Consider the following 56,621-nt stretch of genomic DNA (forward strand, 5'->3'; position numbering starts at 1 on the left):
TCCTTGGCGGGCGGGATACAGGTCGCGAGCGCACTCTGCAAGAGGTTCGACCGTGCCAGGGTCAAATTGGCATGTTCACCCTTCAACGCGTCGCTAAGGGCTGTCCCGTAATCGCCGGTACCTACAGCCGGTCGTTTACGTGACGTGATGGTGATCGGACTCGTGGCGGTGGATGGGCTGATGCTGCCGCCGGGGTCTGGTCCGGCGTGATGAGTCGACTGCGGACGAGGTCCGGTCCTGGGATGCGGATCTGGAGGCGCTGTGTGCGTCGGTGGACGATGTGTTCCCGCGGCCGGCCTCACGGGAAATGTGGCAGGTCGCGGAGGCGGCCGGGCACGCCTCGCCCGACCGGCTGCAGGACTTCCTGGTCCGCGCGTCCTGGGCCGCCGACGAACTGCGCGACTGGGTGCGGGAGTTCGTGGTGGACTCGCTGCGGGCCGAGGACGCGGGTGCTGATCGCGGACGAAACCGGTGACATCAAGAAGGGCGTCAAGTGCGCCGGGGTGGCCCGCCAGTACACGGGTGTCACCGGACAGGTCGAGAACGCCCAGGTCAGCGTGCACCTCTCCCACGGATCCTCGCGCGGGCGGGCGATCATCGACCGGGAGTTACCACCAACGAGAACACTCGCCGTGACAACACCGGCTGTAGTACCGCGGTCCGAGGTGAAGCCGAACCCCTCACCATGACGGGCGCACGTGAATGATCGAGATAGGGATAAACGCTTGTGCTTGTGATGCGAAGATGAGTAGCAACGCTGATGAGTAGTATCGCTCCATTCGCATCAAGTTGTTTTTAGGTAGAGTCAGCTCCGGCGAAGGACGACCTTGGTGTAACCCTCGATCCGCCCAGCAATTGCGGAAGCTGGAGCGGGCCGTCGGGACCGTCATTGATTCCAGGCAGGCAGCAATTCGATGGCAGTCACAGACCGCTCTTGTCCGTGAAGCACAATGGGTGTTCAAATCGGAACCACGACAGGGGGCGCAATGCGTTTTCCGGGTAAGAGGCTTTTCGGTGGGGCAGCGGTATTCGGCATCCTGGCGGTGACCACTATTGCTGGGGCACCGTCGGCTGCCGCTTCATCTAGTTGCACACTTAAAATGATCAAGCATGAGTACTGGGAGGGGCACACCTTTTGCACGGTGAGTCGCGCGGGTGCCGTTTTCGATCGGATTGAGTTCTGGGGCGATGATTCCTGGCCGTTCAGCGATCACAAGGTGGGAGAATGGCGGGCTACTCGGGAGACCCCTGCCAACAATAGGGAGATAGTGGTTATTGATGACCACTGGCAATTCTTCAATGAGGACCATGAACTCCCGTATCTGGACGATGAAATCTACGCGAAGGTTTTCATCAGGGATCCGGCAACCAATCTCGTATGGGAAGTCAAAACGAATACGGTTTCCGGCGACTTCGCCTGATTTCGCCCGGTACTGCAGCCGGTGTTGTCACGGTGAGTTTTCTCGTTGGTGGTAGTGGCTGATGCGGGCTTGTGTCCGGTGTCGTCGGCGCCAGCGGTTCCAGTGCAGGGCGAGCAGGTTCTGGCGGCGCGGGCGGGGGCCACAGGCGCCGGCGCGTCCAAGACTGCCGAGCGGCTGTCGAGCATGTGCTGGACAAGGCGCTGGATGTTGTTCCTGAGCTGATCTACTACGCGATGAGAGCTGCTTGAGAACGCCCATGCGGAGTTGAGGGGCACTGCTCGGTCTCGAACTCTCGCGTCGTACGCCCCTGATGTAGTCGCATGTACGGCGCTGAGTGCCGGGTGAGGTGTCTCGGAGCTGTCTTTCGCGAACGGTGAGAGACAACGAGAGAGGGCGGGAGTCAGTGAGACTGACTCCCGCCCTCTTCGGTCGGCATCCGCCCTGGCCAGGTACCAAATTGGTAAGTGATCGGGCGAGTGCCCCCGGCAGGATTCGAACCTGCGCACACGGCTCCGGAGGGCATGCCGAAGAGGACTGTAGCCTCAGGCCTGACCTGCGGGTTTCCGGTGTCAGTGAACAATCCACACCGGTCTCTATCGCATACCGTGCGCAGCATGCGTCTGTGCGAGGGCTCCGATGGCAAGGCGCACGGCCGTTGGCAAGACGTCTACAGGAGGGTTCACGGATCACACCAGGCGGCACAGGGTTCGGAGACGCTCCGGACGACGCGCACGGCCACTGCCATTACTTGGGCGGTCTACCGGAGCAGGTGCAGCCTATGCAACATGTACGTCCGTGACGGAATTTTCGACTGCGTTGGTCGCAGGCTTGATCGGACTCGTCGGTACTGCGATCGGGGCCGCTGCCACGGCATGGGCTGCAAAAATCGGCGCAAGCAAGAATGCCGAGGCATTGCAGGGACAGGTGCAGCACCAGGCGGCAAGCGAACACGCGCACTGGCTACGACAACAACGGCTCGCCTCCTATGAGGGCTTCCTCGGTGCATGGGACGAGTGCACCCGTAAGCGCACAGAACTGACTCGGCCGGTTGATGAAAGTGCACACGAAGCGCTCCGTGTGGAACTGAGCGAATCAGCTTCTCGCATGATGGAGCGCGCAAGGCGCATATCGTTGCTTGGTCCCGAAGCGGTTTCCCTCGCAGCAGAAGCCATCTCAAGGGCGACGCTTGAGAACATCAAGAAGGAAGACAAGTACGGCCGCTACATCAAGTCGGCATTGTTGCAGGCAAGAGAGCAGGAGTGCCAGATACGAGAGCTCGCGCATCCGCTCCAGTCGGAGGAACTTAGGGAAGTGCTTCGACAGGTCGGCGATCTAGAGAGACTGCGAGAGCGGTATTCTGTCGATCAATTAGAAGAGTTTGTAGGCCAGGCGGAGCGCTCCATGAATGAGATGGGAGAGTTGCGCCGCAGAATGGAAATCTTCGCGGAGCTTGGGCGTGAAGTCCAGCATGAAGCTACGCGTTTCCTGGAGGAGTTCAAGCGCAACATGCAGGTGGCTGAGGAGAACAGAGTGGTCTTCGTGCAAACGGTTCGCGGCGCAATTACAAGTCCGTGATGCGTAGCGATTTGCCCAGTTGAACGTACGGCCCTGCCTTTGTCCTTGTGGTCGGCCGCGCGTCGAATCCAGCGATAGAGTGGATCGCTTCCCGATTATCGAAGTTGCGCAGGAAGTAGCCTAGTTGGCGGGCGCTTCTTACCGACTGGATGGCCGCGGGCAACCCACGGGAGTCAAGCGATCTTCGTTGTCGTCGCCAAATGTTGCGGGGATCCCTTCGACGGCCCACCGACGGTGAGACGATCTCTTGGACGCCCAGCAACAGCGGTATTTAAACAGACCAGGGGAGTAAGGGCATCTTTCTGTGTGCAGAGTGACTGAACGCGCGCTGGTCTTTGTTCGAGCGATTTGGTATTCAGCGGGAATATCTACTTGCCGCCGCGGAACAGCTCCAATGTCTCCGCTGCGCCAAGACGAAACCCCAAGATTGCCTTGCTGCCGACCAGCAGCACTAATCCCATGGCTGGGGCGACAGCCTCGCCAGGAACACCTAGTGTGGCGCAGCCGACGCCGGTAGCTATGGTCACCCCTCCGAAGAGTAACAGTCGAACCCAAGCGAAATTATGGGCCGGAGTAACTCCCTCCAGCTGACTACGATCGAGCAGTTCTCCGGTGCGTCCTTCGGCGTAACGAGAAGCGATCGTCAATAACATGACGGCAATGTCCTCAAGGACCTTTCCTGTGTCATCCTCGCTATGCTGCCGCTCCTCCGCCGCACGGAGCGCCCCAACTACTTCTGCCGCGTGCTCCTTTTGTCTGCGACGAAGTGGCCGCCGTACATTGGCATGACGTGTTTTCCAGGCATTCCAAATTACGCGTTCTGCATCAGGGAATGTAACTCGCGGAGCATCGAGCAGATGTCCGGACTCCCATCTCTTGTAGGCCGCACCGACACGCTCGACGCACTGCAGCAGGGTCAGCACAGGCAGGTGTTGTGCTGACATGTTCAGAATCGAGGGGGCGAAGCTCAAGTTCCGATCCGTTTTCCCTGGCTTGGGATGCCTTTCCCGATGGCTGGGAGGTCCTGACTTGAGGCTCCTGATATGTGCCAAAACCCCGCGGACGGCGGTGATCAGGAGCCAGCAAATCACCAGCAGAACGCCTAGTGAAAGAACGCCTTCGGCTGAGGGATGCTGCGGGTCATCGGCGATCCTTGTCGCGGGAGTCCATCGTCCCCACAGCCAGCGCCCCACGGATTGTGCTTTTTCTACGAGAAAGCTGAAAGGGTCCAGTGTCTTGACGCCGTCGGACGTCGTGGAGGTATGCCTCGGGCTGTGACCCGTAAGCAACCGCCAAGCCTCGTGAGTGAAACCCAGAACAATCTTGACAATGAGTCCCACGTTCACAACGACAATCAGCAGTATCGCCAAGTAGCTGAGACTGGACAAGATCCTAACCGGCGCAGCGCGACACCAGGCAAGAACGGCTGCGGCGATGTATCGATCATTAACGGCCGAAATGTCTAATGTCGCCGAAGGTAAATTGCGGTTCGCATGGATGAGTCTGCTCCTAGCAGCTCCCTGAGACACCGTGTCCCACTTAGCCTTAAGTGGCGCAAGAATGCGCTGGTGTATCGGGTGGGCAAACCAACGGTGACCTCGCGCCCGCCAACGAGCTCGCACGTCAGGGTCGCCTATCCGGTCCAACGAGTACAGCACTCCACCGAGTAGGGCCAGACGTATCGTCCAGTTGGCAACGAAGATCAGGGCGTCTGTCACGCCGAACAGTCTGACAAGGATCGGAGGAGAAGTCGGTGATTTTCCCACGTCACCGTGCTGGCCGACCCTGCCGGCCACGGGCGTGCCTACAGGTCCAGCCGGTTGAGTCGGGACGGCTTCACCTCGTATCGAGCGACCATGGGACCCTTGGCAACGAGCGATGGAGCGACGCGAAAGGAGCGAAAGTGCCAGAGGCCAGCCCACGCGGAACCTACCTGGTCATCGCAGGAGCTCTGCGAACCGAGATCGAAGCGGGGGAGGGCATCGACTCTCTACCGTCGGAGGCCGACCTGATGCGCTCGCATGGCGTTGGCCGCAACACGATCCGTCGCGCGCTCAAGGTTCTTGAGGCCGATGGCGTCGTTGAGTCGGCTCCGGGTATCGGATGGCGCGTTGCCCGGGGGGGAGACCGTCGGTCTCTCGCGGAACGGATGACCGATGTGATCGCAGAGGACTCGCTCTCAGTGGGCGACAAGTACCCGTCCGAAGCGAAGCTCTGCGAGCGATTCAGCGCATCTCGTACCGCCGTACGCCGCGTCCTTGCTCAGATGGAGGGGAACGGCCTGCTCGCCACGGTCCATGGCAAGGGGCGAACCGTACGAGCTCTCCCGACTCCCACCGTCCGGCCGTAGCCTTGGCCGTCATGGGACTGACTGAGTGGGCGTACTCGCTCTCCGAATCGCTGCTGTCCGATCCGCTCCCGCGTCGGTGGGCGCACTCGCTCGGGGTGGCCAAGCGCGCCCGCTTCTTGGGCCCGATCATGGGTGACGATGCCGAGTTGCTGGAAGCCGCCGCGGTGCTGCACGACATCGGGTACTCGCCGGCCATCGCCACGACCGGCTTTCACCCGCTGGATGGCGCACGTTTCCTCCGAGACCAGGAGAAAGCAGACGAGCGGGTTGTTCGTCTCGTGGCTCATCACTCCTGCGCTCTGTTGGAAGCCGAGGAGCGGGGACTGTGGCAGGAGCTAGACGGGGAGTTCGAGCTGGAGCGTCCGGACCTGGTCGACGCCTTGCTGTACTGCGACATGACGACGACGCCCGACGGGACGCAGACCACGCCGGCCGAGCGGCTAGGCGAGATCGTGCAGCGTTACGGCCCGGATACCGTCGTCGGGCGGTTCATCCAGCGGGCAGCACCAGAGATCCATGCGGCAGCGAAGCGTGTTGAGGGCCGATTGGCGCAGATCTCTGCCAACCGTCAGCCGATGTAGGGCTCTCGCCGGGATTCGTTGAGGCCGTGCCGGATGCGCAGCATCATCGATGGGTGAATGTCCAGTCCGTCCAGGTCCGTTGGGTCAACCCAGCGGACCTCTTTCGACTCACTGCTGGTGCGCAGCGAGCCGCCGACGCGGTGGGCTCGGAAACAGATGGAGAACTGTTGCCTGACCTCTCCGTCGTCGTACGCGAGCACGTGTTCTGGGTCGGTATAGAGCCCCACGATGCCGTCTACCTCAACGTCAATGCCGGTTTCTTCCGAAACCTCGCGGACAACGGTGTCAGCGATGCGTTCGCCGATGTCGTGGCCGCCTCCGGGTAGTGCCCACAGGTCGTTGTCGGTCTTGTGGATGAGCAACAACCGTCCTGCGTCATCCTGGACAATCGCTGTCACCGAGGGGACGACCGAGTTGGCCTCCGGGGCGTTCGGGTCGCGAAAGTGGTCGATCCGGCTCATTGGCGCGTGCCTTCCCAATCGGTGGGCGAAGAGATCGGGCGGGCCGATGCCCAGACCTTCTCAACGCTCTCAGCGTAGGCGTCGAAGAGTTCACCGCCGGGCACGCGTCGAAGGTGGAGCACCGGGGCCATGTAGGCGCCGACGCCGTAGAGGTGGCCGTTCGCCAGCATCTCGTCATCGGCTCGATAGATCGAGTTGTAGAGCGTCGTCCCGTGCAAACGGAACTCCACGCCAGGGAGGCCGAAGAGTGGGCCGTAGTTGATGAGGGCGTTCCGGATCTTGCCCGCCATCGCCGCGCCGATCCCTTCGTCCTCGCCACGCACGGCCACCGCCGGGGACGCGGGCTCTCCCAAGATGAAGCGTATGGGCACCCCGTCAGCCGACTTCTCTTTCACGATGCGGTGGAACGTCGCGTCTTCGGTGAGCCAGAACCCGGAGTACACCATTAGGTCAAACTGCCGGGTCGCCTTGGAGTAGAGGTTCGTCCAAAGGGTCTGCATCACAACGGACCGGTGCGGATAGAGCCTGACCAACTCTGCGTTGCCGGAGGCTGTGACCTCGGCTGACGTGCGCTCGTCCGGCCACAGGTACGACACTTCGCACTTCAACAGCGAGGCTGTCGCGTACTGGAAGCGGCGGTAAGGCTTGCGCTCAGGCTCGTTGATCCATCGTTCGACCGTCTTGGGCGCCACCCCGAGCCGTTGTGCCACCTCATCGAGCGTCAGGCCCAAGTCCACTATCGCGCCGCGCAGTCGCTCGTTCGCCACGTCCAACCTCCGCCTTGTTGGGACGACTTGGTACGACTTCACGGTAGCCAAGAACGACCTGAGCCGTACATCCGCGAAGTCGATCGTCGCCGGCCCCGGCGGCAGTCTGTAGGTACATCGAGCGCGAGGGGCTCGCAGAACTCAAACAGCCGAAGGGCTTGACGGGGCGAATCTCCCTCTGCAAGATGAGGAACACGTGATACATGTTCCTCTCGATCGGCCGCGTCAGCGACCGATCGAGCGCACAACAAGGGGCCCGGGACAGAGCGGGCCGAGGGACCCGGACCCCTGGTCAACCGGAGGGCTTAGACCGAAAGGTCACGTCTTCATACGCCTGAACCGGGAGCTCGTGTTCCCGAAGGAGACAACGCACCACCTCACCTCGCCGCCGCGCTACATGCGGCGGTCACCTCTCTTCCCGGGCGGTCGCCTCTCGCCAAGGACCGCGACCGCCCGGCACTTCCCACGTCCCATCGACTCCTGGAGTTCGCCATGACTGAGCGCACGATTCCCGTGGACGCCTTCGGCCCGATCGCCCTGGACCTGACCATGAACGTGGGGAGCATCCGCGTCGTCGTCGAACCGACGTTGAAGCGAGCGCGTGTAGTGCTGAAGACCGAAGCCACCTCGGGCCCGTCCGCCGACGCGGTCCGTGACACCGCCGTCAGCCTCACCGGTCAGAACCTGAAGGTTCGCGTCCCGGATGCTGCTGGCGGTACGGGCGACAGCACCACCATCCGAATGGGCAACGGCACCCTGACGTTCTCCGGCGGCAACGGCGTGCAGATCATCAGCGGCAACGTGCATGTCACCGGTCACGGTGGCGGCAAGGTATTCATCAACGGCCGCGAGGTGACCGCCACCGGCCCGACCGGAGACGTGGTCACGCCGATCACCGCTGAGGTCCACCTGCCCGCACGGTCGGTGGCGGTGATCAGCACGCACACTGCAGACACGGTCGTCACGGGCACGCTGGCGCGACTGGAGTACGACGGCACCTCCGGGTCTCTGGCCGCTGACCGCGTCGGCGCCCTCGACGTCACGGTCACCAGCGGCAGCGTCATCGTCAACGACGTGACCGGCCCGCTGGACGCCAACCTCACTTCGGGCAGCCTCGGTATCGGTGCTTACAGCGGCCACTGCGCCCGACTGAACGTCACCTCCGGCAACGTTCGGATGGCCGCGACACCGCAGGCCACCGGCCGCCTCGCGGTCAGCGCCACCTCGGGGTGCGCACGCATCACGGGCGCCTCGCATCTGAGCACCCGCCGCCGGGTGACCAGCGGTTACGTCCAGATCAGCTAGCACCTGTCCCCCCACGCTTCAGCTCTTCCCGGGGCGGTCGCCTCTCGCCAAAGACCGCGACCGCCCCGGCACCCTTCGATGCCAGGAGAACTGCCATGCGTACGTACATCGGCCGCCAACAGGCCATCTCTGTCGAGGACTTCGCGGAACTCGCGCTCGGTACCCCGGTTGAGCTGTGGCTCGGGGTCGAGGGCGAGACGGACGAAGAACGCGCCGCCCGCGAGGACGCGGCGCGCGACATCCTCGCCGACAACCCGAACCTTCCCGATGACTTGGTCCGCATCGCGGCGCAGGTCATCGAGGAGAACCCGGACCTGTTCGACGTCGTCCCCCTGGTCCGCCCCGCCCGCCGGCGTGCGGCACGCAAGGGGGCTGCGGCATGAGTGAGCTGCTGTTCGCCGCTGCGGCCGGAGTGCCGATGGCGGCCGGATGGTCCCTGCACGCGCTGCGCCTTCGCCACCGCGTCGAGGTTGCCCGCCGTGACCCGCTCACCGGCCTGTTGACCCGGGATGCGTTCGCGGAGCGTGCCACGAAGGTGCTGGCGGGTGGTCGCAGCGCGGTCTACGTCATCGACCTCAACAAGTTCAAGGAGATCAACGACACCCACGGGCACGCAGCCGGAGACGCCATCATCGTGGCCACCGGCCGACGGCTGACCGAGTGGGCAGCCATCAACGACGCCACCGTGGTCCGCCTCGGTGGCGACGAATTCGCCGCTGTCGCACGGGTGCTGAGCCTCGCGGATCTGTCCTGGACGCTCAATGAGCTGACCCGAGCGATCGAAGAGCCGGTGACCGTCGACGGTCGCACCCTCGCCGTAGGTGCCTCCATCGGTGCCGTCGCCTACGACCCCCGCGCCGACGATGTGGACCTGTCCACGCTGCTGCGCCTGGCTGACGAGCAGATGTACGCGGCCAAGCGTGCCGGCGCCGACTGGCTGACCGCCCTGGACCTCACCCCACAGGCAGGGACGGTCAACAACCGCCGCGCCGGCCGCCCCGGCACGTCCGGCGGAACGGAGGACGCAGCATGACCACCACCCCCGAGACGCCCGCGTCCGCAGTGCCGCCGCTGACCCGCCCCGAGATCGGACTCGCCGGAATCGGCGCGCTCGCGGCCGCCGCGGTCGGCGCGCTGGGACTGATCTCCTCCTTCGACGCTGTGTCCGCTGCCGCGGCAAGTTGGGGCTTCCAGTCACCGTGGATGCTGCCGGTCGGTATCGACGTGGCCATTCCGGTGTTCACCGTCGCCAACCTGCTGCTGATCCGGATGGACATGGCGCTTGCGTGGGTGCGGTTCGTGCCCTGGGCGCTCACGCTCATCACGTGCGGGTTGAACATCGCGGCCGGACACTCCCTGTCGGCCAAGGTCGCGCACGGCACGATGCCGCTGCTGTGGGTGGTCTTCTCTGAGATCGGTGCGCACATCTACGCCGTGCGGATCGGCGCGGCCACCGGCCGCCGGATGGAGAAGATCCGGTTCTCTCGCTGGCTGCTCGCCTTCCCCTCCACCTTCGCGCTGTGGCGTCGCATGACGCTGTGGGAGGTCACCTCCTACTCCGAGGCGCTGGCGCGGGAGAAGGAGCGGCAGTTGGCGCGCGCGGATCTGCGCGAGCGATACGGCCGCAAGTGGCGGTCCAAGACCCCGCGCCGCGAGCGCGTGATGCTGCGCATGGGTGCCCTTGCCCCCGCCACTGAAGGGACCACCCCCGCCCCGGCCCCGGCGGACACGCCGGCGCCCTCGGTCGATGCCAAGCCGCGCCCGCGCCGACGGCCCAAACCCAAGGCCAAGGCACAACGCACCTTCGAGGAGCTGCTGACCGAGGCGCGCACGGTCACCGTGGAGTGGAAGGACGCGGAGTTGACCGCGGACCGCATCCGTACCGAAGTGCACTGCTCGGCAACCAACGCCCGATCGTTGCGCGATGCGTTGAAGTCCGAGCGTGCCGACGGCCGCCCGCTGCACTCCGTGGACGACGCGGAGGGTGAGGAGTCCGGGGCTGAGGCCGCCTGATGCCCGCGGCATTCGGCAAGTGCTACGACCCGACCGGCAGCCAGTTCGGCATGCCTACCTACCCGTGGCGCTACGCCCCCGATGGGCTCGCCACGCGCCGCCAACTGCGCGCCCGTGGCTTACGTCCGGGCGGTCAGCCGATCGCGGCTCAGGTGCTGCGTCCGCGCTACCGGCGCGGACCGCTGGTCGCCTACCTCTACCGCGTCGACCGCGCCAAGCCTGTGCGGCCGATGACGCCCGGCAAGTGGAACGCGCTCGCGAAGGCGATGCGCGCCCGCCGCACCTGCCTGCAGTGCCGCACCGACGCGGGATACGTCATCCCCACCTCGCTCGGTATCTGCGTGCCCTGCGCGTACCCCGAGGAACAGCGCGCCACCTGAACACTCCTGCACCACAACCCCGGCGGGGTCCGTCCGCCCACCTCCTACAGCGACGGCCGGACCCCGCCTCTTTCCCTTGGAAGGGACCTTCAGTGAAGCACCCCGACGACGAGAACGAACTCTTCAACCGACTCGAAGCCGACATGGCAGCCGACTCCGGGGGCGAGGTAGTCGACCTCGACAAGGCACGGTCGGCCCGTGACCAGTCGGCCGACCCGACTACCCGACCCGACTCCGACCCGGCGGCCGACTCCGCGCCGGACCGGTCGGCTGCCGAGTCGGACGATCCGACCGCCCGCCGGTTGGTCGACCTTCCGGCCCGCAAGGCGACCGGTCCGGGCTACCTCGGTCGGCTGCTCGCCGCGCAGCGCCGTCCGGTCGTTCCGCTGTGGCTGAAGTCCGTGGCGGAGCTGAAGACCGCCACCGGCTGGGTGGCACGCCACTACGCGCACTCGGTCGGCTATCACGCGCTGCGCTCCCCGGTCTACGCCGCGCGGCTGACCCTTCAGGCGCCGTCCGGTGCGGCCAAGTTTGTGGGCGGCACGCTGCGCTGGATGACCGATCGCGAGGGCGATCCGGTCCGGCTCGCCGCCGTGCGGCGTGAGGACGCTGCCGAGTACCTGAAGCTGTCGCGGCAGCGCGACGGACGGGTCCGGCTGCGCACCCTCGTGACCGTGCTGGCGATGTTCGTCGGGCTCGGCTCCGCGCTCGCCATCTATGTGCTCGCCCCCGACTGGCTTCAGGCCGTCTCGGTCGGCGCGGTCGTGATGGCGCTCGGGTTCGCCGGCCGCAAGGCGGACGACCCTGTCATCCACCGCGCGGTGGAGCTCCCGAAGGCGGTCAAGCTCACCAGTGACATCGTGCTGCGGGCGCTCGGCTCGCTCGGCATCCCCGCCATCAACCAGGCGCAGGGCAAGGGCCGCGACGGCTTCGAGTTCACCGCCCCGATCACCCGCGATGGCCCGGGCTGGCGGGCGGAGGGCAACCTCCCGTACGGAGTGACGGTCACGGACGTCATCGAGCGGCGCGACCGGCTCGCTTCCGGTCTGCGCCGGCCGCTGGGCTGCGTGTGGCCCGAGGCGGTACCGAACGAGCACACCGGGCACCTGGTGCTGTGGGTCGGCGATCAGGACATGTCGACCTCCCGCAAGCCCAAGTGGCCGCTGCTGACCAGCGGTTCGGTGAACCTGTTCAAGCCCGTCGCCTACGGCACTGACCAGCGCGGACGGTGGGTCGAGGTCACCCTGATGTACATCGCGGGCATCATCGGTGCGATCCCGCGCATGGGCAAGACGTTCCTGCTCCGTCTCCTGCTGCTGATCGCCGCGTTGGACCCGCGGGCGGAGCTGCACACGTACGACATGAAGGGCACCGGCGACCTTGACCCGGTCGGCAACGCCGTTTCGCACCGGCACGCCGCGGGCGACGATGACGACGCCATCGAGTACGCGCTGAACGACTTCCGGGCGCTGCGCGAGGAACTGCGTCGCCGGACCAAGGTGATCCGCTCTCTTCCGCGCGACATCTGCCCGGAGTCCAAGGTGACCAGCGAACTCGCCGACAAGCGCTCCCTCGGGCTGCACCCCATCGTGATCGGGGTGGACGAGTGCCAGGTGCTGTTCGAGCACCCCAAGCACAAGGACGAGTTCGAGGAGATCGCCACCGACCTGGTCAAGCGCGGTCCGGCCACAGGCATCGTGCTGCTGCTCGCCACCCAGCGCCCCGACGCGAAGGCGCTGCCCACCGGGATTTCTGCGAACGCGTCGGCCCGTTGGTGCCTGAAGGTCATGGGCCAGCTGGAGAACGACATGGTGCTCGGCACGTCCGCCTACAAGCGCGGCGTGCGGGCAACCATGTTCGCCTGGGGCGACAAGGGCATCCACTACTTCGTGGGCGAAGGCTCCGACGCGCGGATCGTGGGCTCGGTCTACGTCGACGGTCCCGGCGCCGACAGCATCGCCGCCCGCGCTCGCAAGGCCCGTGAACAGGCCGGACTGCTGTCCGGGCACGCGCTCGGGGAAGAGCCGGAGACGGACGCGAGCACCGGCTACGACCTGCTCGCCGACATCCTCGCCGTCGTCCCCGCCAAGGAGACCAAGGCGTGGTCCGAGACCGTCGTCGCACGGCTCGCCGAACTGCGCCCCGAGGTCTACGACGGATGGGACTCCGACGCACTCGCCGCGGCCCTGAAGCCCCGTGGCGTCTCCACGGTCCAGGTGGGGCGCCGCATCGAGGGCAAGTTCACCAACAAGCGGGGCATCGACCGCTCCCACGTCACCGCAGCGATTGCGGAGCGTGACGGAAAGCGGGACGCGGGCTGAGCCTTGGGGGCCGCTATCGATAGCGCCACACCCCGCTATCGATAGCGGCCCCGATAGCACCCCAAACCCGCCCTGATCAGGCCGCTAGCGCATAGCGGCCCACCTGCGGAAACCCCTGAAACCCGCCTGGAAGGGCGCTTCATGACCTTCACCCTGCTCGCTATCACCCTGCTCATTGGCGTGACTCTGTGTTACGTCGCTGTGTGTGCCGCCTCGCCGTTCGGCAACTGCCGCAAGTGCCGCGGCATGGGCCACGCCCTCAAGACCAACCGCAAGGGACAGCTCAAGCGCGGCAAGGACTGCCGCCGCTGCCACGCCACCGGCAAGCGCATACGCGTCGGCCGCTGGCTCTACAACCGCTGGGCCCGCATCTACCGCGCGGGCACCGACACCCCGCGCCCGGAGGGCTCGCGATGACCCTGACCATCTCCGCCGTGCTGCTCTTCGGCATCGCCTCCGTCATCGCCGTCAAGACCCGAGCCGCCAACGCGGGCGCTGCGGTGCTGCTGTTCCTGTTCGGCTTCTTCACCGCCGGGACCGGCGCCTACGGCCCGATTCACGACCTGGTCGCGTCCTTCGCCCGGTTCCTGTCCCAGCTCGGCAACTGACCGGAGGAATCCCGTGAACGAACCCATCGTCGCCCGGCACTGGCTCGCGATCGCCGCGCCCAAGGCCGCGCCCGCCATCGCCACAACGACCGTGCTCGCACTGGCCCGGATCTGGAACACCAACGGTGCCGAACACTCCGTCGGCAACGCCGTGTTGATGGGGTCCTTGTCCCTCGGGGCCGCCGCTGCGGGCGTGGCCGCGGGCAACAGCACCGGCGACTCCGTACTCGTGGGGACCGCGTTCGCCGCGTCCGGCGCGCTCGCCTTCGCCGGGGTCGCCGGATACGCCGACGGGCTCTCACTGCCTCTGCTGCTGTGGTCGCTCGCCACCGCCGGCGCCTACGGCCTCGCCGCCCGCTACTGGCGCCACGACCGCCGCGAGACCGTTGCGTACGAGCGACAGACGAGCGAGCGGCGCGAGGAGTACGCGCACGTCGAGCGCGTCGAAACCCTCCGTGCCACGACACAGATCGAGGTCGCACGCACCGGATCCGCCTACGCCGAACAGCTCGCACAGGCGCTCGTCATCCGCTCCACGCTCCCCGGCTTCGACCCCAAGGCGCTGGAGACCGCAGGCCTGCCCGAACTCCCCTCCGTCGGCAGCCCCACTCAGCACTGACACGAAGGAAGGCAACCGCCATGGCACGCAGCACCATCGCCCGCCGCGCCACCCAGTACACCCACATCGACGACCGTCGCAGCGGCGGAATCCGGCTGACCGCACACGAGGCCGCCGCCTCCATCCGCAGCGCCCGCAAGCAGCCCAGCAACGTCGTAGACGCCGTGCACGTTTACGCCACCACCGCCTACGACGGCACGCCGTTGCACGTCGGCTACGTCCACTACACGCCCGGCTACTGGACCGGCGTCAACGAGGTCATCAACGTCTACGAGATCCCCACCGACGCCCTGACCGACCTCTAGATGCGGCTGGGGCGGTCGCCTCTCGCCAAAGACCGCGACCGCCCCGGTTCTCCGTCCCTTCGACAGAACAGGAGACCTCCAGCATGACACCTGACCGCAAGACCCCGCGCCCCCGCGCCACAAGCCACCAGGACGGCAGTCATCTGCGCACCGCGCTGCACCTGGCCACCGTCGGTGTGCCGGTGCTGCCGCTGCGCGACGGGAAGGTGCCGTTCGGCAACTGCCGTGCGTGCGCCAAGAACGCATGCGGCGGGCGGCCGAACATGAAGCGCGCGGGCGCCTGCCGGTGCCCCGCGCCCTGCCACGCGTGGGCCGCTGCCACCACCGACCGGAGCGTCGTCAGCTCTCCTTTGTGGGTGGCGGCATGGGAGCGGGCCGTCTGTGTCGGCTACCACCCCGGAGGGGCGGGGCTGACCGTGGTCGACCTCGACAACCCGGCGGCCGTCGCCTGGGCCCGCGACACCCTGCCCCCTACCCGAACCGTGGCGACGACGCGCGGTGAGCACTGGGTCTACCGGGGCGTCATGGGGTCGCACAACGCGGTGCGGCCGGGCGTCGACATCAAGTCCCTGATGTCGTACGCCCGTTGGCTCGGTCCGGGCGTCGGCCGCGTGGCCGATCTGCCGTCGGTGTTCCGCGACCTGGTGGTGAAGGAAGAGACCACCCCCGCCCGCGGGGAGGTGGTCTCTTCCCTCCCCGAGCGCGCCACCTGGGACCGGACGGTTGCCACTGGATGCCGCCACACCGACGGCTACGTCCGCACCGGCCTGGAACGCGGCCTCACCCTCGTGCGCTCCCGCGTCGAATCCGGTGCCGGATCACAGGCGTTCGGCGCGGCCCGGTTCCTCGCCGCACAGCACACCGGCTGCCCTGGACCGTGCGGATTGGATGTGATCGGGGCAGAGATCGTGGCCGCGGCCGTCTCGGTCGGTGTCCCCGAGCCCTACGCCCGCCGCGCGGTCGCGAACGGCCTCAGCGCGGCCGAGAGGGGCGCCGCATGACCTACAAGCCCTTCAATTCCCTGAAACCGCCTCAGAACGCCACACAGGCCGCACTGCGGGTCACCGTAGGCGACCGAAGGAACGTCGCCGAAGGCGTCCGCACTGCACTTGGCTCTGACCCGCACACTGGCGATCCCACCGAAGGGAGGGCAGCCTCATGACCGCACAGCCTATGGACAGCACCGACCTGTGGGCCGGACTGCCCACCCTCGACGAGCCACCCGCACCCGTGTGGGACGCCCCCGTGCCCCTCGCAGGACCGCGCAAGCTCGCCCCCTTCCCCACCGCCTCGCTTCCGGGGTGGCTGCGGGAGTTCGTGGCCGCGGTCGCCGAGGAGACACAGACCCCCGTCGACCTCGCCGGATGCATCGCCCTGTCCGTGCTCGCCACCGCGGCCGGCGGCAGGGCAGTGGTGCAGGTACGCGGACACTGGCGCGAGCCCACCAACCTCTACGTCGTCGTCTCGCTGCCGCCCGCCAACCGGAAGTCCGCCGTGTTCGGTCTGCTCACCGACCCGCTGTACGAGGCGGAGCAGCAACTGCGCACGCTGACCCAACCGGCCATCGTGGAAGCCGAGATGACCGCCCGCCTCGCCAAGGAGGCAGCCGACAAGGCCACCGCCAAGGCGGCATCGGCGAGCGCGGACGAGCGGGACGACCTGGTCTCCACGGCGATCGCGCTGGCACAGACCGCGGACAGCGTCAGCGTGCCGGCCAAACCGCAGTTGCTCGCCGACGACACCACCGCCGAGACCGTCACCTCCCGTATGGCCGAGCAGGGAGGTCGGATCTCCGTCATGTCCGCGGAGGGCGACATCTTCGACATCATCGCCGGACGCTACTCCGGCAAGCCCAACATGGGCGTCTTCCTCAAAGGCCACGCAGGTGACCGCCTCAAGGTCGACCGGCAGACCCGAGAGGAATACATCGAACACCCCGCCCTCACCATGGGGTTGTGCGTGCAGCCACAGGTCTTGGACGACATCGGACGCCAGGACGGGTTCAAGGGCCGCGGCCTGCTCGGCAGGTTCCTCTACTCGGTTCCTGAGTCGCTGGTCGGCCGCCGCAAGATCGAGCCGGACCCCATCCCCGAGCAAGTGATGGAGACCTACCGGCGCCACGTCCTCGACCTGACGCTGTTCCTCGCCGAGTGGACCGATCCGGCCCTCGTCCAGCTCACCCCGGAGGCCGTCGCCGCCCTCAAAGCCTTTCAGGCGCGGGTGGAACCGATGCTGGAAGCCCGCGGCGGCATCATGGGCCAGATCGGCGATTGGGGCGGAAAGTTGGTCGGCGCCACCGCGCGCATGGCGGCTCTGCTGCACCTCGCCGAACATCTCACCAAGGGGCACATGGTGCCCGTGGCGGAAGCGACCATGCGCGACGCGATCGCGCTGGCGGAGTACTTCATCAGCCACAGCCTCGCTGCGTTCGACTCCATGGGCGCTGACCGCATCGTCGAGCGCGCCCGCACCGTGCTGGAAGTGCTCCACGCCCACGGGTGGCGTGAGGTCAGCAAGCGGGACTTGATGGTCAAGCTCTCCCGCTCCGAGTTCCGCACCGCCAACGACCTTGATCCGGTGCTGGCCCTGCTGGAAGACCACGGGTACGTGCGCGCCCAAGCCGTCCAGCGCAGCGGAGGACGCGGTCGGCCGCCCTCTCCTCGCTACCTGATCCACCCCCGCCTGACCGACCCGACCGCCTGACCCCCGCCACAGAAACCACAGAATCACAGAAATAGGCCCGGCAAGCCCCTGACCAGCATGGACACCGCTGTCAGGGGCTTGCGGAGGCTGCCACAGAAACCAACCGAGAAGCCACAGAAATAGCCCGCCACCGGCCCCCGCCGGTCCGGCCACCTATTTCTGTGGAACTTCCCGCGATTTCTGTGGCAGTCCCCACTGTGCGGCATCACCGCAGGTCAGCCCATCAATCCAGGGTTTTTGTGGTTTTCGTGGTTTCTGTGGCGGCTCTCGGCTGGTCTCACCACCTTCCCTTGCCCTCTCGCCCAAGGAGGAGTCGTGGCCAAGCCCCGCGACGAGATGCTGACCATCCCCGAAGTGATCGAAGAGATAGGCGTACCGCGAGCGACCTTCTACCGCTGGCGGCAGTACAAGAAGGGCCCGAAGTCCATCAAGCTCCCGAACGGCGCGGTGCGAATCCGTCGGTCTGAACTGAGTCGGTGGCTCCAGACGCTGGAGGAGAGCGCGTGACGAAAGACACCGACAACGGGGCCGAGCAGAACAACCGCCCGGCCCTGGACGGGTTTTCGCTCGATGTGCGCCTGTGGAAAGTGGCCAAGGCGCAGAGCAAGACCCGTCCCTACCAACTCCGGTGGAAAGTCGGAGGAAGGGTCAGTAGCGCCACCTTCGCCACGGTGGCTCTCGCAGAGAGCCGCAGATCTGAACTGTGGCAGGCAATGCGCCGCGGCGAGGCATTCCGCATCGCCGACGGTCTGCCTGAATCCGAGGTGCGGGCCGAAGCCACTGTGGAACAAGTCCGTGAGGAACTTCCCTGGTTCGCATTCTGCCGCGAGTACATGGCGATGCGCTGGCCGACCGCTGCGGCAAAGACCCGCGAGGGAATCGCCGACGGGCTCGCAGCGGTAACGCTGGCCCTGGTGGAGCAGGAACAGAAGATGCCGTCACCGGAAGAGCTGCGCCTTGCCTTCCGATGGGCGGTCATTCCCAAGAACGCCGAACTTGACCCGCCGGAGGAACTTGAAGACGCCTACGGATGGATCTCCAAGAAATCGCTTCTCGTCTCCTCGCTGGAAGACCCGAAGATTCTCCGCGCTGTTCAGTATCGGATCTCCTTCAAACTGGACGGCACTCCCGCGGCGGGGGAGACCTCCCGTCGTCGTCGGCGCGCGCTCAACACAGCGGTTGAATACGCCATCGAGCGCAAGCTTCTGACGGAGAACCCACTCACCGTCCTCAAGAAGGTGAAGAGTTCCTCATCAGACCGTGTGGACCCCCGTGTTCTTGTGAACAAGACGCAGGCTGCTCAACTCCTCGCGTCGGTCTCGTACGTCGGGACATGGGACCGCAAGAAGGGCCGGCGCCTGGTGGGCTTCTACGCGGTCATGTACTTCGCGGGGCTCCGGCCGAGTGAGGCTGTGGGTCTCAGGAAGGCTGATTGCTTCCTTCCGGAAAAGGGGTGGGGCGTTCTGACGCTCCATGCCACGCACCCCGTGTCGGGCAAGCAATGGACAGACAGCGGAGAGCGCCACGACAAGCGCGGCCTGAAGTCGAGAGGGGCCAAGGATGACCGACCGGTTCCCGTCCCCCCGCCGCTTGTGGCCATGCTCCGCGCCCACCTGGATGAGTTTGGCACGGCCAAGGATGGACGGCTCTTCACGAACGAGAGGGGCGGTCTCGTGGGCAGCAGCACCTATTGGCGCGTGTGGCGGGACGCTCGGGAGTACGCGTTCTCGCCGGACCTGCAGGCGTCCATTCTCGGGGGGCGGCCGTACGACCTGCGGCACACGTGCATCACGACGTGGCTGAACGCTGGCGTGCCCGTGGCTGAGGTCGCCCGCCGAGTCGGCAACTCGCCAGAGGTGATCCATCGCGTCTATGAGGGGTGCATCTACGGCCAAGAAGAAGCCATGAACAGGAAGATTGAAGAAGAGTTGGACTGGCCGGTCTGAGTACCCGCTCTGCCATCTACTCCGGAACCTGGCCGCGTCTCAGCAGGGCGCGGCCAGCCGCCAACGTGGAGTGGATGGCGGGAGCGGTAATAGGAATGGATCCCTCACCTCGGCGGCGCACAATGCTGATGAAAGCGCCCTCCACTTGGCCGTCTACTACGGCGCCGTGTACCAAGAAAGGCTTCAGTTCCTCAGGCTGCGGGGGGACGTGGACGAACACGATGCCCTTTCCGTCAGCTTCATGGCACTCAATATCCAAGAGGTCAGGTGGTGGGTAGAGGTGGTGCTCCAGGGCGCTCTGGTACCGGCGCAGCGTTCTACCGTCGACGGGGACAGGATGAATGCTATGAATAAGCTCTCCGCCCGGGACTTTCTTCCCCTTCATGCCGACCACAACAATTCCGCCGTGCTCGGCGTTAGTAAACCTTGAGATGGACTGCGCGAGGGAAATCTTGCCTTGTGTCGAGTCCAGGTCATAGTGGCTGCTCTTCACGTCGAGCCAAGACCCCTCAGGCTGTCCCACGAGGACGTCTGCATGTCCTGCCCTGAGGAGGTCCAACGTGGTCTCACGTGTGAGGTGGCCGCTTGCGAGGGCATCGAGTAGAGCAATCGCCCCACGGCCGATCTCGTACAGATCTTCCGCGGTTCTCATGCGAAGGTTGCATTCGATGTAAAAGTCCCACACCCAGGGAGATGCCGCTTGGCTGCCAACCATTTCTACTTTCTGCAGCACGGCCTTGCGGCGGTCGAGGTAGGGGCGGAGGGCGGATCGGTAGAGCTCCTCTGGTGAACCTTCGTCGTCGTCCTCGTGCGCCTTGGTGACTACCTGGACGCGCACGAACAGTCTGCCCTGATGCTCACCAAAGCTCACTGGGCCGGACGGGCTGTATTCGTCGTCGAATTCGTCGTAGTCGCCTTCTACGACGTACACCTCATCGCGGTAGCCCAGGCCGCTCGCCAGGGCTGTCCGGAAGTCCGTTGCCTTGATGGATGTCAGCTCTGCTACGTGGAGGGTGAAGCCCACGTCGCGGTAGACCCTCTTCGTCTCCCCGAAAATCAGGCTCTCGTTCTGCCTGTCGTAGCGGATGGTCCTCTGCAACGAAACCCCTCCCAGCGGCGGTTGGTGGCGGCAGTCGCGCGCTGGGCCGTCAGGCGGCGCGTACAGCAGCTTCCCCACTGACCTCTATCGCAGCTCTATCGCAACTGGCGCGTACCAACGACAAAGAGCGGGACCCAGTGAGACTGGTTCCCGCTCTTTCCTGTCGACATCCGCCCTGGTCACGTACCAGAATTGATAGGTGGTTGGGCGAGTGCCCCCGGCAGGATTCGAACCTGCGCACACGGCTCCGGAGGCCGTTGCTCTATCCCCTGAGCTACGGGGGCGACACGTCGCGTTGCGGCGACGGGTAGAACACTACCAGCTCCGCAGGGGTGCCCATGAACAGGGTTTTCCGGGCGGTCACGCGTCCTGTGGGGTCCCCCGCAGGTGTCGGAAGTGGGCAAAACCCGGACGCAGCCGGAGTCCTCGACCTACTCTCGGGTTGTGCCTGGCTCGACGGGTCGGGTCCTTGTCGTCGACGACAACAAGGTCATCCGGCGGCTGATCAGGGTCAATCTCGAACTCGAGGGGTTCGAGGTCGTGACCGCGGCCGATGGTGCCGAGTGCCTGGAGATCGTGCAGCGCGTCCGGCCCCATGTCATCACTCTCGATGTCGTCATGCCCCGACTGGACGGACTGCGTACCGCGGCCCGGCTCCATGCCGATCCGAATACGCGCCACATCCCCGTCGCGATCGTCAGCGCCTGTACCCAACTCGAGCTCGACAGCGGGCAGTCCGTCGGTGTCGCCGCGTTCCTGGCCAAGCCGTTCGAGCCCGCCGATCTCGTACGGCTCGTGCGGCGGCTCGCCGGGCGTACGGCCGCCGGCGCACCCGACTCGTGCCTCCGCGGGCCCGACGGCGGGGGAGGCGGCCCCAAGCCCGCCGTCCGTCCGGCCGGCTGAGCCAGGGCACAGAGGCGGACTCCGGGCCGCGCAGCCGGGGCCCTCCGGCAGCAGGGCCATCTCCGCCCCCGCCACGCCGCCCGCCGCGGCCGTTCATCCGCCCCCGTCCGCACCCCGCGTACCCCCTACGCTCCCCCTGCGCCTCCACCGCCGGGGAAACCTGTTCGCGGACGCACTCCCCACCTCCCATACGCTGGTCACGTGACCCCCGCCGAGCTCTCCCGCACCGTGCTCCGCACCGTGCGTCGTGCCGTCGAGGCTGGTGAGCTGCGTGCGCCGGTCCCGGCGCGCGTCGTCGTGCGGCGGCCGCCGCGGCCCGGTTGCGGGGACTACGCGACGAACGTCGCCCTGCAGCTCGCCCCTCACGCGGGCCGTCCGCCGCGTCAGGTCGCCGAGATCCTCCGGGCCCGGATCCAGGAGACCGCCGGAGTCGCCCGGGTCGAGATCGCCGAGCCCGGCTTCCTCAACATCACGCTCGAGCGCGGCGGTCACAGCGCGGTCGTCCAGGACGTCCTGGCCGCCGGTTCCTTCTACGGTCACCGGCAGGGATACGCGTACGGGTCCGAGCACCAAGACCCGGACCAGGACCCGGACCAGGACATCTCCGCTCCCGCTGCCGTCGAGCTGCGCTTCGCCCCCGACATCCGCGCCGCCCTCACCGCCGACGCCCTCGCGCGCATCCTCCGTACCCAGGGCGCCACCGACGTCCGCCTCCTCTGCGGCGGCGAGCCCGATCCCCTCTGGGTCCACGCCCTGGGGATCAACACACGGGAGATCAACGCACGGGAGATCAGCGCCCTGCGCGGTGCCCCCGCCGCAAGCGCCGGCCGCATCCGCCCCGTCCCCGCCCCCCACCCCGCCGCCGAGCTGCTGCGGACCCTCGGGCCCGACGCCACGCGCTGGGCGCTGCTGCGGCCCGCCGCCCACGACCACCCGCGTACCGACCCCGCCGGGCTCCTCGCCCAGCGCGAGTCCAACCCCCTCTTCCGGGTCCAGTACGCTCACGCCCGCGCCTGCGCTTCCCTGCGCAACGCCGCCGACCTGGGCATCACCCCCGACCCGTCGGCAACCGACCCCGCGAGCGGCGATCCCGCACACAGCGACGCCGCACACAGGGACGCCGCACACGGCGATCCCGCTGCGCCCCCCGTCGGCCCCACCCCCGACGGCGCCCACCCCGCCGCCCTCCTCGCCGAGTACCCCGGCGTCCTCGCCTCCGCCGCCCGCCTCCGCGCGCCCGACCGGCTCGCGCGGCACCTCGAGGCGACGGCCGACGCGTTCCTGCGCCACCAGGCGCATCACCCCGTCCTCCCTCGCGGTGACGAGAAACCCGAGGCCGCCCACCGAGCCCGCGCCGCCCTCGCCCAGGCTGCCGGGACGGTGCTCGCAGGCGGCCTGCACCTGCTCGGCATCACCGCGCCCGCACACCTCTGACGAGGATCCGAGGAGACAAGAAGACCCATGAGCCGCTCCGCCCACCCCGCCGGCCCCCGCCACGCCGACGTGCTGCCCGAGGGCCACTACACCGCACCGCCCGCCGACCTCAACGCGCTGGACCCGCGGGTGTGGTCCCGTACGGTCGCGCGTGACGCCGACGGCGTCGTCACCGTCGGCGGCCGTGACGTCAAGCAGCTCGCCGAGGAGTTCGGCACCCCCGCCTACATCCTGGACGAGGACGACTTCCGCGCCCGCTGCCGCGCCTGGCGCCAGGCGTTCGGGGACGGCGCCGACGTCTTCTACGCGGGAAAGGCGTTCCTCTCCCGCGCCGTCGTCCGCTGGCTGCACGAGGAGGGCCTCAACCTCGACGTCTGCTCGGGCGGCGAGCTCGCCACCGCGCTCGCCGCGGGCATGCCCGCCGAGCGCATCGCCCTGCACGGCAACAACAAGAGCACCGAGGAGATCCGGCGCGCCGTCGAGGAGGGCGTCGGACGGATCGTCCTCGATTCGTTCCAGGAGATCGTCCGCGTCGCGCACATCGCCGGGCAGCTCGGCCGGCGCCAGCGCGTGCAGATCCGCGTCACGGTCGGCGTCGAGGCGCACACCCACGAGTTCATCGCGACCGCGCACGAGGACCAGAAGTTCGGCGTCCCGCTGGCGAACGGCCAGGCGGCCGAGGCCGTACGGCGCGTGCTCGGCCTGGAGAGCCTCGAACTCGTCGGGATCCACTCGCACATCGGCTCCCAGATCTTCGACACCTCCGGCTTCGAGGTCGCGGCCCACCGCGTCGTCGGGCTGCTGAAGCAGGTGCGCGACGAGCACGGGGTCGAGCTGCCGGAGATCGACCTCGGCGGCGGCCTCGGCATCGCGTACACCTCGGAGGACGACCCGCGCGAGCCGCACGAGATCGCCAAGGCCCTCGGCGAGATCGTCACCCGCGAGTGCGAGTCCGCCGGGCTGACCGTGCCGCGGATCTCGGTGGAGCCGGGCCGCGCGATCGTCGGCCCGACCGCGTTCACGCTGTACGAGGTCGGCACCGTCAAGCCGCTGCCGGGCCTGCGGACGTACGTGAGCGTGGACGGCGGCATGTCCGACAACATCCGCACGGCCCTCTACGACGCCGAGTACAGCGTCGCCCTCGTCTCCCGCCGCTCCGACGCCGAGCCCATGCGCGCCCGTGTCGTCGGCAAGCACTGCGAGTCCGGCGACATCGTCGTACGGGACGCGTTCCTGCCCGCCGACGTGGCGGCCGGTGACCTGATCGCGGTGCCCGCGACCGGCGCCTACTGCCGTTCCATGGCGAGCAATTACAACCATGCGCTGCGTCCGCCGGTGGTCGCGGTCGACGACGGCGAGGCGCGGGTGATCGTGCGGCGCGAGACGGAGGAGGACCTGCTGCGCCTGGACGTCGGGTGAGCCCGGGCGGAACGGGCTCCAGGAGCGGGTGAGCGCGGGGGCGCAGCGGAGGCCGGAACCAGATTCCGGGATGTGAGTCTCGGATTCTGGAACGGGGATAGAAAGTCCGGTCCGGTGAGTGAGACTGGTTCAGCACCTATAGGCAGGGAAGTGAGGTCGGATGATGCGTACGCGTCCGCTGAAGGTGGCGCTGCTGGGCTGTGGAGTGGTCGGCTCAGAGGTGGCGCGCCTCATGACGACGCACGCGGACGACCTCGCGGCACGCGTCGGCGCCCCGGTGGAGCTGGCGGGGATCGCCGTACGCCGCCCCGGCCGGGAGCGTGAGGGCGTGCCCTCCGAACTGGTCACGACCGATGCCACCGCGCTGGTCAAGCGCGGCGACATCGACGTGGTGATCGAGGTCATCGGCGGGCTGGAGCCGGCCCGCTCCCTCATCACCACCGCTTTCGCGTACGGCGCGAGCGTCGTCACCGCGAACAAGGCGCTGCTCGCCGAGGACGGCGCGGCCCTGCACGCCGCCGCCGAACAGCACGGCGCGGACCTCTACTACGAGGCGGCCGTCGCCGGCGCCATCCCGCTGGTGCGGCCGCTGCGCGAGTCGCTCGCGGGCGACAAGGTCAACCGCGTGCTCGGCATCGTCAACGGCACCACCAACTACGTCCTCGACAAGATGGACACGAGCGGCGCCGGTTACAGCGAGGCGATCGACGAGGCCACCGCCCTCGGGTACGCCGAGGCCGACCCGACCGCCGACGTCGAGGGCTTCGACGCCGCCGCCAAGGCGGCGATCCTCGCCGGCATCGCCTTCCACACCCGCGTGACCATCGAGGACGTGCACCGCGAGGGCATCACCGAGGTCTCCACAGCGGACATCGTCTCCGCGAAACGCATGGGCTGTACGGTCAAGCTGCTGGCGATCTGCGAGCGCGCCGCCGACGGGCGTTCGGTCACCGCGCGCGTGCACCCCGCGATGATTCCGCTGACGCACCCGCTCGCCTCCGTGCGCGAGGCGTACAACGCGGTGTTCGTCGAGGCGGACGCCGCCGGCCGGCTGATGTTCTACGGTCCGGGCGCCGGCGGTGCGCCGACCGCGTCCGCCGTCCTCGGCGACCTCGTCGCCGTCTGCCGTAACAAGGTGGGCGAGACGACGGGTCCGGGCGAATCGGCCTACACCCAGCTGCCGGTCGGCCACATGGGCGAGGTCGTCACGCGCTACCACATCAGCCTCGACGTGGCCGACAAGCCGGGTGTGCTCGCCCAGGTGTCCACGGTCTTCGCCGAGCACCACGTGTCCATCGACACCGTCCGCCAGCAGGGCAAGGACGGGGAGGCCTCGCTCGTGGTCGTCACCCACCGGGCGCCGGACGCCGCCCTCTCGGCGGTCGTCGAGGCGCTGCGGCAGCTCGACACCGTGCGCGACGTCGCCAGCATCATGCGGGTCGAAGGGGAATAGGGAGTCAAGGAACCATGCCTGCAATCGTCGACCGGCCCACCGGCACCCACCAGTGGCGCGGCATCATCGAGGAGTACCGCGACCGGCTCCCGGTGACCCCGAAGACGCCGGTCGTCACGCTCCGTGAGGGCGGTACGCCGCTGGTGCCCGCCCAGGTCCTCTCCGAGCGCACCGGCTGCGAGGTCCACCTCAAGGTCGAGGGCGCCAACCCCACGGGGTCCTTCAAGGACCGCGGCATGACGATGGCCATCACGCATGCCAAGGAGGAGGGCGCGCAGGCCGTCATCTGCGCCTCCACGGGCAACACCTCCGCCTCGGCCGCCGCCTACGCGGTGCGGGCCGGGATGGTCTGCGCCGTGCTGGTGCCGCAGGGGAAGATCGCGCTGGGCAAGATGGGCCAGGCGCTGGTCTACGGGGCGCGCATCCTGCAGGTCGACGGGAACTTCGACGACTGCCTGACCCTGGCCCGCGGTCTGTCGGAGAAGTACCCGGTGGCGCTGGTCAACTCGGTCAACCCGTACCGCATCGAGGGCCAGAAGACCGCGTCGTTCGAGATCGTCGACGCGCTCGGCGACGCTCCCGACATCCACGTCCTGCCGGTGGGCAACGCGGGCAACATCACCGCGTACTGGCGCGGCTACCGCGAGTACGCGGAGAGCGGCGACTCCACGCGGCGCCCGCGGATGTGGGGCTTCCAGGCGTCGGGCGCCGCCCCGATCGTGCGGGGCGCCCCGGTCAAGGAGCCGGCCACCATCGCGACCGCGATCCGGATCGGCAATCCGGCGTCCTGGGCGCAGGCCGAGCAGGCGCGGGACGAGTCGGGCGGGTTCATCGACGAGGTGACGGATCGTCAAATCCTGTCGGCGTACCGCCTGCTGGCCTCGCAGGAGGGCGTCTTCGTCGAGCCGGCCTCGGCGGCGAGCGTCGCCGGGCTGCTGAAGGCGGCCGAACAGGGCAAGGTCGACCCGGGCCAGCGCATCGTCTGCACGGTCACCGGCAACGGCCTGAAGGACCCGGACTGGGCGGTGGCCGGTGCGCCGCAGCCCGTCACCGTGCCGGTGGACGCGGACGCCGCGGCCGAACGGCTGGGCCTGGCATGACGGCCGGTGGACGGGGCTCGTGGACGGGGAGAGACCACCGGTGACGGCTGAAACGCACCGGGGAAGCACGGGACACCGCGCGACACGCTTCGTGCGCCTCCCGTGCGCCCTATGTCGGAGAGGAACCTTCCTTCGATAGGCTGGAGGCCGAACCCCGCCCCGCCGCAGCCTTTCCGCCCTGGATGCGCGCTGCTGACGCCGGGCCAGGGGATGCGTCCCGGGGACGCCCAGGGGCAGTTCTGAAGATCCACACCAAGGAGAGTCATCGAGCGATGGCCGGTCCCGCCTTCCGCGCCGCCGCCGTCAGGGTGCGCACCCCCGCCACCAGCGCCAATCTCGGCCCGGGCTTCGACGCCTTCGGCCTCGGTCTGGGGCTCTACGACGACGTGGTCGTCCGGGTGGCCGACTCCGGCCTGCATGTCGACATCGCGGGTGAGGGGTCGGACACCCTCCCGCGCGACGAGAGCCACCTGCTCGTACGGTCCCTGCGGACGGCGTTCGACCTGCTCGGAGGGCAGCCGCGCGGTCTGGAGGTGGTCTGCGCCAACCGCATTCCGCACGGCCGCGGTCTGGGCTCCTCGTCCGCCGCCATCTGTGCCGGGATCACCGCGGCCCGCGCGGTGACCATAGGCGGGGCCGAGAAGCTCGACGACGTCGCGCTCCTCGAACTGGCCACCGAGATCGAGGGACATCCCGACAACGTCGCCGCCTGCCTGATGGGCGGATTCACGGTGGCGTGGACCGAGGCGGGCGCGGCGCGCGCCATCAGGATGGAACCGGCGGACTCCATCGTGCCGGTGGTTTTCGTGCCCGCGAAGCCGGTCCTCACGGAGACCGCGCGCGGCCTTCTGCCGCGTACGGTCCCGCACGTGGACGCGGCGGCGAACGCGGGCCGGTCCGCACTGCTCGTCGAGGCGCTGACCAGGCGGCCCGAGCTGCTGTTCGCCGCGACCGAGGACCGTATCCACCAGGAGTACCGGGCCCCGGCGATGCCCGAGAGCGCGGCCCTGGTCGGCAGGCTGCGGGCGGACGGTGTCCCCGCGGTCATCTCCGGTGCGGGGCCCACGGTGCTCGCGCTGGCCGAGGACAGTGCGGCCGACAAGGTCGCACAACTGGCGGGCGAAGGATGGGCCGCCAACCGTCTGACGCTCGACATGGCAGGCGCGAGTGTTCTGCCGCTGTCATGACACACGATTGCCGGTCTTGGAGAGGGGGAATGTTTGTTGGATCCGGTAGTGTTAACCTCATGTCTGCACCCGACACCTGCATGGTGCGGTGCTCACTGTCCCCCTGTCGGGACGACCTTCTTCCGGGAGCCTCCCAAACTGCCTGAGCAGCCTGCCTGAGCAGATTTCGAGCACGCTCCGGAAATCGGCGCCAAGAGCGCCGGAGCCATCAATTGTTCTCTCCGCCGTACCGGCGGACCACCGCACCGGCCCGGTCCGCACACCAGGACCGACAGCCGGACAGCACAACCGGTCGCCGAGCCAGACAGGCCGACGCCCGCTCCAGGGAAGGACCCTTCGTGAGCGACACCACCGATCTGATGGGCGTGACTGCCGACAACACGGTCGGCGCTGCCTCCGCGCCCGCCACGGACGCTGCCGCGCCTGCCGCCGGTGCTGCCACTGGTACGACCTCGCGGCGACGCCGCTCCGGCACCGGGCTCGAGGGCATGGTCCTGGCCGAGCTCCAGCAGGTCGCCTCCGGCCTCGGCATCAAGGGCACCGCGCGGATGCGCAAGAGCCAGCTGATCGAGGTCATCAAGGAGAAGCAGGCTGGAGGCGGAGCTTCCGGCAAGGGGGGCGACGCTCCCGCCGCCGAGGCCGAGACCAAGCCGAAGCGCCGTGCCACCTCCCGGGCCCGTACGGGCGACTCCAAGGCCGAGGCCCCTGCGGACGCCCCCGACGGGAAGGCGTCGTCGCAGCAGATCGAGATCCCCGGCCAGCCGAGCGACGAGCAGCCGGCCGGTGAGCGCCGCCGCCGTCGCGCGACCGCGCAGGCCGGCAGCCCCGACACTGCCGAGGCCGGTACCGACACCAAGGTCGAGGCCAAGACGGACACCAAGGCCGACACCGCCGTGGACACGGCCGAGGGCCGCGGCAAGGGCGGCGGCGACCGCCAGGACCGCGGCCAGGGTGGCCAGGGCGGCGGTCAGGGCCAGAAGGGCGACCGCCGTGAGCGCGGCCGTCGCGGCAAGGGCGGCGACGACGGTCAGGGCGGCGGCGGTGGAAACCGCCAGCAGCGCGACGGCCGTGGCCAGGGCGGCAGCCAGGGCCAGCAGGACGACGACGACTTCGAGGGCGGGCGGCGTGGACGCCGCGGCCGCTACCGCGACCGCCGGGGCCGCCGCGGCCGCGACGAGTTCGGCGGCGAGCCGCAGGTTTCCGAGGACGACGTTCTGATCCCCGTTGCGGGCATTCTGGACATTCTTGACAACTACGCCTTTATTCGGACGTCCGGCTACCTCCCGGGCCCCAACGACGTGTACGTGTCGCTGGCCCAGGTCCGTAAGAACGGTCTGCGCAAGGGCGACCACGTCACCGGCGCGGTCCGCCAGCCCAAGGAGGGCGAGCGCCGCGAGAAGTTCAACGCGCTGGTCCGCCTGGACTCCGTCAACGGCATGGCGCCCGAAACCGGCCGCGGACGGCCGGAGTTCAACAAGCTGACGCCGCTGTACCCGCAGGAGCGGCTGCGCCTGGAGAACGAGCCGGGCGCGCTGACCACGCGGATCATCGACATGGTCGCGCCCATCGGCAAGGGCCAGCGTGGTCTGATCGTCTCGCCGCCCAAGGCCGGCAAGACCATGATCATGCAGTCGATCGCCAACGCGATCACGCACAACAACCCCGAGTGCCACCTCATGGTCGTCCTCGTCGACGAGCGGCCCGAAGAGGTCACCGACATGCAGCGGTCGGTGAAGGGCGAGGTCATCTCCTCGACCTTCGACCGTCCGGCCGAGGACCACACCACCGTCGCCGAGCTCGCCATCGAGCGGGCCAAGCGCCTGGTGGAGCTGGGCCACGACGTGGTCGTGCTGCTGGACTCCATCACCCGTCTGGGCCGCGCGTACAACCTCGCGGCGCCCGCCTCCGGACGCATCCTGTCCGGTGGTGTCGACTCCACCGCGCTCTACCCGCCGAAGCGCTTCTTCGGTGCCGCGCGGAACATCGAGGACGGCGGCTCGCTGACGATCCTGGCCACCGCGCTGGTCGAGACCGGCTCGCGCATGGACGAGGTGATCTTCGAGGAGTTCAAGGGCACCGGCAACATGGAGCTCAAGCTCGACCGGAAGCTCGCCGACAAGCGCATCTTCCCGGCCGTGGACGTGGACGCCTCCGGCACCCGCAAGGAGGAGATCCTCCTCGGCGGCGAAGAGCTGGGTGTGGTCTGGAAGCTCCGCCGGGTGCTGCACGCGCTCGACTCGCAGCAGGCCATCGAGCTGCTGCTGGACAAGATGAAGCAGACCAAGTCCAACGCCGAGTTCCTGCTGCAGATCCAGAAGACGACGCCGGCGCCGAACGGCGACTGACCCCGGCACGAACGGCGACTCACGCCCCGGTCGGCAGCAGACCGGCCGTACCGTCAGGGCCCTTCCGTCACCGCCGATTTGCGGTGACGGAAGGGCCCTGTGGCATGTACCGATCGGCTCAGCCGAAGGTTGGGGCCCCGCTGCTGAGCAGTGGGGGCACTTCTCGGATTCATCAACGTGGCCGTCACGGGCCGCTTTTCGTGCTGCACGCGTGCGGGCGCGGGCCGCTGCTCTGTGACGCCCGCGGCAGGCCCAAGTCGCTTTCCTGCAGCACTTCATGTTCCGGAATCATGTTCCGGACCCCGCTCCTGAAGCGCGTACAACCTGGTGCCGCAGACCGATCCGAACCGTGACGGCCACCAGGACTGCGTCATGCGGCGCCGTGCGGACGGCGTGATGTACCGGCGTCACCCTCTCGGGGGCCGGCTCCGCCTCCATCGACACGAGGATCGCGAGCGGCTGGACGACACGGACGTTCACGGCCGCGCCCGGCGACCTGACCGGTGACGCGCTGCCGGACCCGCTCCCGGCGGCTCCCGGCGGAACGCTCCCTCCGTACCCGGGCGAGGCAGCGGCGCCTTCGGTACGCGGGTGACGGCGGGTAGCCGTTGTACGGCGTACGACTCGCTCCGCGGCACGGGCGACTACCTGGCGCGTACGTCCGGCGGCACGCTGTGTCTCCACCCCGGTAGCGGCAGGGCTTCGGCGGAGACTTTGGCCACACGCATCAAGATCGGGACTGGCTGGAACCAGTACAAATTCTCCCGATGAAACCGCAGGTCAGAGCGGATTGTCACCCGTGAAGGCGCGCACGGCACCCCGTGGATTCCGGCCAAAGGCCCCAGGTGGTGCCGTGCGAGCCTGAACCTCGCTCCGGGAGCCGTCGTCCTGACAGGTGACGACATTCCGCACTTGGCCGACTACCCAGATGGCCGTGTCGGTCGGGTCGGCAGGGGAACCCGGTGGAGACCAGCGAGGACTGAGGAGCACATGGCGGACCAGGGCAGCGCAAAGGAACCACGGCCCGGTGGCATACGCGCCACCGGGCGGCGCCGCAAGCCGCCCGGTCGCGGCCGCAGGGCCGTCACGATCGCGGCCTGGTCCGCCGTGGGCCTGACCCTGGCCGGCGGCGGGGCCCTGGGCTTCGTCTACTTCCAGCTCGACGGCAACCTCAAGGGCATCGACATCAACGCCGCCCTGGGCACCGACCGCCCCCGGAACGTCGACAACGGCTCGATGGACATCCTGGTCATGGGCTCGGACAGCCGTAAGGGCGCCAATGCGAAGTACGGCGAGGACGACGGCACCTCCCGCTCCGACACCGCGATGATCCTGCACGTCTACAAGGGCCACAAGAAGGCCAGCGTCGTCAGCATCCCGCGCGACACCATGGTCAGCCGCCCGGCCTGCAAGAAGACCGAGGGCAAGGGCACGGCCCCTGCCGTGAAGCATGCGATGTTCAACGAGTCGTACCAGGTCGGAGGCCCGGCCTGCTCGGTCAAGACCGTCGAGAAGATGTCCGGCATCCGCATGGACCACTACCTCGAGGTCGACTTCTCCGGCTTCAAGAAGATCATCAACGAGCTCGGCGGCGTCCCCGTCACCACCAGCCAGGCCATCAAGGACAAGGAGAGCCACCTCGACCTGCGGCCCGGCACCCACAAGCTGAACGGCGAGCAGTCCCTCGGCCTCGTCCGGACCCGCCACGCCGTCGGGGACGGCAGCGACCTCGGCCGGATCAAACTCCAGCAGGCGTTCATGAAGGCCCTGATCACCCAGGTCAAGGACATCGACCTGTTCGGCAGCCCCAGCAAGCTCTACGGGCTCGCGGACACCGCCACCGAGACCGTCACCACCGACTCCGAGCTGGCGTCCGTCAACAAGCTCCTCGGCTTCAGCAAGAGCCTCAAGGGGATCGACTCCGGGGACGTACGGATGGTGACGCTGCCCGTCGCGTACGACAAGGAAGACCCCAACCGCGTCATCCCGATGAAGAAGCAGGCCGGCGAGGTGTGGGCGGCGCTGCGCGCGGACAAGCCGATACCGGCCTCCGCGACCAAGGGGACCGCCAGTGACACTGCGGACACGGAGGGTGTCGTCAAGGGCTCCTGAGGCCCCCGCGGGGGAGGCGGGAATACCGGGGCACGTACCCCGGTTTTGGTGGACACGAACAGTCCTGGCAGACTGGTACGTCGGTCCCGGTTCACGCGTGGGCAGCCCGCCCTCTGCGACCCGGAGCCCTCCCGAACCTAGGAGAACCCTTGAAGCGCGACATCCACCCCGAGTACGTCGAGACCCAGGTGTCCTGCACCTGCGGAGCCTCGTTCACCACGCGCAGCACCGTCACCGGCGGCACCATCCGCGCCGACATCTGCTCCGCGTGCCACCCGTTCTACACGGGCAAGCAGAAGATCCTCGACACCGGTGGCCGTGTGGCCCGCTTCGAGGCTCGCTTCGGCAAGAGCGCCGGGTCCGCGAAGAAGTAGCGACCCACGAGCGCCGGTCCTCGGCCGCCCCTTCCGGGCGGCCGGACCGGCGCTTTTGCGATCGATGGCCGGACCCTTCTTCCACGCAAAGGAAAAACGATGTTCGAGGCGGTCGAGGAACTCATCGGTGAGCACGCCGACCTCGAGAAGCGGCTCGCCGACCCGTCGGTCCACGCGGACCAGGGCACCGCGCGGAAGCTCAACAAGCGGTACGCGGAACTCACCCCGATCATCGGCACCTACCGCGACTGGAAGCAGGCCGGGGACGACATCGAGACGGCCCGCGAACTCGGCGCCGACGACCCGGACTTCGCGGCCGAGGTCAAGGAGCTGGAGAAGCACCGCGAGGAGCTGACCGAGAAGCTGCGGCTGCTGCTCGTCCCGCGCGACCCCAGCGACGACAAGGACGTCATCCTCGAGATCAAGGCCGGCGAAGGCGGCGACGAGTCCGCCCTGTTCGCCGGCGACCTGCTGCGCATGTATCTGCGCTACGCCGAGCGCAGCAACTGGAAGACCGAGATCATCGAAGCCAACGAGTCGGACCTCGGCGGCTACAAGGACGTCCAGGTCGCGGTGAAGACCAAGGGCGGCGGCGCGGCGGAGCCCGGCCAGGGTGTCTGGGCCCGGCTGAAGTACGAGGGCGGGGTGCACCGCGTGCAGCGCGTGCCCGCCACCGAGTCCCAGGGCCGTATCCACACCTCCGCGGCCGGTGTCCTCGTCCTGCCCGAGGCCGAGGACGTCGACGTCGAGATCAACGCGAACGACCTGCGGATCGACGTCTACCGCTCCTCCGGCCCCGGTGGCCAGTCGGTCAACACCACCGACTCCGCCGTCCGCATCACCCACCTCCCCACCGGCATCGTCGTCTCCTGCCAGAACGAGAAGAGCCAGCTCCAGAACAAGGAGCAGGCGCTGCGCATCCTGCGCGCCCGGCTGCTCGCCGCCGCCCAGGAGGAGGCCGAGAAGGAGGCGTCGGACGCCCGGCGCAGCCAGGTCCGCACCGTCGACCGGTCCGAGCGGATCAGGACGTACAACTTCCCGGAGAACCGCATCTCCGACCACCGGGTCGGCTTCAAGGCGTACAACTTGGACCAGGTGCTCGACGGCGAACTGGATCCGGTGATCCAGGCGTGCGTCGACGCCGACTCCGCCGCGAAGCTGGCGGCAGCGCAGTAACGGGCTCCCTGACGAACCCCGCTGGAGGATTGACGTGAACGTGGTGCTCGCCGAGGTGGCCCAGGCCACCCAGCGGTTGGCCGACGCCGGCGTTCCCTCGCCGCGCTTCGACGCGGAGGAGCTCGCCGCCTTCGTCCACGGCGTCAAGCGGGGCGAACTGCACGCGGTCGCGGACGCCGACTTCGACGCCCGCTACTGGGAGGCCGTCGCCCGCCGCGAGGCCCGCGAGCCCCTCCAGCACATCACCGGCCGCGCCTTCTTCCGCTACCTCGAACTCCAGGTGGGGCCGGGCGTCTTCGTGCCGCGCCCCGAGACCGAGTCCGTCGTCGGCTGGGCCATAGACGCCGTACGGGCCATGGACGTCGTCGAGCCGCTGATCGTCGACCTGTGCACCGGCTCCGGCGCCATCGCGCTCGCCCTCGCCCAGGAAGTGCCCCGCTCGCGCGTGCACGCCGTCGAGCTCGACGAGGGCGCACTGCAGTGGGCCCGCAAGAACGTCGAGGGCTCCCGCGTCCAGCTCCGGCACGGCGATGCGCTCAACGCCTTCCCCGAACTGGACGGCCAGGTCGACCTGGTGATCTCCAACCCGCCGTACATCCCGCTCACCGAATGGGAGTACGTCGCCCCCGAGGCCCGTGACCACGACCCCGGGCTCGCCCTCTTCTCGGGCGAGGACGGGCTGGACACCATCCGCGGCATCGAGCGCACCGCTCACCGTCTGCTGCGCCCGGGAGGTGTCGTCGTCATCGAGCACGCCGACACCCAAGGGGGCCAGGTGCCGTGGATCTTCACCGAGGAACGGGGCTGGGCCGATGCCGCGGACCATCCCGACCTGAACAACCGGCCGCGGTTCGCGACGGCCCGCCGGGCGACACCATGACAGCGCCCGCCGGACCGCCCCCACGCCCCAAGTCCTGGAACAGAGAGGCCCGTTAGATGGCACGGCGCTACGACTGCACCGACGCGACCGACCGCATCGCCGGCCTGCGCGAAGCCGCCTCCGCCGTCCGCCGCGGCGAGCTGGTCGTGCTGCCCACCGACACCGTCTACGGGATCGGCGCGGACGCATTCAGCTCCGAGGCCGTGGGCGACCTGCTGGAGGCCAAGGGCCGTGGCCGCAACATGCCTTCGCCCGTCCTCGTCGGCTCCCCGAACACCCTCCACGGCCTGGTCACCGACTTCTCCGAGCAGGCCTGGGAACTCGTCGACGCCTTCTGGCCCGGGGCGCTGACCCTCGTCGCCCGCCACCAGCCGTCCCTGCACTGGGACCTGGGCGAGACCCGCGGGACGGTGGCGGTGCGGATGCCGCTGCACCCCGTCGCCATCGAGCTGCTGAACGAGTTCGGCCCGATGGCCGTCTCCAGCGCCAACCTCACGGGACACCCCTCTCCGCAGGACTGCGACTCCGCCCAGGAGATGCTGGGCGACTCCGTCTCCGTCTACCTCGACGGCGGCCCGACCCCGGCCGCCGTACCGTCCTCGATCGTGGACGTGACGGGCAAGGTGCCGGTGCTGCTGCGTGCGGGCGCCCTGAGCGCCGAGCAGCTCCGGGAGGTCGTACCCGACCTCGAGGTGGCCAATTGACAGCCCCTGAGGGGCGTGGCATAGCGGTCTCCGGCACGGACGACACCTTCCGCATCCTCCACGTCAGCACCGGCAACGTGTGCCGCTCGCCGATCACCGAGCGGCTGACGCGGCATGCCCTGGCGCACCGGCTGGAGAGCCGTCCCCGACCTGTCGGGGTGCCGCCGGCGCAGCGCGGGGGAGAGGGCGCGAGGACCGGCGGGCTCATCGTGGAGAGCGCGGGCACCTGGGGCCACGAGGGCGCCGCGATGGAGGCCCATGCCGCGACGGTCCTGACCGACTTCGGTGCCGACCCGTCCGGCTTCCTCGGCCGCGAGCTGCTCGACGAACACGTCATCCGCGCCGACCTCGTCCTCACCGCGACCCGCGACCACCGGGCGCAGGTGATCTCCATGGGGCACTCGGCGGGGCTGCGCACCTTCACACTGAAGGAGTTCACCCGGCTCGTACGGGCGATAGACCTCGCCACGCTGCCCGACCCCGCGCCCTCCGGCTCCGTCGTCGGACGGGCGCGCGCCCTGGTCCAGGCCGCGGCGGCCCTGCGCGGCTGGCTGCTCGCGCCGTCCCCGGACGCCGACGAGGTGTACGACCCGTACGGCGCTCCGATCACCTTCTTCCGCAGCATCGGCGACGAGATCCACCAGGCGCTCGACCCGGTCGTCACCGCACTGACCGGGGTCCCGGCCGCGACCTGCCCCCCGGCCGGGAACGGATAGCCGCACACACCGCGCGGCCCCGGCCTCCCGGCCCTAGATTGGGTGTCGACGCCCGGTGCACTCCTCCCTGGCAGTGCACCCACCCGAGGCCCGGAGCACGCGATGCCGGTCACCACTTCAGGCAGCCAGGGGGCGCAGCCCGGCGCCCGAGCCGCACGACGCTCCACCGGCACGCAGCCGGCGGGGGCCGCCGCACCTCCGGGGGCCGCCGGGGTGGGCGTCGCCGCCGGAGCGGGCGTGCAGGACGGCGGCCCCGAGGCGCCCTGGGGACCGGACTTCGGGCTGCTGCGCCGCCGCGACCCCGAGCTCGCCGGGCTGCTGCTCGCCGAGCTGGAACGGCAGTCCGCGGGGCTGCAGCTCATCGCCGCGGAGAACTTCACCTCGCCCGCCGTGCTCGCGGCGCTCGGTTCGCCGCTGGCCAACAAGTACGCCGAGGGCTACCCGGGCCACCGTCACCACGGCGGCTGCGAACTGGTCGACCTCGCGGAGCGGCTCGCCGTCGAGCGGGCCACCGCCCTCTTCGGCGCCCAGCACGCCAACGTACAGCCGCACTCAGGCTCCTCGGCCGTGCTGGCGGCGTACGCGGCGCTGCTCCGGCCCGGCGACACGGTGCTGGCCATGGCCCTGCCGCACGGCGGCCATCTCACCCACGGCTCCCCGGCGAACTTCTCCGGCCGCTGGTTCGACTTCGTCGGCTACGGCGTCCACCCGGAGACCGGTCTGATCGACTACGACCGGGTGCGCCGCCTGGCCCGCAAGCACCACCCCAAAGCCATCGTCTGCGGCTCCATCTCCTACCCGCGGCACCCCGACTACGCCGCCTTCCGCTCCATCGCCGACGACGTCGGCGCCTATCTGATCGCCGACACCGCCCACCCCATGGGCCTGATCGCCGGTGGCGTGGCGCCGAACCCCGTCGCGTACGCCGACGTGGTGTGCGCGACCACGCACAAGGTGCTGCGCGGTCCCCGCGGCGGGCTCATCCTGTGCGGCGCGGACCTGGCCGAGCGGATCGACCGGGCCGTCTTCCCCTTCACCCAGGGCGGCGCGCAGATGCACACCATCGCCGCGAAGGCCGTGGCCTTCGGGGAAGCGGCGACACCGGCCTTCGCCGCGTACGCGGCGGCGGTCGTGGCCAACGCGCGGGTCCTCGCCGAGGCTGTCGCGGCCGAGGGCCTCGGCGTCACCACCGGCGGCACCGACACCCACATGATCACCGCCGATGTGGCACCGCTGGACCTCGACGGGCGCACCGCGCGGGGCCGCTGCGCCGCCGCCCGGATGGTCCTGGACTCCTGCTGCCTGCCCCAGGGCGCCCCGCCTCCCGCTCCCGCCACGGGCATCCGGCTCGGGACGGCCGCCGTCACCACGCAGGGGATGGGGGAGGGCGAGATGCGGAGGATCGCGAAACTGCTGGGGGCCGCGCTGCGGGACGACCCGGGCGCGGGCGCGCAGGCGACGGAGCTGGCCGAGGCGTTCCCGCCGTACCCCGCGGAGGAGTGACGTCGTAGCGACGCCTGCGGCCGCTGTGACGGCTGCGGCCTTCGGGATGTGAGTGAACTCACGAGGCGGACGGCGTGCCACCGCCGCATCCCAGGAAATTCCGGCTGCCGCTGCGAGAAGGTGGGAGAGGCCGTCCCGGTGCGTCCGGGGCGCCGGAACGTGCCCCTACGTCGGTGAGCGCTCGGAGTCCTCGTTGCCAGCACCAGCGATTTCCCCCCGCAAGTCCCGTGCCCGTACGGCAGGTTCGGCCCCCGTCCGGGCCGCGGCCGAGGCCGGAGGGTCCACCCGGGCCGCCGCACCCCGTGGGTGCGCCGCGTCCGCCACGGCCGGCGCGTCCGCCGGGAGGCGGTGAGCATGGGCCACGGGCGTCTGCTGGCCATCAGCGACCTGCACATCGCGTACCCGGAGAACCGCGCGTTCCTCGAGGGCCTGCGCCCCGAGTCCCCGGACGACTGGCTCCTCGTGGCGGGCGACGTCGCCGAGAAGGTGGAGGACATCACCTGGGCGCTGGAGACCCTGAAGGACCGCTTCGCCACGGTGGTCTGGACGCCGGGCAACCACGAGCTGTGGACGCACCGCGCCGACCCCGTGCAGCTCCGCGGCGAGGCCCGCTACCGCCACCTCGTGGACATCTGCCGCGGTCTCGGAGTGCTGACGCCCGAGGATCCGTACGCGGTGTGGGAGGGCCCCGGTGGCCCCGCGGTCGTCGCCCCGCTCTTCATCGGCTACGACTACACCTTCAGGACCGAGACGGCCTCCACCAAGGAGGAGTCGCTGGCCCAGGCCGAGAAGGCGGGCGTGGTGTGCACGGACGAGTTCATGCTGCACCCCGATCCGTACCCGAGCCGCGACGCGTGGTGCGAGGCGCGCGTCACCGGGACCGAGGCCCGGCTGCGGGCCGTGGACCCCGCCCTGCCGACCGTCCTGGTCAACCACTATCCGCTGGTGCGCGAGCCCACCCGGGTCCTGCGCTACCCGGAGTTCGCGCAGTGGTGCGGGACGGTGCGCACCGCGGACTGGCACGTCCGCTTCCGTGCCGCGGCGGTCGTCTACGGTCACCTGCACATCCCCCGGACGACCTGGTACGACGGCGTGCGCTTCGAGGAGGTCTCCGTGGGCTATCCGCGCGAGTGGAGCCGCGACCGGCACCCGAGCCCGCGGCTCCACGAGATCCCGGTCGGGGCGCAGGAGCGCTGCTGAACCGGGGTGCGGATCGCCGTCGCCGTTCCGTGAAGTTGTCGCGGACCGGCTGCCGTTCATCATGAGGTCCGTCACGGAACGGCCCGTACCGGCGCGTTCGGACCCGGTGCCGGGGCATCCTGGGATGCGGAGGACCACGGCCTGACATGCGGTACGGGCGGGGCTACCCTCTGAGCAACCATCCAGGGCTTGCCTGCGCACGGCCCACCCCTGGCCTAGGGTGTGGCCTGGTAGGACCTCGAGACGTCTGGGGAATCGGTGCGTGAATATCTGCTGACGCTGTGCGTCGCGGCCGCGGTTACTTACCTGCTGACCGGACCGGTGCGGAAATTCGCCATCGCCATCGGGGCCATGCCGGAGATCCGCGCCCGTGACGTGCACCGCGAGCCCACGCCGCGGCTCGGCGGGATCGCGATGTTCGGCGGACTGTGCGCCGGACTGCTCGTCGCCGCGCACCTCCCGAACGTGGGCAAGGTCTTCGAGCTCTCCAACGAACCCCGCGCCCTGCTCTCCGGAGCGGCGCTGATCTGGCTGCTCGGCGTGCTCGACGACAAATGGGGCGTGGACGCCCTGGTGAAGCTCGGCGGTCAGATGATCGCGGCGGGCGTCATGGTCATGCAGGGTCTGACGATCCTGTGGATCCCGGTCCCCGGTGTGGGATCCGTCGCACTCACCTCCATGCAGGGCACGCTGCTCACCGTCGCCCTCGTCGTGATCACCATCAACGCGGTCAACTTCGTGGACGGTCTGGACGGTCTGGCCTCCGGCATGGTCTGCATCGCGGCCGCGGCGTTCTTCCTGTACGCGTACCGCATGTGGTTCGGCTACGGGCTGGAGGCCGCCGCACCGGCCACCGTCTTCGCCGCGATCCTCATGGGCATGTGCCTGGGCTTCCTGCCTCACAACATGCATCCCGCGCGGATCTTCATGGGCGACTCGGGCTCGATGCTGATCGGCTTGGTGCTGGCGGCGGGTGCGATCTCCATCACGGGCCAGGTGGACCCCGACGCACTCAGCCTCTTCGCCGGATCGGAACGGGCGGCGGTCCACGAGACGGTGCCGGTCTACATCCCGTTGCTGCTGCCGCTCTCGGTGCTGATGGTGCCGGTGGTGGACCTGGTGCTGGCGATCGTCCGTCGTACGTGGAAGGGCCAGTCGCCGTTCGTCGCCGACCGCGGTCACCTGCACCACCGTCTGCTGGAGATCGGCCACTCGCACAGCCGGGCCGTCCTGATCATGTACTTCTGGTCGGCGCTGATCGCGTTCGGCGCGGTCGGCTACTCGGTGCACGCGGCCAATGTCTGGATCGTGCTGATCGTCGTCGCCCTGAGCACGATCGGGCTGCTCCTGCTGCTGATGCCCCGCTTCACCCCGCGGACCCCGCGCTGGGCGAACTCCTTCGTCCCGCCCCGGTACCGACGCAGCCGCCGCACGGACGAGGCGCCGGACCCGGCGGACGCCGGCGTCGCGTCGTCCGAACTCCCGGTCGCGGCAGGGACGTCCGCGTCCAACGGCAGCGGGAATGGCAGCGGCAACGGCCACGTCGGCGGGAACGGTACTGGGAACGGCGGCGCGGACGGCGCGGGGGATCCGGAGACGCCCACGACGACGCGCGTCCCGGCGGGCGCGACGGCGATCGGCGGCCGCTCGCGCAACTGGTGATCACTCACAGCGCAGTTGAGTCGGGCATAAACCCCATAGCGGGCAGGGGGCTTCGCGTCAGCTCATCGGTGCGAGGGGTAGCTCGTCTGTGTGACGGGCAGCACATCGACTAGGTAAAGACCTCATCAAATAGTTTGTGATACCGTTCACGAAACCCGGTGGCCAGCACCGAAGCACCGCCAGTCGGACGGTTCTTCGGTGTGAGGTGTGACCTCGATCGGCCCCTACGCTCGTCCATGACGACACTCGCCCCAACCCCGAGCGGAGTTGCCGCCATGCAGTCAAACGACGCCCGAATGCTCCTTCAAACTGCCGTACCCACGGCCGCCGTCGGCGTGATCGCCGTCGTTGCGGGTGGCGTGCTCGGCGGCGGGAAGGGGGCGCTCGGATCGGCCGTCGGTGCACTGCTGGTGATCGTCTTCATGGGCATGGGTCTGACCGCGCTGCAGCGGACCGCCAGGTCCCTGCCGCACCTGTTCCAGGCCATGGGGCTGATGCTCTACACAGCCCAACTCCTGCTGATGCTGGTGTTCGTGGCCGTATTCAAGGACACCACGCTGTTCGACCCCAAGGCGTTCGCCGCCACCCTGGTCGCCTCCACCCTCGTGTGGATCGCGGCGCAGGCGCGGGCGCATATGAAGGCCAAGATCCTTTACGTCGAACCGGATACCGCGGAGGCGAACCGCCCCCGCGCGACGGAGTCCGCGACGTGACAGGTAGGGCCGGAATAAACATGGGCGTACTCGCCTGCTATCGTCCGGTGCCAACTGCGGCATCGCGGGCGCAGGCGGCTGAGTTCCCCAGCTTGACGGGATGGAACCGGCAGCCCATGACGCTGATGCCTGGCCGGTCGCTCGGCTCAGCGCCGACCAGCCGCCCCCAAGTTCTCAAGACCAGTCCAGTGCCGAACCGCGGCTACCCGCCGCGCCGACACAACGAGGTTGCCGTACCCATGCGCCACGCTGAAGGAGCCCGCGGTGAGTGCTGACCAGAACCAGCTCGCCTTCGACTGGAGCTGCCGGATCCTGTCCGACGACGGCTGTGGCTTCCCGGCTCCTGGCCTGCACTCCTTCCTCTTCCAGCCGCTCTTCACCGTCGGCGGCTACGAGTTCAACAAGGTGATGGTGCTCGCACTGCTGGCGTCGGTCATCGTCGTCGGTTTCTTCTGGACGGCGTTCGGTAAGGCGAAGGTCGTTCCTGGCAAGCTGCAGATGGTGGGCGAGGCCGGCTACGACTTCGTCCGCCGGGGGATCGTCTACGAGACGCTCGGTAAGCGTGAGGGCGAGAAGTACGTCCCGCTCATGGTCTCGCTGTTCTTCTTCATCTGGATCATGAACATCTGGTCCGTGATCCCGTTGGCTCAGTTCCCGGTCTCGTCGATCATCGCCTACCCGATGGTGCTGGCAGCCGTGGTCTACATCCTGTGGATGTCGCTGACCTTCAAGAAGCACGGCTTCATCGGCGGCTTCAAGAACATCACCGGCTACGACAAGTCGCTCGGCCCGGTGCTGCCGCTCGTCATGGTCATCGAGTTCTTCTCGAACGTCGTCGTCCGGCCGTTCACGCACGCGGTGCGACTCTTCGCGAACATGTTCGCGGGACACCTGATGCTGGTGATGTTCACCGTCGCCAGCTGGTACCTGCTGAACAGCTACATGATCCCGGCCGCAGGCGTCTCGTTCGTGATGACCATGGCCATGATCGCCTTCGAACTCTTCGTCCAGGCCGTCCAGGCGTACGTCTTCGTCCTCCTGGCCTGCTCCTACATTCAGGGCGCTCTCGCCGAGCACCACTGAGTAACCGCCCCAGCCCATAGTCGTCCGGTGGCCAACCCCCACCGGTCCGCGTAAAGAGAAGGAAGAGACAGCATGTCCGCTGTTCAGCTCGCCGCAGTCACCGGCTCGCTCGGCTCCATCGGCTACGGTCTCGCCGCCATCGGCCCCGGCGTCGGCGTCGGCATCATCTTCGGTAACGGCACCCAGGCGCTCGCCCGTCAGCCCGAGGCTGCCGGTCTGATCCGCGCCAACCAGATCCTGGGCTTCGCGTTCTGTGAGGCGCTCGCCCTGATCGGCATTGTTATGCCGTTCGTGTTCGGTAAGTGATCCCACGCCGGACCGTTTTCGACGAAAGGCATTGATGTGATCGCCAACTTGATTCAGCTGGCGGCCGAGGAAGAGCAGAGCCCCCTGGTCCCGCCCGGCCCCGAGCTGCTCATCGGCGCAATTGCCTTCGCCATCGTCTTCTTCTTCCTCGCCAAGAAGCTCCTCCCGAACATCAACAAGGTTCTGGACGAGCGGCGCGAGCAGATCGAGGGCGGGATCGAGAAGGCGGAGGCGGCTCAGGCCGAGGCCCAGGACACGCTCGAGCAGTACAAGGCTCAGCTCGCCGAGGCCCGGCACGAGGCCGCGCGCCTGCGTCAGGAGGCGCAGGAGCAGGGTGCCGCGCTCATCGCCGAGATGCGTGCGGAGGGTCAGCGGCAGCGCGAGGAGATCGTCGCCGCCGGTCACACCCAGGTCGAGGCCGAGCGCAAGCAGGCTGCCGCGGCGCTGCGCCAGGACGTCGGCACCCTCGCCACCGAACTGGCCGGAAAGCTCGTCGGTGAGTCCCTCGAGGACCAGGCCCGGCAGAGCCGCGTGATCGACCGCTTCCTCGACGAGCTCGAGGAGAAGGCCGAGGCAACCCGATGAACGGAGCGAGCCGCGAGGCACTGGTCGCCGCGCGTGAGCGTTTCGACGCGCTGACGGACACCGCGTCCGTCGACGTCGAGAAGCTCGCCGCCGACCTGGTCGCCGTCACGGGGCTGCTCGACCGCGAGGTGTCGCTGCGTCGGGTCCTCACCGACCCGGCGCAGGCCGGTGAGGCCAAGGCCGAGCTGGTGGCGCGTCTGCTGGGCAGCCAGGTCGGGGGCGAGACCGTTGACCTGGTGTCCGGCATGGTCCGCTCCCGCTGGTCGCGCTCGCGTGACCTGGTCGACGCCGTCGAGGAGCTGGCCGCGAGCGCCGAATTCGTGGTCGCGCAGCGGGCGGGTTCGCTCGACGACGTCGAGGACGAGCTGTTCCGGTTCGGCCGGATCGTCGCCTCGACGCCGGAGCTGCGTTCCGCCCTCACCGACCGTGCGGCAACGGCCTCCGCCAAGGCGGAGCTGGTGCGCAGCCTGCTGGGCGGCCGGGCCAACGCGGTCACCGTCCGGCTGGTGGTCACTCTTGTGACCCGGCCGCGGGGCCGTAGCCTGGAGGCAGGGCTGGAGGCCCTCTCCAAGCTGGCCGCCGACCGCCGGGACCGGATGGTCGCGATCGTCACCTCCGCGGTGCCGCTCAGTGACCAGCAGCGGCAGCGCCTCGGCGCGGCCCTGGCCACGCTGTACGGCCGGCAGATGCATCTGAATCTCGACGTGGACCCGGGTGTTCTCGGCGGGATCTCGGTGCAGGTCGGCGACGAGGTCATCAACGGCACCATGGCCGACCGCCTCCACGAGGTGGCCCGGCGGATGGCCGGCTGACCACCACCAACTCAACACGATTCACAGCGGCCCGAGTTGGGCCGTGCAGAGTCCTCTGGGGGTCGCCCCCAGACCCCCAAAAGACTTCGGGCCCAACAAGGAGAGCAGGGAACCCAGATGGCGGAGCTCACGATCCGGCCGGAGGAGATCCGGGACGCGCTGGAGAACTTTGTCCAGTCGTACAAGCCGGACGCGGCCTCGCGCGAGGAGGTCGGGACGGTCAGCGTTGCCGGAGACGGCATCGCGAAGGTCGAGGGTCTTCCCTCGGCCATGGCGAACGAGCTGCTGAAGTTCGAGGACGGCACCCTCGGCCTCGCCCTCAACCTCGAGGAGCGCGAGATCGGTGCGATCGTTCTCGGCGAGTTCAGCGGCATCGAGGAGGGCCAGCCGGTGCGCCGCACCGGTGAGGTTCTGTCGGTCGCCGTCGGCGAGGGATACCTGGGCCGGGTCGTCGACCCCCTGGGCAACCCGATCGACGGTCTCGGTGAGATCGACACCGAGAGCAGCCGCGCCCTCGAGCTGCAGGCCCCGGGCGTCATGGCCCGTAAGTCGGTGCACGAGCCGATGGAGACGGGCCTCAAGGCCGTCGACGCCATGACCCCGATCGGCCGTGGCCAGCGTCAGCTGATCATCGGCGACCGCCAGACCGGCAAGACCGCCCTCGCCGTCGACACGATCATCAACCAGCGCGACAACTGGCGTTCCGGCGACCCGAACAAGCAGGTCCGCTGCATCTACGTCGCCGTCGGCCAGAAGGGCTCCACCATCGCGTCCGTGCGTGGCGCGCTGGAGGAGGCCGGTGCCCTGGAGTACACGACGATCGTCGCGGCTCCGGCGTCCGACCCGGCCGGCTTCAAGTACCTCGCCCCGTACACCGGCTCGGCCATCGGCCAGCACTGGATGTACCAGGGCAAGCACGTGCTGATCGTCTTCGACGACCTGTCGAAGCAGGCCGACGCCTACCGCGCCGTCTCTCTGCTGCTGCGCCGCCCGCCGGGCCGTGAGGCCTACCCCGGTGACGTCTTCTACCTGCACTCCCGCCTCCTGGAGCGCTGCGCCAAGCTCTCCGACGAGATGGGCAAGGGCTCGATGACGGGGCTGCCGATCGTCGAGACCAAGGCGAACGACGTGTCGGCGTTCATTCCGACCAACGTCATCTCCATCACCGACGGCCAGTGCTTCCTGGAGTCGGACCTGTTCAACGCGGGCCAGCGCCCGGCGCTGAACGTCGGTATCTCCGTCTCCCGTGTGGGTGGTTCCGCCCAGCACAAGGCGGTCCGCCAGGTCTCCGGCCGCCTCCGTGTGGACCTCGCCCAGTACCGCGAGCTCGAGGCGTTCGCCGCCTTCGGCTCCGACCTGGACGCGGCCTCGAAGGCCTCGCTGGAGCGCGGTAAGCGCATGGTCGAGCTGCTCAAGCAGGGCCAGTACGCTCCGTACTCGACCGAGGACCAGGTCGTCTCCATCTGGGCCGGCACCACCGGCAAGATGGACGACGTGCCGGTCGAGGACATCCGCCGGTTCGAGCGCGAGCTGCTGGACTACCTGCACCGTGAGCACAAGGGCCTGCTGACCTCCATCCGCGAGGGCGGCAAGATGTCCGACGACACCCTGCAGGCCCTGGCCGAGGCCATCGCCTCCTTCAAGCAGCAGTTCGAGACCTCGGACGGCAAGCTGCTGGGCGAGGACTGAGCTTATGGGTGCTCAGCTTCGCGTCTACAAGCGCCGCATCAAGTCCGTCACCGCCACCAAGAAGATCACCAAGGCGATGGAGATGATCGCCGCGTCGCGGATCGTCAAGGCGCAGCGCAAGGTCGCCGCCTCGACGCCGTACGCGAGCGAGCTGACCCGCGCGGTGACCGCGGTGGCCACGGGCTCCACCACCCAGCACCCGCTGACCACCGAGGTCGACAGCCCCACGCGGGCCGCGGTCCTGCTCGTCACGAGCGACCGCGGTCTGGCGGGCGGCTACTCCTCCAACGCCATCAAGGCGGGTGAGCGGCTCACCGAGCGGCTCACCGCCGAGGGCAAGGAGGTCGTCACCTACGTCGTCGGGCGCAAGGGCGTGGCCTACTACAGCTTCCGCGGCCGCAAGGTCGAGGAGTCGTGGACGGGCTTCACCGACAACCCCTCGTACGCGGACGCCAAGAACGTGGCGGCCCCGCTCATCGAGGCCGTCACGAAGGACACGGCCGAGGGCGGCGTCGACGAGCTGCACATCGTCTTCACGGAGTTCGTGTCGATGATGACGCAGACGCCGATCGACCGGCGGCTGCTGCCGCTCAGCCTCGAGGCCGACGAGCAGGCCGGGGCCACCGAGAAGAAGGGCGAGATCCTTCCTCTCTTCGACTTCGAGCCGTCCGCCGAGGACGTCCTCGACGCTCTGCTGCCGCGGTACGTCGAGAGCCGGATCTACAACGCCCTGCTGCAGTCGGCCGCTTCCGAGCACGCCGCCCGCCGCCGTGCGATGAAGTCGGCGACCGACAACGCCGAGGAGCTCATCAAGTCGCTCACGCGGCTTGCCAATGCGGCCCGCCAGGCCGACATCACCCAGGAAATCAGCGAGATCGTCGGTGGCGCGAGCGCACTGGCCGACGCGACCGCGGGGAGTGACTGACACTATGACCACCACTGTTGAGCCGACCGCTTCCGCCGGCGTGGCCGCGGGCCGCGTCGCGCGGGTCATCGGCCCGGTTGTCGACGTGGAGTTCCCCGTCGACGCGATGCCGGAGATCTACAACGCCCTCACCGTCGAGGTCATCGACCCGACCGAGGAGGGCAAGACCAAGACCCTGACCCTCGAGGTCGCCCAGCACCTGGGCGAGGGCGTGGTCCGTGCGATCTCGATGCAGCCGACCGACGGCCTGATCCGTCAGGCCGCGGTGACCGACACCGGCGCGGGCATCACCGTGCCGGTCGGTGACTTCACCAAGGGCAAGGTGTTCAACACCCTTGGTGAGGTGCTGAACGTCCCGGAGGAGAACGGCAAGGAGACCGACCGGTGGGCGATCCACCGCAAGGCTCCCGACTTCGACCAGCTCGAGTCCAAGACCGAGATGTTCGAGACCGGCCTGAAGGTCGTCGACCTGCTGACCCCGTACGTCAAGGGCGGCAAGATCGGCCTGTTCGGCGGCGCCGGCGTCGGCAAGACCGTCCTCATCCAGGAAATGATCATGCGTGTGGCGAAGCTGCACGAGGGCGTTTCCGTGTTCGCCGGTGTCGGTGAGCGTACGCGTGAGGGCAACGACCTCATCCAGGAGATGGAGGAGTCCGGCGTTCTCGACAAGACCGCGCTGGTCTTCGGTCAGATGGACGAGCCCCCGGGCACCCGTCTGCGCGTCGCCCTGGCCGGTCTGACCATGGCGGAGTACTTCCGCGATGTGCAGAAGCAGGACGTGCTGTTCTTCATCGACAACATCTTCCGCTTCACCCAGGCCGGTTCCGAGGTGTCCACCCTGCTCGGCCGTATGCCGTCCGCGGTGGGTTACCAGCCGAACCTGGCGGACGAGATGGGCCTCCTCCAGGAGCGCATCACCTCGACCCGTGGTCACTCGATCACCTCGATGCAGGCGATCTACGTCCCCGCGGACGACCTGACCGACCCGGCTCCGGCGACCACCTTCGCGCACCTCGACGCGACGACGGTGCTCTCCCGGCCGATCTCGGAGAAGGGCATCTACCCGGCGGTGGACCCGCTGGACTCGGTGTCCCGCATCCTGGACCCGCGCTACATCTCGCAGGAGCACTACGACTGCGCCTCGCGCGTCAAGGGGATCCTGCAGAAGTACAAGGACCTCCAGGACATCATCGCGATCCTCGGTATCGACGAGCTCGGCGAGGAGGACAAGCTGGTCGTCCACCGCGCCCGCCGTATCGAGCGCTTCCTGTCGCAGAACACCCACGCGGCGAAGCAGTTCACCGGTCTCGACGGATCGGACGTCTCGCTCGACGAGTCGATCTCCGCGTTCAACTCGATCGCCGACGGCGAGTACGACCACTTCCCCGAGCAGGCGTTCTTCATGTGCGGTGGTCTGGACGACCTGAAGGCGAAGGCCAAGGAGCTGGGCGTCTCCTGACCCCCGGCTGATACGGGTCAGGGGTGGGCCGCCCCCACCCCTGACCGGTACGCCCGTTATTCTTGACACCCCAGTACTGATCTGGACACCTGCTCCGGCAGGTGGAGACCCGAGGAGCCACGTTTTGGCTGCTGAGCTGCACGTCGAGCTGGTCGCCGCGGACCGCAGTGTCTGGTCCGGCGAGGCCACCCTGGTCGTTGCGCGCACCACATCGGGTGACATCGGCGTCATGCCCGGCCACCAGCCCCTGCTGGGTGTGCTGGAGTCCGGCCCGGTGACCATCCGTACCAGCGATGGCGGCACCGTCGTCGCGGCGGTGCACGGAGGCTTCATCTCCTTCGCCGACAACAAGCTCTCGGTGCTCGCCGAGATCGCGGAGCTGGCGGACGAGATCGATGTCGCCCGTGCCGAGCGCGCGCTGGAGCGGGCGAAGTCGGAAGCCGACGCGGCCGCCGAACGGCGCGCCGAGATCCGTCTGGCCGCGACGACGGCGGGCAACCGCTGAGCCGCCCGGCGAACGATTGTCACTCAGCCGCGGACTGCCCTGGGACTCACCAGAGCGGTCCGCGGCTGTGGCGGATCCAGAGGTCATACTCGGTCCGTTACTCCCCCAGTAACCTCTGGGCGGTGTCCCCCGAGCGAGGAGGTCGGTGAAGATGGTCCTCGCACTGCTGGTCAGTTGCGTGGTCATCGCACTGGTGCTGCTGGGACTGTTCGTCTTCGGCCTGCGGCGCAGGCTGATCCAGCGGTCCGGCGGCACATTCGACTGCAGCCTGCGCTGGAACGTGCCCGCCACGGAGGGCATGGACACCGCACCGGCCTCCCACGGGCCCAGGGGCAAGGGCTGGATCTACGGGGTCGCGCGGTACAGCGGCGACCGGGTCGAGTGGTTCCGCGTCTTCTCCTACGCCCCCCGCCCCCGCCGCGTCCTGGAGCGTTCCGCGATCGAGGTGCTGTCCCGCCGCGCCCCGCAGGGCGAGGAGGAACTGGCGCTGCTCTCCGACGCGATCATCCTCGGCTGTGTGCACCGCGGTACGCATCTGGAGCTGGCGATGAGCGAGGACGCGCTCACCGGCTTCCTGGCGTGGCTGGAGGCCGCACCCCCCGGACAGCGCGTGAACGTCGCGTAGGGACCGTGGGACGTCCGTCCCGGTCGTGGTGGGACCGGGAAGGCGGGGGCGACACCGCCTCCCCGGCGTTTCTGCCGGCTACTTCAGACCGCTGTCGATCGCGGTCGCGAGTTCGCCGTTGCTCGTGTCACCGCTGAACTCCCAGAAGAACGCGCCGCCCAGGCCCTGCTCCTTCACATAGCCCATCTTCCCGTTGATCGTCGACGGGGTGTCGTAGCTCCACCACTGGCTGCCGCAGTGGGCGTACGCCGTGCCCGCCACGGTGCCCCCGGCCGGGCACTTCTCCTTCAGGACCTTGTAGTCCTCGATGCCCTGCTCGTACGTGCCGGGCGCGGGGCCGGTCGCCGTGCCGCCGGGTTCCTTCTGCGTGACGCCGGTCCAGCCGCGCCCGTAGAAGCCGATGCCCAGGTTCAGCTTGCCGCTCGGGATCCCCTTGGCCTTGAGCTTCTGGACGGCGGCGTCGCTGGTGAAGCCCTGCTGCGGGAGACCGCTGTAGGAGGTGAGGGGCGAGTGCGGGGCGGTGGGGCCCTGGGCGGCCCAGGCGCCGAAGAAGTCGTACGTCATCACGTTGTACCAGTCGACGTACTGGGCGGCACCCGCGTAGTCGGCCGCGTCGATCTTGCCGCCGGACGAGGCGTCGGCGGTGATCGCCGCCGTCACCAGGTCGCCGCCGAACGCGGACCGCATCGCCTGCATCATCGTCCGGAACGCCGCCGGGCCGCTGCTGTCGCAGCTGAGCCCGCAGGCGTTGGGGTACTCCCAGTCCAGGTCGATGCCGTCGAAGACATCGGCCCATCGTGGGTCCTCGACTAGGTCGTGGCAGGACTTGGCGAAGGCGGTGGGGTTCTGGACGGCCTGGCCGAAGCCGCCGGACCAGGTCCAGCCGCCGAAGGACCAGAGCACCTTGATGTGCGGGTACATCTTCTTGAGCTTGCGGAGCTGGTTGAAGCTGCCGCGCAGTGGCTGGTCCCAGGTGTCGGCGACGCCGTCGACACTCTGCTCCGCCGTGTACGCCTTCTCGTAGTCCGGGAAGGCTTCGCCGACGGTGCACCTGCCGCCCTGGACGTTGCCGAACGCGTAGTTGATATGGGTGATCTTCGCTGCGGAGCCGCTCGTGACCAGGTTCTTCACGTGGTAATTGCGGTCGTAGACGCCCCACTCGGTGAAGTAGCCGAGCTTGACCTTGCCGCCGCCGCCCCCGCCGCCGGTCGTCCTCACGGTCAGGGTGCCGCTCGCGGGGCCGGTCTGGTCGGAGGTGTCGCGGGCCCGCACGCTGTAGCCGTAGGTGGTGCCGGCGCTCAGGCCGGAGTCGGTGTACGTGGTCCCGGTGACGGTCGCGATCTTCGACGAGCCGCGGTACACGTCGTAGTTCTTGATCCCCTTGTCGTCCGTCGCCGCCGTCCAGGTGAGGCTCACCGAGGTGTTGGTGACACCGCTCGCGGTCGGTGTGCCGGGTGCGGTCGGGGCGCCGTCACCCGGGACGGAGCCGCCCTCGCAGGAGCCGTTGTTGACACGGCAGTTGGCCGGGCTGCCGCTGCCGGTGCCGTTGAACCCGAACGTGATGCTGGCGCCGGGGGCGAGGGTGCCGTTCCAGCTCTTGTTCCTGGCGGTCCAGCGGGTGCCCGAGCCGGTCACGTCAGCGTCCCAGGAGGACGTGACGGAGGTGCCGGAGGGGAAGTCCCATTCGACGGTCCAGGAGCTGAGGGCGGTGGTGCCGGTGTTCTTCACCGTCCACTTGCCTTCGAAGCCGCTGCCCCAGTCCTGGACCTTCGTGTAGGTGGCCGTGGCGCCCGCGGCGTGCGCGGGTGTCGCGAGGCCGACGAGTGAGGCGAGGGGGAGCAGCAGCGCCACGAGGACCGCGGCGGTCCGGGAGACAGCGCTCCTGGTGCGGCCGGTCAGAGGGGTGCCGGTGCCGGTGCGTCTGGGAGGTTGGGAGGTTCCTGTGCTCAAGGGGTGCTCCTCGAGGGATGCGAACCGACGGGGTCGGTGTCCGTCACGAGACCTGCGCCGCCCGGTGAGCACCCGGAGTCACGGCTCGCTCACCACAGTGAGGGGAGCGTAAGGAGGTCCGGACCAACGGTCAATAGGTCTGGACCAAAGTCGCATCGAGGGCGCAGAGGTGCGGTCAGACGCCCAACTCCTGGGCCAGGACCGCGGCTTGGACCCGGCTGCGCAGCCCCAGCTTGTTGAGCAGACGGCTCACATGGGTCTTCACCGTCGCCTCCGCCATGGACAGCCGGACCGCGATCTCGGCGTTCGGCAGGCCCTCGCCCAGGCAGCCGAGCACCTCGCGCTCCCTGCGGGTGAGCACATCCAGCACGGCCGGGTCGGTGCCCGGCGTCGCCGCGGGTGCGGGCGCCGCGAACTCGGCGATGAGCCGCCGGGTCACGGCCGGGGCGATCAGCCCCTCGCCGCGCGCCACCGTCCGTACCGCATCGACCAGTCCGGCGGCGTCGCTGTCCTTCAGCAGGAAGCCGGACGCACCGGCGCGGAGTGCGCCGAAGACATAGGCGTCCAGGTCGAACGTGGTCAGCACCAGTACGTCCGCCAGTCCCTCCGCGACGATCCGCCGGGTCGCCGACACCCCGTCGAGGCGGGGCATCTGAATGTCCATCAGGACCAGGTCCGGGCGCAGTTCACGGGCGAGCCGGACCGCCTCCTCGCCGTCGGCGGCCTCTCCGGTGACCTCGATCCCCGGCGCCGAGCGCAGGATCAGGACGAGCCCGGCCCGTACGGCGGACTGGTCCTCGGCCACCAGGACGCGGACGGTCCGCGCGGAGCCGCCCGGCCTTCCGGGCTCTCCCGGCTCGCCGGGATCCGCCGGTGAGGCTGCTCCGGGCGTGGGCGGCGTGTCCGTCATCGTGTCCCCTCTTCAGCGACGGGCAGCACCGCCCGTACCTGCCAGACCTTGGTGCGCCCGTCCCCGGTCGCGGCGACCGGGCCCGCCTCGAACTCCCCACCCAGCAGGGCGACGCGCTCCCGCATCCCGACGAGCCCCGCACCGGAGCCGGGCGCGCGAGGGCCGGGACGGTCGCCGTACGGGCTGGTCACGTGGACCGTCAGCGGGGGAGGGGCGCCGGCGTTCGGGACCTCCGTGTCGTACCCGAGGCGTACGAGGACCTCCCCGGCGCCCGCGTGCTTGAGCGCGTTGGTCAGCGCCTCCTGCACGATGCGGTAGGCCGCGAGTTCGACCGGGACCGGGGGAGCGGGGGTGTCCGCGGGCCGCTCGTCGCGCAGCACGAAGCGGAGGCCGCCGGGGGCGCCGCCGCCCTCCTCCCCGGTGTCCGCGGTCCCGCGGGCGGCCGCGCCCGCGCGGCGGACCTGCTGCAGCAGCGCTTCGAGACCGTCGAGGCGCGGCGCGGCCGACGGTTCGTCCACGGCACCGGCATCGCGCAACAGCCCGATGAGACGGCGCATTTCGGCCAGGCCCTGCACGCTGTTCTCCCGGATGACGGTCAGTGCCTCGCCGGTCGCGTCGGCGTCGCCGATCGACTGCGCCGCGGTGGCGTGGATGGCGATCGCGGACAGGTGGTTGGCCACCACGTCGTGCAACTCCCGGGCCATCCGGGCGCGTTCGGCCGTCACCGCCTGCGTACGGTCCATCTCCGCGAGCAGCGCGGTCTGTTCCGCGCGCAGCCGGGCGGCCTCGGCGGCCTCACGGTGGTTGCGGAGCATCGCCCCCGTGGTGGCCGGTGCGAAGGAGATCAGGCCGGTGGCGACCCCGATGAGCAGCGCTTCGGGCTTCTGGAACCACGCGAGGAACGCCAGGGCCACGGCAACCGTGATCAGCCCGCTGGTGACCGGGATCCTCCGGGCGGCGGCGGGGGTTCCGTAGAGCACGGCCGCGTAGATGATGTCGGTGAACAGCAGGATCGTGGCGAGATTGCCGACCGTCAGCTGGTCCGCGACGAGCGCGAAGGTGGCCAGGACGAGCGCGGCCTGCGGCCGCGTCCTGCGCAGCAGGGCCAGCGACGCCATCGCGGTGAGCGGTACGAGCGCGACCCAGGGGGCCGCGATCAGCCGGCTGCCCTGCACATGCAGCCCGAGCGCCCACAGGGCCAGCCCGCCCGCCATTCCCATGGCGGCGATCAGCACGTCGTCCCGGTGAGGGCGGGCTGGTACCTGGAAGAGGCGGGTGGTCACACACCCATCCAACACGGCCGCGCGGGAGCCTCGCCTCCTCGCGCGGGCCGATACCGGGACCCGCCCCACTACATCGAAGGATGCAGCCGTGGATCGTCGGCGGCGACGACGCGGGAGGCCGCGGCGGGGCCGAGGCTGGAAGGGCCGGAACAGCCGGTGGAGCCGGGGGAGCCGGAGAGGCCGGGAGCGCCCGGAGACGTGCATGAACCGCCGCGAGAAGGAGTTCCCGTGATCGTCACGCTGATCATCGCCTGCGAGGTCGCCTTCTGGGTGCTGCTGGTCGGTGGTCTGAGCCTGCGCTACCTGGCGGGGATGAAGCGGGCCGGGGCCGCCGTGCTGCTCATGGAGCCGCTGCTGGAGCTCGTCCTGCTCGTCGCGACCGCCGTCGACCTCAGGAACGGTGCCGAACCCGACTGGAAGCACGGGCTGGCCGCGGTCTACATCGGCTTCACCGTCGCCATGGGCCACTCGCTGATCAAGCGGGCGGACGCGCGCTTCGCCCATCGCTTCGCGGGCGGTCCGCCGCCGGTGAAGCCGCCCAAGTACGGGACGGCCCGCACCGTCCACGAGTGGAGGACGGCGGCCCGCTGGATACTCGCCTCGGTGATCGCCATCGGCCTGCTCCAGGGCGCGGTCTGGTACGTGGGCGAGCCGGACCAGACCGGCTCGCTGCGCACCTGGCAGACGCGGATGCTCTTCGTGATCGGCATCAACCTGGTGATCGCGGTGAGCTACACGATCTGGCCGAAGAAGGCCCCCGCCGGCGCCCCCGAGGAGCGGCAGCCGGACTCGCTGACCAAGTCCTAGACCGGCCGGCCACACGCCCGCACGCGGCGCGCCCAGGACCGTACGGTCGCGGCGCCTTCGTCAGCGGTTCTCGCCCGGCACCCAGAGCACGTCCCCGACCTCCTTGTTCGCCGTCCTGGCGAGGATGAACAGCAGGTCGGAGAGGCGGTTCAGATAGGTGGCGGTCAGCGGATTCATGATGTCGGCGTGCTTCTCCAGCGCCGCCCAGGTGGACCGCTCGGCCCGCCGGACCACCGTGCACGCCTGGTGCAGCAGCGCCGCGCCGGGTGTGCCGCCGGGGAGGATGAAGCTGCGCAGCTTCTCGACCCCCTCGAGGAAGTGGTCGCAGTCCGCCTCCAGCCGGTCGATGTACGACTGCTCGACGCGCAGCGGCGGGTACTCCGGCTCCTCGACGACCGGGGTGGCGAGGTCGGCCCCGACGTCGAACAGGTCGTTCTGCACCCGGACCAGTACATCCACGATGTCCTTGGGCAGTTGGCCGAGCGCGATGGCGACGCCGATGGCCGCGTTCGCCTCGTTGGCGTCGGCGTACGCACCGATCCGCGAGTCGGTCTTCACCGTGCGGGACATGTCACCGAGGGCGGTCGTGCCGTTGTCCCCGGTCCGGGTGTAGATGCGCGTCAGATTGACCATGGCTCCGAGCCTAGCCCTCGGGTCCGTCACCGGCCCTGTGCCGGTGGTCACGCCGTGCCCCACCGCGCGCGACCGGCTCCTCGCCTTGCGGTGCCTGCGCTGAGCCACCCTGAGCCGCCCTGATCCGGCTCTGATCCGGCTCTGATCCGCCGCGCCACGGGGAAGCGGAGCGGGCCGGTCCGGAAGTCGCCGCTGTCATGCGAAAACGGTCCCAACTGGGCACTCCGGTCAACGCCGTGGTCATCTCGGTGTGATGTCCGTCTGATGAGACGTGACGCGCATCTCTTCCGCGCCCCACCGGCCCTCAACGGCGCTAAGGTCCGCCGGAGAGCCGATCCGTAACGCACGCCCCTCCGGAGAGCCTCGGGGCGCCCGCGCGCGACGAAGAACCAGAGGAGCTGCAGTGGCCAGGAAGCTCGCCGTCATCGGCGCCGGACTCATGGGGTCCGGTATCGCCCAGGTCTCCGCCCAGGCGGGCTGGGACGTCGTGCTGCACGACGTCACCGACGCGGCGCTGACCCGTGGCGCGAGCGGCATCCGGGCCTCGTACGAGAAGTTCGTCTCCAAGGGGAAGCTCGACGCGTCCGACGCCGAAGCCGCCCTGGCCCGTATCACCACGAGTACCGAACTCGGCGCCGTGGCGGACGCCGACATCGTCGTCGAGGCCGTCTTCGAGAAGATCGAGATCAAGCAGGAGATCTTCCGCAGCCTCGACAAGGTGGTGAAGGAGGAGGCGGTTCTCGCCTCCAACACCTCCGCCATCCCGATCACCAAGATCGCGGCGGTGACCAGCCGCCCCGAGCAGGTCGTCGGAACGCATTTCTTCTCGCCGGTCCCGATGATGCAGCTCTGCGAGCTCGTCCGGGGCTACAAGACCAGCGACGAAACCCTGGCCACCGCACGAGAGTTCGCGGAGGGCATCGGCAAGACCTGCATCGTCGTCAACCGCGACGTGGCCGGATTCGTCACCACGCGCCTCATATCGGCCCTGGCCGTCGAGGCGGCGAAGCTGTACGAGTCGGGTGTGGCCTCGGCCGAGGACATCGACGTGGCCTGCCAGTTGGGCTTCGGCCACGCCATGGGTCCGCTCGCCACGATCGACATGACCGGGATCGACATCCTGCTGCACGCGACCAGCAACATCTACGCGGAGACGCAGGACGAGAAGTTCGCCCCGCCGGAGTTGATGCGCCGGATGGTGGACGCGGGTGACATCGGCCGGAAGAGCGGGCAGGGGTTCTACAAGCACTGACCGCCCGTCAACCTCGAGGGGGTCCCCCCAAAGGGTGAATTCGGTATCGGTTCGCTTACGGGCGGCAACTTTGCCGCGTGAGAGGCAGTCAGTTCTGTAGATGTTGACCAGGTAACGCATCACGTTCAGGGGAGCGCATATGCACATCAGGGGCGACCACACCGAGCTGGTCGTCGGGGGCCGCCTCGACGTACGCAGCGCGGCGGACGCCCGTACGGTCCTGCACACCGCCGTCGACTCCGGCCGCGGTGACCTTGTGCTCGACCTGACCGAACTCGACTCCTGGGACGCCACGGGACTCGGAGTGATCATGGGCGCGCACCGCCGGGCCGGCCGGGCCAGCCGCCGCCTCGTGCTGCGTGGCGTGCCACCCCAGATGCAGCGCCTGCTCGTCGCCACCCGGCTCCACCGCATCCTCGCGATCGAGGGCGGTATCGAGGCGGAGTCGCTGCCCCGGGTCTG

Annotated in this window: 57 protein-coding genes and 1 tRNA gene (1 of these 58 running past the window's edge); 49 read left to right on the forward strand and 9 right to left on the reverse strand. The window is 68.9% G+C overall.

Annotated features, from left to right (window positions below):
* Window positions 1-307: 307 nt before the first annotated feature.
* The 4 genes from ABZ822_RS03495 (at window position 308) to ABZ822_RS03510 (ending at window position 2,996) form a co-directional block, all read left to right on the forward strand.
* Window positions 308-475 (forward strand): hypothetical protein, encoded by a 168-nt coding sequence (locus ABZ822_RS03495; RefSeq protein ID WP_360846267.1) that lies wholly within the window; start codon window positions 308-310, stop codon window positions 473-475.
* Window positions 450-689, forward strand: a complete 240-nt coding sequence (locus ABZ822_RS03500; protein WP_360846269.1) for a transposase — start codon at window positions 450-452, stop codon at window positions 687-689. The genes ABZ822_RS03495 and ABZ822_RS03500 overlap by 26 nt, the downstream gene beginning before the upstream one ends.
* A 411-nt stretch (window positions 690-1,100) precedes the next feature.
* A complete protein-coding gene (locus ABZ822_RS03505; protein WP_360846271.1) occupies window positions 1,101-1,421 on the forward strand; it encodes a hypothetical protein in 321 nt (106 codons plus the stop codon).
* 795 nt (window positions 1,422-2,216) lie between these two features.
* Window positions 2,217-2,996, forward strand: a complete 780-nt coding sequence (locus tag ABZ822_RS03510) for a hypothetical protein (RefSeq protein WP_360846273.1) — start codon at window positions 2,217-2,219, stop codon at window positions 2,994-2,996.
* A 368-nt stretch (window positions 2,997-3,364) separates the two neighbouring features.
* On the opposite strand, the gene ABZ822_RS03515 is transcribed toward ABZ822_RS03510, so the two are convergent.
* Window positions 3,365-4,366: a hypothetical protein gene (locus ABZ822_RS03515; RefSeq protein ID WP_360846275.1), complete on the reverse strand. Its 1,002-nt coding sequence runs from the start codon at window positions 4,364-4,366 to the stop codon at window positions 3,365-3,367.
* Window positions 4,367-4,899: 533 nt separating this feature from the next.
* Here ABZ822_RS03515 and ABZ822_RS03520 point away from each other — a divergent pair.
* Together ABZ822_RS03520 and ABZ822_RS03525 are read left to right on the forward strand one after the other, a co-directional pair.
* The gene (locus ABZ822_RS03520) at window positions 4,900-5,346 is read left to right on the forward strand and encodes a GntR family transcriptional regulator (protein WP_360846277.1); all 447 of its coding nucleotides are present in this window, start codon (window positions 4,900-4,902) and stop codon (window positions 5,344-5,346) included.
* 11 nt (window positions 5,347-5,357) lie between these two features.
* The gene (locus ABZ822_RS03525; RefSeq protein WP_360846279.1) at window positions 5,358-5,927 is read left to right on the forward strand and encodes an HD domain-containing protein; all 570 of its coding nucleotides are present in this window, start codon (window positions 5,358-5,360) and stop codon (window positions 5,925-5,927) included.
* Here ABZ822_RS03525 and ABZ822_RS03530 read toward each other — a convergent pair.
* Window positions 5,915-6,388, reverse strand: coding sequence for an NUDIX domain-containing protein (locus tag ABZ822_RS03530; protein ID WP_360846281.1), 474 nt, complete (start codon window positions 6,386-6,388; stop codon window positions 5,915-5,917). The genes ABZ822_RS03525 and ABZ822_RS03530 overlap by 13 nt on opposite strands.
* Complete coding sequence (locus ABZ822_RS03535) at window positions 6,385-7,155, reverse strand: helix-turn-helix transcriptional regulator (protein WP_360846283.1); 771 nt, start codon at window positions 7,153-7,155, stop codon at window positions 6,385-6,387. Before ABZ822_RS03535 ends, ABZ822_RS03530 begins: the two co-directional genes overlap by 4 nt.
* A gap of 492 nt (window positions 7,156-7,647) precedes the next feature.
* Here ABZ822_RS03535 and ABZ822_RS03540 point away from each other — a divergent pair, with 492 nt between their 5' ends.
* From ABZ822_RS03540 to ABZ822_RS03605, 14 genes are all read left to right on the forward strand, one after another.
* Complete coding sequence (locus tag ABZ822_RS03540; RefSeq protein ID WP_360846285.1) at window positions 7,648-8,460, forward strand: DUF4097 family beta strand repeat-containing protein; 813 nt, start codon at window positions 7,648-7,650, stop codon at window positions 8,458-8,460.
* A 95-nt stretch (window positions 8,461-8,555) separates the two neighbouring features.
* Window positions 8,556-8,843, forward strand: coding sequence for a hypothetical protein (locus tag ABZ822_RS03545; RefSeq protein ID WP_360846287.1), 288 nt, complete (start codon window positions 8,556-8,558; stop codon window positions 8,841-8,843).
* Window positions 8,840-9,493, forward strand: a complete 654-nt coding sequence (locus ABZ822_RS03550; protein WP_360846289.1) for a GGDEF domain-containing protein — start codon at window positions 8,840-8,842, stop codon at window positions 9,491-9,493. The genes ABZ822_RS03545 and ABZ822_RS03550 overlap by 4 nt, the downstream gene beginning before the upstream one ends.
* On the forward strand, window positions 9,490-10,473 hold the full coding sequence (locus ABZ822_RS03555; protein WP_360846291.1) for a DUF2637 domain-containing protein: 984 nt from the start codon (window positions 9,490-9,492) through the stop codon (window positions 10,471-10,473). Before ABZ822_RS03550 ends, ABZ822_RS03555 begins: the two co-directional genes overlap by 4 nt.
* Complete coding sequence (locus ABZ822_RS03560; protein ID WP_360846293.1) at window positions 10,473-10,853, forward strand: RRQRL motif-containing zinc-binding protein; 381 nt, start codon at window positions 10,473-10,475, stop codon at window positions 10,851-10,853. Before ABZ822_RS03555 ends, ABZ822_RS03560 begins: the two co-directional genes overlap by 1 nt.
* 92 nt (window positions 10,854-10,945) lie before the next feature.
* Entirely contained in the window at window positions 10,946-13,174 is a 2,229-nt protein-coding gene (locus ABZ822_RS03565; RefSeq protein ID WP_360846295.1) for a cell division protein FtsK, read from the forward strand.
* 141 nt (window positions 13,175-13,315) lie between these two features.
* Window positions 13,316-13,591 (forward strand): hypothetical protein, encoded by a 276-nt coding sequence (locus ABZ822_RS03570; protein WP_360846297.1) that lies wholly within the window; start codon window positions 13,316-13,318, stop codon window positions 13,589-13,591.
* Entirely contained in the window at window positions 13,588-13,782 is a 195-nt protein-coding gene (locus ABZ822_RS03575) for a hypothetical protein (RefSeq protein WP_360846299.1), read from the forward strand. Before ABZ822_RS03570 ends, ABZ822_RS03575 begins: the two co-directional genes overlap by 4 nt.
* A 13-nt stretch (window positions 13,783-13,795) precedes the next feature.
* A complete protein-coding gene (locus tag ABZ822_RS03580; protein WP_360846301.1) occupies window positions 13,796-14,401 on the forward strand; it encodes a hypothetical protein in 606 nt (201 codons plus the stop codon).
* A gap of 20 nt (window positions 14,402-14,421) precedes the next feature.
* Window positions 14,422-14,706, forward strand: a complete 285-nt coding sequence (locus tag ABZ822_RS03585; protein WP_360846303.1) for a hypothetical protein — start codon at window positions 14,422-14,424, stop codon at window positions 14,704-14,706.
* An 83-nt stretch (window positions 14,707-14,789) separates the two neighbouring features.
* Window positions 14,790-15,707: a bifunctional DNA primase/polymerase gene (locus tag ABZ822_RS03590; RefSeq protein ID WP_360846305.1), complete on the forward strand. Its 918-nt coding sequence runs from the start codon at window positions 14,790-14,792 to the stop codon at window positions 15,705-15,707.
* 172 nt (window positions 15,708-15,879) lie between these two features.
* Window positions 15,880-17,409: a YfjI family protein gene (locus ABZ822_RS03595; protein WP_360847016.1), complete on the forward strand. Its 1,530-nt coding sequence runs from the start codon at window positions 15,880-15,882 to the stop codon at window positions 17,407-17,409.
* A gap of 315 nt (window positions 17,410-17,724) precedes the next feature.
* Window positions 17,725-17,916 carry a helix-turn-helix domain-containing protein gene (locus tag ABZ822_RS03600; protein ID WP_101400676.1) on the forward strand — a complete coding sequence of 64 codons (192 nt, stop codon included), beginning with the start codon at window positions 17,725-17,727 and terminating at the stop codon, window positions 17,914-17,916.
* Window positions 17,913-19,355: a tyrosine-type recombinase/integrase gene (locus tag ABZ822_RS03605; RefSeq protein ID WP_360846307.1), complete on the forward strand. Its 1,443-nt coding sequence runs from the start codon at window positions 17,913-17,915 to the stop codon at window positions 19,353-19,355. The genes ABZ822_RS03600 and ABZ822_RS03605 overlap by 4 nt, the downstream gene beginning before the upstream one ends.
* A gap of 16 nt (window positions 19,356-19,371) precedes the next feature.
* Here the strand turns inward: ABZ822_RS03605 and ABZ822_RS03610 are convergent, their stop codons facing one another.
* Together ABZ822_RS03610 and ABZ822_RS03615 are read right to left on the reverse strand one after the other, a co-directional pair.
* Entirely contained in the window at window positions 19,372-20,532 is a 1,161-nt protein-coding gene (locus ABZ822_RS03610) for an ATP-binding protein (RefSeq protein WP_360846310.1), read from the reverse strand.
* Between the two features lie 134 nt (window positions 20,533-20,666).
* A tRNA-Arg gene (locus ABZ822_RS03615) sits at window positions 20,667-20,738 on the reverse strand.
* Between the two features lie 160 nt (window positions 20,739-20,898).
* Here ABZ822_RS03615 and ABZ822_RS03620 point away from each other — a divergent pair.
* The 26 genes from ABZ822_RS03620 to ABZ822_RS03745 all read left to right on the forward strand — a co-directional run bounded on the left by ABZ822_RS03620 (window position 20,899) and on the right by ABZ822_RS03745 (window position 49,324).
* Window positions 20,899-21,357, forward strand: a complete 459-nt coding sequence (locus ABZ822_RS03620) for a response regulator (RefSeq protein WP_360846312.1) — start codon at window positions 20,899-20,901, stop codon at window positions 21,355-21,357.
* Window positions 21,358-21,558: 201 nt separating this feature from the next.
* Window positions 21,559-22,791 carry an ArgS-related anticodon-binding protein NrtL gene (gene nrtL / locus ABZ822_RS03625; protein WP_360846314.1) on the forward strand — a complete coding sequence of 411 codons (1,233 nt, stop codon included), beginning with the start codon at window positions 21,559-21,561 and terminating at the stop codon, window positions 22,789-22,791.
* 27 nt (window positions 22,792-22,818) lie between these two features.
* Complete coding sequence (lysA, locus tag ABZ822_RS03630) at window positions 22,819-24,210, forward strand: diaminopimelate decarboxylase (protein ID WP_360846316.1); 1,392 nt, start codon at window positions 22,819-22,821, stop codon at window positions 24,208-24,210.
* Between the two features lie 160 nt (window positions 24,211-24,370).
* Window positions 24,371-25,663: a homoserine dehydrogenase gene (locus tag ABZ822_RS03635; RefSeq protein ID WP_360846318.1), complete on the forward strand. Its 1,293-nt coding sequence runs from the start codon at window positions 24,371-24,373 to the stop codon at window positions 25,661-25,663.
* Window positions 25,664-25,677: 14 nt separating this feature from the next.
* Window positions 25,678-26,763, forward strand: coding sequence for a threonine synthase (thrC, locus tag ABZ822_RS03640; RefSeq protein ID WP_360846320.1), 1,086 nt, complete (start codon window positions 25,678-25,680; stop codon window positions 26,761-26,763).
* A gap of 272 nt (window positions 26,764-27,035) precedes the next feature.
* Complete coding sequence (gene thrB, locus ABZ822_RS03645) at window positions 27,036-27,950, forward strand: homoserine kinase (RefSeq protein ID WP_360846322.1); 915 nt, start codon at window positions 27,036-27,038, stop codon at window positions 27,948-27,950.
* Between the two features lie 338 nt (window positions 27,951-28,288).
* The gene (gene rho / locus ABZ822_RS03650; RefSeq protein WP_360846324.1) at window positions 28,289-30,295 is read left to right on the forward strand and encodes a transcription termination factor Rho; all 2,007 of its coding nucleotides are present in this window, start codon (window positions 28,289-28,291) and stop codon (window positions 30,293-30,295) included.
* A gap of 990 nt (window positions 30,296-31,285) precedes the next feature.
* A complete protein-coding gene (locus ABZ822_RS03655) occupies window positions 31,286-32,407 on the forward strand; it encodes an LCP family protein (protein WP_360846326.1) in 1,122 nt (373 codons plus the stop codon).
* Window positions 32,408-32,556: 149 nt separating this feature from the next.
* Window positions 32,557-32,781: a 50S ribosomal protein L31 gene (gene rpmE, locus ABZ822_RS03660; RefSeq protein WP_360846328.1), complete on the forward strand. Its 225-nt coding sequence runs from the start codon at window positions 32,557-32,559 to the stop codon at window positions 32,779-32,781.
* A 99-nt stretch (window positions 32,782-32,880) separates the two neighbouring features.
* Complete coding sequence (gene prfA / locus ABZ822_RS03665; protein ID WP_360846330.1) at window positions 32,881-33,957, forward strand: peptide chain release factor 1; 1,077 nt, start codon at window positions 32,881-32,883, stop codon at window positions 33,955-33,957.
* 34 nt (window positions 33,958-33,991) lie between these two features.
* Complete coding sequence (gene prmC, locus ABZ822_RS03670; protein ID WP_360846332.1) at window positions 33,992-34,837, forward strand: peptide chain release factor N(5)-glutamine methyltransferase; 846 nt, start codon at window positions 33,992-33,994, stop codon at window positions 34,835-34,837.
* Between the two features lie 56 nt (window positions 34,838-34,893).
* Window positions 34,894-35,541, forward strand: coding sequence for an L-threonylcarbamoyladenylate synthase (locus ABZ822_RS03675; protein ID WP_360846334.1), 648 nt, complete (start codon window positions 34,894-34,896; stop codon window positions 35,539-35,541).
* Window positions 35,538-36,257, forward strand: coding sequence for a protein-tyrosine-phosphatase (locus tag ABZ822_RS03680; protein WP_360846336.1), 720 nt, complete (start codon window positions 35,538-35,540; stop codon window positions 36,255-36,257). Before ABZ822_RS03675 ends, ABZ822_RS03680 begins: the two co-directional genes overlap by 4 nt.
* A 102-nt stretch (window positions 36,258-36,359) precedes the next feature.
* Window positions 36,360-37,760 carry a serine hydroxymethyltransferase gene (locus tag ABZ822_RS03685; protein WP_360846338.1) on the forward strand — a complete coding sequence of 467 codons (1,401 nt, stop codon included), beginning with the start codon at window positions 36,360-36,362 and terminating at the stop codon, window positions 37,758-37,760.
* Window positions 37,761-38,114: 354 nt separating this feature from the next.
* Window positions 38,115-38,960 (forward strand): metallophosphoesterase, encoded by an 846-nt coding sequence (locus ABZ822_RS03690; RefSeq protein ID WP_360846340.1) that lies wholly within the window; start codon window positions 38,115-38,117, stop codon window positions 38,958-38,960.
* 258 nt (window positions 38,961-39,218) lie between these two features.
* The gene (locus tag ABZ822_RS03695; RefSeq protein WP_360846342.1) at window positions 39,219-40,622 is read left to right on the forward strand and encodes an MraY family glycosyltransferase; all 1,404 of its coding nucleotides are present in this window, start codon (window positions 39,219-39,221) and stop codon (window positions 40,620-40,622) included.
* A 275-nt stretch (window positions 40,623-40,897) separates the two neighbouring features.
* A complete protein-coding gene (locus ABZ822_RS03700) occupies window positions 40,898-41,335 on the forward strand; it encodes a hypothetical protein (protein WP_360846344.1) in 438 nt (145 codons plus the stop codon).
* 312 nt (window positions 41,336-41,647) lie between these two features.
* Window positions 41,648-42,418 carry a F0F1 ATP synthase subunit A gene (atpB, locus tag ABZ822_RS03705; protein WP_360847019.1) on the forward strand — a complete coding sequence of 257 codons (771 nt, stop codon included), beginning with the start codon at window positions 41,648-41,650 and terminating at the stop codon, window positions 42,416-42,418.
* A 72-nt stretch (window positions 42,419-42,490) separates the two neighbouring features.
* Window positions 42,491-42,724 (forward strand): F0F1 ATP synthase subunit C, encoded by a 234-nt coding sequence (locus ABZ822_RS03710; protein ID WP_360846346.1) that lies wholly within the window; start codon window positions 42,491-42,493, stop codon window positions 42,722-42,724.
* Between the two features lie 36 nt (window positions 42,725-42,760).
* Complete coding sequence (locus ABZ822_RS03715; RefSeq protein WP_360846348.1) at window positions 42,761-43,309, forward strand: F0F1 ATP synthase subunit B; 549 nt, start codon at window positions 42,761-42,763, stop codon at window positions 43,307-43,309.
* Complete coding sequence (locus ABZ822_RS03720) at window positions 43,306-44,121, forward strand: F0F1 ATP synthase subunit delta (protein ID WP_360846350.1); 816 nt, start codon at window positions 43,306-43,308, stop codon at window positions 44,119-44,121. Before ABZ822_RS03715 ends, ABZ822_RS03720 begins: the two co-directional genes overlap by 4 nt.
* A 117-nt stretch (window positions 44,122-44,238) precedes the next feature.
* Window positions 44,239-45,810: a F0F1 ATP synthase subunit alpha gene (gene atpA, locus ABZ822_RS03725; RefSeq protein WP_360846352.1), complete on the forward strand. Its 1,572-nt coding sequence runs from the start codon at window positions 44,239-44,241 to the stop codon at window positions 45,808-45,810.
* Window positions 45,811-45,814: 4 nt separating this feature from the next.
* Window positions 45,815-46,735, forward strand: a complete 921-nt coding sequence (locus tag ABZ822_RS03730) for a F0F1 ATP synthase subunit gamma (protein WP_360846354.1) — start codon at window positions 45,815-45,817, stop codon at window positions 46,733-46,735.
* Between the two features lie 4 nt (window positions 46,736-46,739).
* Window positions 46,740-48,194, forward strand: a complete 1,455-nt coding sequence (gene atpD, locus ABZ822_RS03735) for a F0F1 ATP synthase subunit beta (protein ID WP_360846356.1) — start codon at window positions 46,740-46,742, stop codon at window positions 48,192-48,194.
* A 124-nt stretch (window positions 48,195-48,318) separates the two neighbouring features.
* Window positions 48,319-48,699 (forward strand): F0F1 ATP synthase subunit epsilon, encoded by a 381-nt coding sequence (locus ABZ822_RS03740; RefSeq protein ID WP_360846358.1) that lies wholly within the window; start codon window positions 48,319-48,321, stop codon window positions 48,697-48,699.
* A 151-nt stretch (window positions 48,700-48,850) separates the two neighbouring features.
* Window positions 48,851-49,324 carry a DUF2550 domain-containing protein gene (locus ABZ822_RS03745; RefSeq protein ID WP_360846360.1) on the forward strand — a complete coding sequence of 158 codons (474 nt, stop codon included), beginning with the start codon at window positions 48,851-48,853 and terminating at the stop codon, window positions 49,322-49,324.
* A 78-nt stretch (window positions 49,325-49,402) separates the two neighbouring features.
* On the opposite strand, the gene ABZ822_RS03750 is transcribed toward ABZ822_RS03745, so the two are convergent.
* From ABZ822_RS03750 to ABZ822_RS03760, 3 genes are all read right to left on the reverse strand, one after another.
* On the reverse strand, window positions 49,403-51,223 hold the full coding sequence (locus ABZ822_RS03750) for a glycoside hydrolase family 18 chitinase (RefSeq protein WP_360847022.1): 1,821 nt from the start codon (window positions 51,221-51,223) through the stop codon (window positions 49,403-49,405).
* Window positions 51,224-51,449: 226 nt separating this feature from the next.
* Entirely contained in the window at window positions 51,450-52,184 is a 735-nt protein-coding gene (locus ABZ822_RS03755) for a response regulator transcription factor (RefSeq protein WP_360846362.1), read from the reverse strand.
* Complete coding sequence (locus ABZ822_RS03760) at window positions 52,181-53,404, reverse strand: histidine kinase (protein WP_360847025.1); 1,224 nt, start codon at window positions 53,402-53,404, stop codon at window positions 52,181-52,183. The genes ABZ822_RS03755 and ABZ822_RS03760 overlap by 4 nt, the downstream gene beginning before the upstream one ends.
* Window positions 53,405-53,695: 291 nt before the next feature.
* Between ABZ822_RS03760 and ABZ822_RS03765 the strand changes: the two genes are divergently transcribed.
* Window positions 53,696-54,274: a hypothetical protein gene (locus ABZ822_RS03765; protein ID WP_360846364.1), complete on the forward strand. Its 579-nt coding sequence runs from the start codon at window positions 53,696-53,698 to the stop codon at window positions 54,272-54,274.
* A 60-nt stretch (window positions 54,275-54,334) separates the two neighbouring features.
* On the opposite strand, the gene ABZ822_RS03770 is transcribed toward ABZ822_RS03765, so the two are convergent.
* The gene (locus tag ABZ822_RS03770; RefSeq protein WP_360846366.1) at window positions 54,335-54,907 is read right to left on the reverse strand and encodes a cob(I)yrinic acid a,c-diamide adenosyltransferase; all 573 of its coding nucleotides are present in this window, start codon (window positions 54,905-54,907) and stop codon (window positions 54,335-54,337) included.
* Window positions 54,908-55,310: 403 nt separating this feature from the next.
* Here ABZ822_RS03770 and ABZ822_RS03775 point away from each other — a divergent pair, with 403 nt between their 5' ends.
* Together ABZ822_RS03775 and ABZ822_RS03780 are read left to right on the forward strand one after the other, a co-directional pair.
* Window positions 55,311-56,159 (forward strand): 3-hydroxyacyl-CoA dehydrogenase family protein, encoded by an 849-nt coding sequence (locus ABZ822_RS03775; protein WP_360846368.1) that lies wholly within the window; start codon window positions 55,311-55,313, stop codon window positions 56,157-56,159.
* A 139-nt stretch (window positions 56,160-56,298) separates the two neighbouring features.
* Window positions 56,299-56,621, forward strand: the 5' portion of a protein-coding gene (locus ABZ822_RS03780; RefSeq protein ID WP_360846370.1) for an STAS domain-containing protein. The gene runs 1 nt beyond the window's last position; the window shows 323 of its 324 coding nt (coding positions 1-323); it begins with the start codon at window positions 56,299-56,301; its stop codon straddles the right edge of the window (only 2 of its three bases are visible, at window positions 56,620-56,621).

The organism is Streptomyces sp. NPDC047108, assembly GCF_040643575.1.
Lineage (GTDB): Bacteria > Actinomycetota > Actinomycetes > Streptomycetales > Streptomycetaceae > Streptomyces.

Bases quoted from the DNA above. Each gene is read 5' to 3' on its own strand.
- ABZ822_RS03560 (WP_360846293.1), top strand. From the start codon at position 10,473: ATGCCCGCGGCATTCGGCAAGTGCTACGACCCGACCGGCAGCCAGTTC.
- ABZ822_RS03530 (WP_360846281.1), bottom strand. From the start codon at position 6,388: ATGAGCCGGATCGACCACTTTCGCGACCCGAACGCCCCGGAGGCCAAC.
- ABZ822_RS03700 (WP_360846344.1), top strand. From the start codon at position 40,898: ATGCAGTCAAACGACGCCCGAATGCTCCTTCAAACTGCCGTACCCACG.
- ABZ822_RS03655 (WP_360846326.1), top strand. From the start codon at position 31,286: ATGGCGGACCAGGGCAGCGCAAAGGAACCACGGCCCGGTGGCATACGC.
- atpD (WP_360846356.1), top strand. From the start codon at position 46,740: ATGACCACCACTGTTGAGCCGACCGCTTCCGCCGGCGTGGCCGCGGGC.
- prfA (WP_360846330.1), top strand. From the start codon at position 32,881: ATGTTCGAGGCGGTCGAGGAACTCATCGGTGAGCACGCCGACCTCGAG.
- ABZ822_RS03755 (WP_360846362.1), bottom strand. From the start codon at position 52,184: ATGACGGACACGCCGCCCACGCCCGGAGCAGCCTCACCGGCGGATCCC.
- ABZ822_RS03590 (WP_360846305.1), top strand. From the start codon at position 14,790: ATGACACCTGACCGCAAGACCCCGCGCCCCCGCGCCACAAGCCACCAG.
- ABZ822_RS03545 (WP_360846287.1), top strand. From the start codon at position 8,556: ATGCGTACGTACATCGGCCGCCAACAGGCCATCTCTGTCGAGGACTTC.
- ABZ822_RS03505 (WP_360846271.1), top strand. From the start codon at position 1,101: ATGATCAAGCATGAGTACTGGGAGGGGCACACCTTTTGCACGGTGAGT.
- ABZ822_RS03575 (WP_360846299.1), top strand. From the start codon at position 13,588: ATGACCCTGACCATCTCCGCCGTGCTGCTCTTCGGCATCGCCTCCGTC.
- ABZ822_RS03550 (WP_360846289.1), top strand. From the start codon at position 8,840: ATGAGTGAGCTGCTGTTCGCCGCTGCGGCCGGAGTGCCGATGGCGGCC.
- ABZ822_RS03770 (WP_360846366.1), bottom strand. From the start codon at position 54,907: ATGGTCAATCTGACGCGCATCTACACCCGGACCGGGGACAACGGCACG.
- ABZ822_RS03760 (WP_360847025.1), bottom strand. From the start codon at position 53,404: ATGGGAATGGCGGGCGGGCTGGCCCTGTGGGCGCTCGGGCTGCATGTG.
- ABZ822_RS03525 (WP_360846279.1), top strand. From the start codon at position 5,358: ATGGGACTGACTGAGTGGGCGTACTCGCTCTCCGAATCGCTGCTGTCC.
- atpA (WP_360846352.1), top strand. From the start codon at position 44,239: ATGGCGGAGCTCACGATCCGGCCGGAGGAGATCCGGGACGCGCTGGAG.
- ABZ822_RS03635 (WP_360846318.1), top strand. From the start codon at position 24,371: ATGATGCGTACGCGTCCGCTGAAGGTGGCGCTGCTGGGCTGTGGAGTG.
- ABZ822_RS03495 (WP_360846267.1), top strand. From the start codon at position 308: ATGTGGCAGGTCGCGGAGGCGGCCGGGCACGCCTCGCCCGACCGGCTG.
- ABZ822_RS03555 (WP_360846291.1), top strand. From the start codon at position 9,490: ATGACCACCACCCCCGAGACGCCCGCGTCCGCAGTGCCGCCGCTGACC.
- ABZ822_RS03540 (WP_360846285.1), top strand. From the start codon at position 7,648: ATGACTGAGCGCACGATTCCCGTGGACGCCTTCGGCCCGATCGCCCTG.
- ABZ822_RS03690 (WP_360846340.1), top strand. From the start codon at position 38,115: ATGGGCCACGGGCGTCTGCTGGCCATCAGCGACCTGCACATCGCGTAC.
- ABZ822_RS03720 (WP_360846350.1), top strand. From the start codon at position 43,306: ATGAACGGAGCGAGCCGCGAGGCACTGGTCGCCGCGCGTGAGCGTTTC.
- ABZ822_RS03710 (WP_360846346.1), top strand. From the start codon at position 42,491: ATGTCCGCTGTTCAGCTCGCCGCAGTCACCGGCTCGCTCGGCTCCATC.
- ABZ822_RS03685 (WP_360846338.1), top strand. From the start codon at position 36,360: ATGCCGGTCACCACTTCAGGCAGCCAGGGGGCGCAGCCCGGCGCCCGA.
- ABZ822_RS03570 (WP_360846297.1), top strand. From the start codon at position 13,316: ATGACCTTCACCCTGCTCGCTATCACCCTGCTCATTGGCGTGACTCTG.
- ABZ822_RS03595 (WP_360847016.1), top strand. From the start codon at position 15,880: ATGGACAGCACCGACCTGTGGGCCGGACTGCCCACCCTCGACGAGCCA.
- ABZ822_RS03745 (WP_360846360.1), top strand. From the start codon at position 48,851: ATGGTCCTCGCACTGCTGGTCAGTTGCGTGGTCATCGCACTGGTGCTG.
- thrB (WP_360846322.1), top strand. From the start codon at position 27,036: ATGGCCGGTCCCGCCTTCCGCGCCGCCGCCGTCAGGGTGCGCACCCCC.
- ABZ822_RS03675 (WP_360846334.1), top strand. From the start codon at position 34,894: ATGGCACGGCGCTACGACTGCACCGACGCGACCGACCGCATCGCCGGC.
- lysA (WP_360846316.1), top strand. From the start codon at position 22,819: ATGAGCCGCTCCGCCCACCCCGCCGGCCCCCGCCACGCCGACGTGCTG.
- thrC (WP_360846320.1), top strand. From the start codon at position 25,678: ATGCCTGCAATCGTCGACCGGCCCACCGGCACCCACCAGTGGCGCGGC.
- ABZ822_RS03585 (WP_360846303.1), top strand. From the start codon at position 14,422: ATGGCACGCAGCACCATCGCCCGCCGCGCCACCCAGTACACCCACATC.
- ABZ822_RS03730 (WP_360846354.1), top strand. From the start codon at position 45,815: ATGGGTGCTCAGCTTCGCGTCTACAAGCGCCGCATCAAGTCCGTCACC.